The 55,475-nt window shown below is 71.0% G+C and carries 52 protein-coding genes and 2 pseudogenes (1 of these 54 running past the window's edge); 29 read left to right on the forward strand and 25 right to left on the reverse strand.

Features of this window, described 5'->3' with window-relative positions; genetic code table 11:
• The 13 genes from ACN6LD_RS25710 to ACN6LD_RS25770 form a co-directional block, all read left to right on the forward strand.
• Positions 1-265: prolyl oligopeptidase family serine peptidase (locus ACN6LD_RS25710; RefSeq protein WP_445044396.1), on the forward strand; the 265-nt coding region annotated here is incomplete at its 5' end.
• Positions 266-971: 706 nt separating this feature from the next.
• Positions 972-1,871, forward strand: a complete 900-nt coding sequence (locus ACN6LD_RS25715; protein ID WP_319186834.1) for a LysR family transcriptional regulator — start codon at positions 972-974, stop codon at positions 1,869-1,871.
• A gap of 207 nt (positions 1,872-2,078) precedes the next feature.
• A complete protein-coding gene (locus ACN6LD_RS25720; RefSeq protein WP_334495558.1) occupies positions 2,079-2,531 on the forward strand; it encodes a cobalamin B12-binding domain-containing protein in 453 nt (150 codons plus the stop codon).
• Positions 2,528-3,874 carry a methylaspartate mutase gene (locus ACN6LD_RS25725; protein WP_445044397.1) on the forward strand — a complete coding sequence of 449 codons (1,347 nt, stop codon included), beginning with the start codon at positions 2,528-2,530 and terminating at the stop codon, positions 3,872-3,874. Before ACN6LD_RS25720 ends, ACN6LD_RS25725 begins: the two co-directional genes overlap by 4 nt.
• Positions 3,871-4,005 (forward strand): hypothetical protein, encoded by a 135-nt coding sequence (locus ACN6LD_RS25730; protein WP_319186832.1) that lies wholly within the window; start codon positions 3,871-3,873, stop codon positions 4,003-4,005. Before ACN6LD_RS25725 ends, ACN6LD_RS25730 begins: the two co-directional genes overlap by 4 nt.
• Positions 4,002-4,946, forward strand: coding sequence for a transporter substrate-binding domain-containing protein (locus ACN6LD_RS25735; RefSeq protein ID WP_445044398.1), 945 nt, complete (start codon positions 4,002-4,004; stop codon positions 4,944-4,946). The genes ACN6LD_RS25730 and ACN6LD_RS25735 overlap by 4 nt, the downstream gene beginning before the upstream one ends.
• 36 nt (positions 4,947-4,982) lie before the next feature.
• Positions 4,983-5,975, forward strand: coding sequence for a DMT family transporter (locus ACN6LD_RS25740; protein ID WP_319186830.1), 993 nt, complete (start codon positions 4,983-4,985; stop codon positions 5,973-5,975).
• The gene (locus tag ACN6LD_RS25745; RefSeq protein WP_319186829.1) at positions 5,972-7,015 is read left to right on the forward strand and encodes an aspartate-semialdehyde dehydrogenase; all 1,044 of its coding nucleotides are present in this window, start codon (positions 5,972-5,974) and stop codon (positions 7,013-7,015) included. Before ACN6LD_RS25740 ends, ACN6LD_RS25745 begins: the two co-directional genes overlap by 4 nt.
• Positions 7,012-8,151, forward strand: coding sequence for an amino acid kinase family protein (locus ACN6LD_RS25750; protein ID WP_319186828.1), 1,140 nt, complete (start codon positions 7,012-7,014; stop codon positions 8,149-8,151). The genes ACN6LD_RS25745 and ACN6LD_RS25750 overlap by 4 nt, the downstream gene beginning before the upstream one ends.
• A 5-nt stretch (positions 8,152-8,156) precedes the next feature.
• Positions 8,157-9,197: a TauD/TfdA family dioxygenase gene (locus ACN6LD_RS25755; RefSeq protein ID WP_445044399.1), complete on the forward strand. Its 1,041-nt coding sequence runs from the start codon at positions 8,157-8,159 to the stop codon at positions 9,195-9,197.
• 330 nt (positions 9,198-9,527) lie between these two features.
• Positions 9,528-10,928, forward strand: a complete 1,401-nt coding sequence (gene leuC, locus ACN6LD_RS25760) for a 3-isopropylmalate dehydratase large subunit (protein ID WP_445044400.1) — start codon at positions 9,528-9,530, stop codon at positions 10,926-10,928.
• Positions 10,929-10,943: 15 nt separating this feature from the next.
• On the forward strand, positions 10,944-11,552 hold the full coding sequence (gene leuD / locus ACN6LD_RS25765) for a 3-isopropylmalate dehydratase small subunit (RefSeq protein WP_445044401.1): 609 nt from the start codon (positions 10,944-10,946) through the stop codon (positions 11,550-11,552).
• Positions 11,549-12,445, forward strand: coding sequence for a LysR family transcriptional regulator (locus tag ACN6LD_RS25770; protein WP_445044402.1), 897 nt, complete (start codon positions 11,549-11,551; stop codon positions 12,443-12,445). The genes leuD and ACN6LD_RS25770 overlap by 4 nt, the downstream gene beginning before the upstream one ends.
• Positions 12,446-12,491: 46 nt before the next feature.
• On the opposite strand, the gene ACN6LD_RS25775 is transcribed toward ACN6LD_RS25770, so the two are convergent.
• Both ACN6LD_RS25775 and ACN6LD_RS25780 read right to left on the reverse strand, forming a co-directional pair.
• Entirely contained in the window at positions 12,492-12,902 is a 411-nt protein-coding gene (locus ACN6LD_RS25775) for a cupin domain-containing protein (protein WP_445044403.1), read from the reverse strand.
• 87 nt (positions 12,903-12,989) lie between these two features.
• On the reverse strand, positions 12,990-14,873 hold the full coding sequence (locus ACN6LD_RS25780) for an FAD/NAD(P)-binding protein (RefSeq protein ID WP_445044404.1): 1,884 nt from the start codon (positions 14,871-14,873) through the stop codon (positions 12,990-12,992).
• Positions 14,874-15,016: 143 nt separating this feature from the next.
• Here ACN6LD_RS25780 and ACN6LD_RS25785 point away from each other — a divergent pair, with 143 nt between their 5' ends.
• Both ACN6LD_RS25785 and ACN6LD_RS25790 read left to right on the forward strand, forming a co-directional pair.
• A complete protein-coding gene (locus tag ACN6LD_RS25785) occupies positions 15,017-15,673 on the forward strand; it encodes a cysteine hydrolase family protein (RefSeq protein WP_445044405.1) in 657 nt (218 codons plus the stop codon).
• The gene (locus ACN6LD_RS25790; protein WP_445044406.1) at positions 15,670-16,851 is read left to right on the forward strand and encodes a pyridoxal phosphate-dependent aminotransferase; all 1,182 of its coding nucleotides are present in this window, start codon (positions 15,670-15,672) and stop codon (positions 16,849-16,851) included. The genes ACN6LD_RS25785 and ACN6LD_RS25790 overlap by 4 nt, the downstream gene beginning before the upstream one ends.
• 22 nt (positions 16,852-16,873) lie before the next feature.
• On the opposite strand, the gene ACN6LD_RS25795 is transcribed toward ACN6LD_RS25790, so the two are convergent.
• Positions 16,874-18,349 carry an MFS transporter gene (locus ACN6LD_RS25795; RefSeq protein ID WP_319190514.1) on the reverse strand — a complete coding sequence of 492 codons (1,476 nt, stop codon included), beginning with the start codon at positions 18,347-18,349 and terminating at the stop codon, positions 16,874-16,876.
• 64 nt (positions 18,350-18,413) lie between these two features.
• On the opposite strand from ACN6LD_RS25795, the gene ACN6LD_RS25800 reads away from it, so the two are divergent.
• Positions 18,414-19,295, forward strand: a complete 882-nt coding sequence (locus ACN6LD_RS25800) for an ArsR/SmtB family transcription factor (protein ID WP_319190512.1) — start codon at positions 18,414-18,416, stop codon at positions 19,293-19,295.
• A gap of 111 nt (positions 19,296-19,406) precedes the next feature.
• Positions 19,407-20,414: a TauD/TfdA family dioxygenase gene (locus ACN6LD_RS25805; protein WP_319190511.1), complete on the forward strand. Its 1,008-nt coding sequence runs from the start codon at positions 19,407-19,409 to the stop codon at positions 20,412-20,414.
• A 69-nt stretch (positions 20,415-20,483) separates the two neighbouring features.
• Here ACN6LD_RS25805 and ACN6LD_RS25810 read toward each other — a convergent pair whose 3' ends face one another.
• The 4 genes from ACN6LD_RS25810 to ACN6LD_RS25825 all read right to left on the reverse strand — a co-directional run bounded on the left by ACN6LD_RS25810 (position 20,484) and on the right by ACN6LD_RS25825 (position 25,183).
• Positions 20,484-21,209 carry a LuxR C-terminal-related transcriptional regulator gene (locus ACN6LD_RS25810; RefSeq protein ID WP_445044407.1) on the reverse strand — a complete coding sequence of 242 codons (726 nt, stop codon included), beginning with the start codon at positions 21,207-21,209 and terminating at the stop codon, positions 20,484-20,486.
• Positions 21,210-21,299: 90 nt separating this feature from the next.
• Positions 21,300-22,481 carry a LeuA family protein gene (locus ACN6LD_RS25815; protein WP_319190506.1) on the reverse strand — a complete coding sequence of 394 codons (1,182 nt, stop codon included), beginning with the start codon at positions 22,479-22,481 and terminating at the stop codon, positions 21,300-21,302.
• Between the two features lie 379 nt (positions 22,482-22,860).
• Positions 22,861-23,886: an enolase C-terminal domain-like protein gene (locus ACN6LD_RS25820; RefSeq protein ID WP_445044408.1), complete on the reverse strand. Its 1,026-nt coding sequence runs from the start codon at positions 23,884-23,886 to the stop codon at positions 22,861-22,863.
• Between the two features lie 310 nt (positions 23,887-24,196).
• Positions 24,197-25,183 (reverse strand): LuxR C-terminal-related transcriptional regulator, encoded by a 987-nt coding sequence (locus tag ACN6LD_RS25825; protein ID WP_445044409.1) that lies wholly within the window; start codon positions 25,181-25,183, stop codon positions 24,197-24,199.
• A 113-nt stretch (positions 25,184-25,296) separates the two neighbouring features.
• Between ACN6LD_RS25825 and ACN6LD_RS25830 the strand changes: the two genes are divergently transcribed.
• Positions 25,297-25,500: a hypothetical protein gene (locus ACN6LD_RS25830; protein WP_445044410.1), complete on the forward strand. Its 204-nt coding sequence runs from the start codon at positions 25,297-25,299 to the stop codon at positions 25,498-25,500.
• An 86-nt stretch (positions 25,501-25,586) separates the two neighbouring features.
• On the opposite strand, the gene ACN6LD_RS25835 is transcribed toward ACN6LD_RS25830, so the two are convergent.
• Together ACN6LD_RS25835 and ACN6LD_RS25840 are read right to left on the reverse strand one after the other, a co-directional pair.
• Complete coding sequence (locus ACN6LD_RS25835) at positions 25,587-26,702, reverse strand: oxidoreductase (RefSeq protein ID WP_445044411.1); 1,116 nt, start codon at positions 26,700-26,702, stop codon at positions 25,587-25,589.
• Entirely contained in the window at positions 26,696-27,682 is a 987-nt protein-coding gene (locus ACN6LD_RS25840; protein ID WP_319190497.1) for a ScbA/BarX family gamma-butyrolactone biosynthesis protein, read from the reverse strand. Before ACN6LD_RS25840 ends, ACN6LD_RS25835 begins: the two co-directional genes overlap by 7 nt.
• A gap of 124 nt (positions 27,683-27,806) precedes the next feature.
• On the opposite strand from ACN6LD_RS25840, the gene ACN6LD_RS25845 reads away from it, so the two are divergent.
• Positions 27,807-28,487, forward strand: coding sequence for a ScbR family autoregulator-binding transcription factor (locus tag ACN6LD_RS25845; protein WP_319190496.1), 681 nt, complete (start codon positions 27,807-27,809; stop codon positions 28,485-28,487).
• Positions 28,488-28,624: 137 nt separating this feature from the next.
• Here ACN6LD_RS25845 and gdhA read toward each other — a convergent pair whose 3' ends face one another.
• Positions 28,625-29,971, reverse strand: a complete 1,347-nt coding sequence (gdhA, locus tag ACN6LD_RS25850) for an NADP-specific glutamate dehydrogenase (RefSeq protein ID WP_445044412.1) — start codon at positions 29,969-29,971, stop codon at positions 28,625-28,627.
• Positions 29,972-30,545: 574 nt separating this feature from the next.
• Here gdhA and ACN6LD_RS25855 point away from each other — a divergent pair.
• The 3 genes from ACN6LD_RS25855 to ACN6LD_RS25865 all read left to right on the forward strand — a co-directional run bounded on the left by ACN6LD_RS25855 (position 30,546) and on the right by ACN6LD_RS25865 (position 32,896).
• Complete coding sequence (locus ACN6LD_RS25855; protein WP_319190492.1) at positions 30,546-31,166, forward strand: RNA polymerase sigma factor; 621 nt, start codon at positions 30,546-30,548, stop codon at positions 31,164-31,166.
• Complete coding sequence (locus tag ACN6LD_RS25860; protein ID WP_319190490.1) at positions 31,159-32,052, forward strand: hypothetical protein; 894 nt, start codon at positions 31,159-31,161, stop codon at positions 32,050-32,052. The genes ACN6LD_RS25855 and ACN6LD_RS25860 overlap by 8 nt, the downstream gene beginning before the upstream one ends.
• A 100-nt stretch (positions 32,053-32,152) precedes the next feature.
• Positions 32,153-32,896: a hypothetical protein gene (locus ACN6LD_RS25865; RefSeq protein WP_445044413.1), complete on the forward strand. Its 744-nt coding sequence runs from the start codon at positions 32,153-32,155 to the stop codon at positions 32,894-32,896.
• 243 nt (positions 32,897-33,139) lie between these two features.
• Here ACN6LD_RS25865 and tpg read toward each other — a convergent pair whose 3' ends face one another.
• From tpg to ACN6LD_RS25890, 5 genes are all read right to left on the reverse strand, one after another.
• Entirely contained in the window at positions 33,140-33,697 is a 558-nt protein-coding gene (gene tpg / locus ACN6LD_RS25870; RefSeq protein WP_319190486.1) for a telomere-protecting terminal protein Tpg, read from the reverse strand.
• A gap of 3 nt (positions 33,698-33,700) precedes the next feature.
• Complete coding sequence (tap, locus tag ACN6LD_RS25875; RefSeq protein ID WP_445044414.1) at positions 33,701-35,830, reverse strand: telomere-associated protein Tap; 2,130 nt, start codon at positions 35,828-35,830, stop codon at positions 33,701-33,703.
• A 297-nt stretch (positions 35,831-36,127) separates the two neighbouring features.
• Positions 36,128-37,120, reverse strand: a complete 993-nt coding sequence (locus tag ACN6LD_RS25880; protein WP_445044415.1) for an ATP-grasp domain-containing protein — start codon at positions 37,118-37,120, stop codon at positions 36,128-36,130.
• Positions 37,078-37,344, reverse strand: a complete 267-nt coding sequence (locus ACN6LD_RS25885; RefSeq protein ID WP_319190481.1) for a hypothetical protein — start codon at positions 37,342-37,344, stop codon at positions 37,078-37,080. Before ACN6LD_RS25885 ends, ACN6LD_RS25880 begins: the two co-directional genes overlap by 43 nt.
• A 290-nt stretch (positions 37,345-37,634) precedes the next feature.
• Positions 37,635-38,054: a hypothetical protein gene (locus ACN6LD_RS25890; protein ID WP_319190480.1), complete on the reverse strand. Its 420-nt coding sequence runs from the start codon at positions 38,052-38,054 to the stop codon at positions 37,635-37,637.
• 232 nt (positions 38,055-38,286) lie between these two features.
• Between ACN6LD_RS25890 and ACN6LD_RS25895 the strand changes: the two genes are divergently transcribed.
• A complete protein-coding gene (locus ACN6LD_RS25895) occupies positions 38,287-38,457 on the forward strand; it encodes a hypothetical protein (RefSeq protein WP_057577173.1) in 171 nt (56 codons plus the stop codon).
• Between the two features lie 132 nt (positions 38,458-38,589).
• On the opposite strand, the gene ACN6LD_RS25900 is transcribed toward ACN6LD_RS25895, so the two are convergent.
• Positions 38,590-39,558, reverse strand: coding sequence for a helix-turn-helix transcriptional regulator (locus tag ACN6LD_RS25900; protein ID WP_445044416.1), 969 nt, complete (start codon positions 39,556-39,558; stop codon positions 38,590-38,592).
• 62 nt (positions 39,559-39,620) lie between these two features.
• Between ACN6LD_RS25900 and ACN6LD_RS25905 the strand changes: the two genes are divergently transcribed.
• The gene (locus ACN6LD_RS25905) at positions 39,621-40,058 is read left to right on the forward strand and encodes a RidA family protein (RefSeq protein WP_445044417.1); all 438 of its coding nucleotides are present in this window, start codon (positions 39,621-39,623) and stop codon (positions 40,056-40,058) included.
• Positions 40,059-40,248: 190 nt separating this feature from the next.
• On the opposite strand, the gene ACN6LD_RS25910 is transcribed toward ACN6LD_RS25905, so the two are convergent.
• From ACN6LD_RS25910 to kdpF, 8 genes are all read right to left on the reverse strand, one after another.
• Complete coding sequence (locus ACN6LD_RS25910) at positions 40,249-41,040, reverse strand: ABC transporter permease (RefSeq protein WP_445044418.1); 792 nt, start codon at positions 41,038-41,040, stop codon at positions 40,249-40,251.
• Positions 41,037-42,065, reverse strand: coding sequence for an ATP-binding cassette domain-containing protein (locus ACN6LD_RS25915; protein ID WP_319190472.1), 1,029 nt, complete (start codon positions 42,063-42,065; stop codon positions 41,037-41,039). The genes ACN6LD_RS25910 and ACN6LD_RS25915 overlap by 4 nt, the downstream gene beginning before the upstream one ends.
• A 79-nt stretch (positions 42,066-42,144) precedes the next feature.
• Positions 42,145-42,987: a DUF4097 family beta strand repeat-containing protein gene (locus ACN6LD_RS25920; RefSeq protein ID WP_445044419.1), complete on the reverse strand. Its 843-nt coding sequence runs from the start codon at positions 42,985-42,987 to the stop codon at positions 42,145-42,147.
• 138 nt (positions 42,988-43,125) lie between these two features.
• Complete coding sequence (locus ACN6LD_RS25925) at positions 43,126-43,644, reverse strand: toxin-antitoxin system HicB family antitoxin (protein ID WP_319190468.1); 519 nt, start codon at positions 43,642-43,644, stop codon at positions 43,126-43,128.
• Between the two features lie 311 nt (positions 43,645-43,955).
• Positions 43,956-44,624, reverse strand: coding sequence for a potassium-transporting ATPase subunit C (locus tag ACN6LD_RS25930; protein WP_319190466.1), 669 nt, complete (start codon positions 44,622-44,624; stop codon positions 43,956-43,958).
• A gap of 23 nt (positions 44,625-44,647) precedes the next feature.
• Positions 44,648-46,777 carry a potassium-transporting ATPase subunit KdpB gene (gene kdpB / locus ACN6LD_RS25935; RefSeq protein WP_445044420.1) on the reverse strand — a complete coding sequence of 710 codons (2,130 nt, stop codon included), beginning with the start codon at positions 46,775-46,777 and terminating at the stop codon, positions 44,648-44,650.
• Positions 46,774-48,438, reverse strand: coding sequence for a potassium-transporting ATPase subunit KdpA (gene kdpA, locus ACN6LD_RS25940; protein WP_445044421.1), 1,665 nt, complete (start codon positions 48,436-48,438; stop codon positions 46,774-46,776). The genes kdpB and kdpA overlap by 4 nt, the downstream gene beginning before the upstream one ends.
• A 5-nt stretch (positions 48,439-48,443) precedes the next feature.
• A complete protein-coding gene (gene kdpF / locus ACN6LD_RS25945) occupies positions 48,444-48,533 on the reverse strand; it encodes a K(+)-transporting ATPase subunit F (protein ID WP_016434100.1) in 90 nt (29 codons plus the stop codon).
• 609 nt (positions 48,534-49,142) lie between these two features.
• Between kdpF and ACN6LD_RS25950 the strand changes: the two genes are divergently transcribed.
• Entirely contained in the window at positions 49,143-51,098 is a 1,956-nt protein-coding gene (locus tag ACN6LD_RS25950) for an amino acid transporter (RefSeq protein WP_445044422.1), read from the forward strand.
• A 74-nt stretch (positions 51,099-51,172) separates the two neighbouring features.
• Here ACN6LD_RS25950 and ACN6LD_RS25955 read toward each other — a convergent pair whose 3' ends face one another.
• Positions 51,173-52,162 carry an aldo/keto reductase gene (locus tag ACN6LD_RS25955; RefSeq protein ID WP_319192862.1) on the reverse strand — a complete coding sequence of 330 codons (990 nt, stop codon included), beginning with the start codon at positions 52,160-52,162 and terminating at the stop codon, positions 51,173-51,175.
• A gap of 314 nt (positions 52,163-52,476) precedes the next feature.
• Between ACN6LD_RS25955 and ACN6LD_RS25960 the strand changes: the two are divergent.
• The 4 genes and pseudogenes from ACN6LD_RS25960 to ACN6LD_RS25975 form a co-directional block, all read left to right on the forward strand.
• Positions 52,477-52,824 (forward strand): annotated as a pseudogene (locus tag ACN6LD_RS25960) (DUF2975 domain-containing protein); the annotation flags it as partial.
• Positions 52,824-52,937 (forward strand): annotated as a pseudogene (locus tag ACN6LD_RS25965) (helix-turn-helix domain-containing protein); the annotation flags it as partial. The pseudogenes ACN6LD_RS25960 and ACN6LD_RS25965, both read left to right, overlap by 1 nt.
• Positions 52,938-53,103: 166 nt before the next feature.
• Positions 53,104-53,553: a spore-associated protein gene (locus ACN6LD_RS25970; RefSeq protein ID WP_319192836.1), complete on the forward strand. Its 450-nt coding sequence runs from the start codon at positions 53,104-53,106 to the stop codon at positions 53,551-53,553.
• Positions 53,554-53,847: 294 nt separating this feature from the next.
• A protein-coding gene (locus ACN6LD_RS25975) for an ATP-binding protein (protein ID WP_445044423.1) crosses the window boundary here: on the forward strand, positions 53,848-55,475 show its 5' portion. The gene runs 634 nt beyond the window's last position; only the first 1,628 of its 2,262 coding nucleotides appear in the window; its start codon is at positions 53,848-53,850; its stop codon lies beyond the right edge, outside the window.

Here is a 55,475-nt window from a genome sequence, read left to right on the forward strand (position 1 = left end):
CTCCCCGTACTTGGATGCCGCGAAGATCCGTACGCCGATGCTTGTCATCCACGGCGCGAAGGACTACCGCGTGCCGGTCGGCCAGGGCGCCGCGCTCTTCCAGGATCTGCAGCGGTTCGAGGTGCCTGCGAAGTACCTGTACTTCCCGGACGAGAACCACTGGATCCTCTCCCCGGGCCACATCCAGGTCTGGTATGCGACGTTCCTGAACTTCCTCGACCACCACGTCCTTGGTGACGAGTGGCAGCGGCCCGGACTGCTGTGAGCGCAGGCGGGCGTCGGCCTTCGGTGGGGTGGGATCCCCGCTTTTGGGCAGGAACGGACGATCGGCGCCCCCGCCCTCTCGCTCGAGGCGACCCCGGACCCATTTCCCCGGCGACGGCTGCGCCTCCCGGCACCACTTCACCGGCCGCTCCGAGCACCGCACTCCTCCCGCAGTGGCGCTGCATGGATACGGGCGGCAACCCGATCATCGGGACGGCTGTTTCTGCGAGCTCGCCGCCTGCGGAGCGGCGGGTGCGGACCGCCGCGAACCGCACGTGGACCGGCTCAATTCTCGGGAACCCGCTCCTGTCTCGTCGCTCGACCGGCGAGAAATCGACCGGTGAGAAAACGGCCGGCGGGAAATCGACCGGTTCGGCGCCGGTGCGAAAGGGATGCCGGGTTCGGCGATTCACCGGCAGGGAGAATCCGCGCCGTCGGATCGCGCGGTCATCGTCCGCCCTGAGAAACGGGTGAACGATGCAGTCGAGCGGGGGAACGGCTGGGGCGGGCGCCCGGCGGACCGGCTTCGTCGGCGGCCCCACGCCCACGCCGACCGTCTCCAAACCCGGAGCGGGGTCCGGCACATTGGTGTCGTGGGCACTGTGTGCCAGGTGGGGGTTCTTCCAAGGGGAGGGGGTCGGTCGGCAGGCTCAAGGGTGTCGACCACTGCGGGTCGTCTCCGTCGAGTCCCTCCGGGAGAGACCAAAATGGACATCCGGCAACTCCGAACCTTTCACCGCGTGGCGGCGCTGGGGAGCTTCACCCGCGCCGCGGCCGAGCTGAACTACGCGCAGTCCTCGGTGACCGCGCAGATCCAGAGCCTCGAAGTGTCCCTGGGAGGCGAGCTGTTCGAGCGGTTCGGGGGCAAGGTGAAGCTGACCCCGGCGGGGACGCGGCTGCTGCCCTACGCGGGACAGATGCTGGCCCTGGCGGACGAGGCGCGCGGCGCCGCGTCCCCGGACGCACAGCCCGAGGGTGTGCTGACCATCGGCACGATGGAGAGCATCACCTCCTACCGGATGCCTCCGGTGCTGGAGTACTTCCACCACCGCTACCCCCGGCTGCAGATCGCGCTGCGACCGAGCCTGTGCGCGGAGACGCTGCACTCGCTGCGTCAAGGACTGTTCGACGCGGGCTTCCTGATGGAGGCCGAGACGCAGCACTCCGGGGTGCACAGCGAGGTGCTCGGCGTGGAGCCGCTCGTCGTGGTGGCGGCGCCGGGGCATCGCCTCGCGGGGGCGTCGAAGGTGGAGACCGACGACCTTCGTCAGGAGTCGGTACTGGCCCCGGAGGCGGGGTGCGCCTACCGGGAGCTGCTGGAGGCGGAGCTCAACGACGGCACGGGCGAGCCGGTGCCGTTCCTGGAGTTCGGCAACATCGAGGCCATCAAGCGCGGTGTCGGCGCCGGCCTCGGGATCAGTCTGCTGCCGCGGATGACGGTCGGTCAGGAGCTGTCCGCCGGAACGCTGGTGCCACTTGCGTGGGAGCCGCCCTTCGAGCTGTTCACCCAGCTGGCCTGGCGCAAGGGGGCGCAGCTGTCGCGGGAGCGCCGGGTGTTCGTGGAGCAGGTCATCGACTTCCTGAGCCGGGAGTACCAGGAGTCCTGACGGCATCCGCGACAAACGATGAAGTGCCTGGAATTCATGAGCGGCCCGCATGCTGCGTATGAACGTATCGGTTTTATCGATCGATGAAATCGATAAAGGTCATCTGCAGAGCCGAATGGGATTTCTGGACTTCCTTCTCGGACGACATGAAGAATGTGGTGCAGTCCCAGTAATACGGCAAGGAGAGTTCCTATGTCCCCACAGGTCATGCTCCCGGCTAAACGGTTTGTCGTGTCGAGCGTTTCGTCCGATGCCCACATGTGGAATCTCGTTTTCCTTCAGCTGCTGCTGGAGGAGCAGGGCGCGCAGGTCACCAATCTCGGCGCTTGCGTGCCCGACGACCTCATCATCGAGGAGTGCCGCAGGTCGCGGCCGGACGCGCTCGTCATCAGCACGGTCAACGGACACGGCCACCTTGACGGCCTCCGGCTCATCCGCCGTATCCGCAGTGAGCCGGACCTGGTGGACCTGCGTGTGGTGATCGGGGGGAAGCTCGGGGTCCGGGGCGCGGAGAACATCGTGTTCGCCGAGGAGTTGGCGCTCAGCGGATTCGACGCGGTGTTCGAGGCGGACGGCGGGATCGACGCCTTCCAGGACTTCCTGGGATCGCTCGACAGCGCCGAGCGCCCCGCTCTGGAGCCGGCGAGGGCAGCCGCATGAGCAGTCTCGCGAGGATTCCCGAGCGGTACGTTCCCCAGATCCCTCCGCGAGGACGCTTCTCGCGTCATGTCCGAGGGGCGCATGCCCGGGGCCGTCTGGTGGTGCAGCCCCGTATGGGGTTCGCGGACCTGGCCACCATGCGTGAAGGGCTGATGGGTGTCAGGGGCGCCCACGCCACGGCCATCGGCACGATCACCCTGGACAGCTACACCCGTGTCAACGACCACGACTCCGCCCGTCAGGCGCTGCGCACGGGGGCCGAGCTGAACGGGTTCCCGTTGGTCGCCCATGGTCCCGAGGCCACCCGGGAGTTACTGGGTTCGGTTTCGGGGCCTGACTTCCCGGTGCAGGTGCGTCACGGTTCGGCGTTGCCGTACCCGCTGTTCCGGGCGATGGTCGAGGCGGGCGTGGACGCCACCGAGGGCGGGCCGGTGTCGTACTGCCTGCCGTACAGCCGGGCGCCGATCAGTGAGGCGGTCAAGGCCTGGGCGCGGTGCTGCGAGTTGATCGCGGCGCAGCCCGATCCGATGCATCTGGAGAGCTTCGGCGGCTGCATGCTCGGGCAGTTGTGCCCGCCGAGCCTGCTGGTGGCGCTCAGTGTGCTGGAGGCGTTGTTCTTCCGGGAGCACGGCCTGAGCGACATCTCGTTGAGTTATGCGCAGCAGACGCATCCGGGGCAGGACATGGAGGCGATCGCCGCGCTGCGGCGTCTGGCCGGCGAGCGGCTGGCGCGGGCCGACTGGCATGTCGTGCTCTACACGTTCATGGGGGTCTTCCCCCGCACGTCGGTGGGTTCGTACCGGATCCTCGAGGAGAGTGTGCGGCTCGCCGTGCGCACCGGCAGCGAGCGGCTGATCGTGAAGACGCCTGCGGAGGCGCACCGCATCCCGACGATCACCGAGAACGTGGACGCGCTGGAGTTCGCGGCGTCCATCGCGCGGGACGAGGCGGAGCGTGCGCCGGAGGCCGTGGCGACCGACTCGGGGATCTACGAGGAGGCGCGGCTGCTGGTGGACAGCACACTGGAGATGGCGCCGACGGTCGGCGAGGCGTTGGTGCGGGCCTTCGGCCGCGGCCATCTGGACGTGCCGTACTGCCTCCACCAGGACAACGCCAACAAGTCCCGGGCGTACGTCGATCCGGCGGGCATGCTGCAGTGGGCGGAGCCGGGGCGGATGCCGCTGCGGGTGGAACGCGGCGCCTCCAGGCGGCCGGTCAGTGCGAGGGGCCTGCTGACGATGCTCGGGTTCAACGAGCGGCGCTTCGACCGGGAGCAGATGACACAGGGTCATCTGCGCGGGCTGCAGTACGCGGCGCCCCAGAGGCGAAGGAGCCTGCCGTGACGCCCCGCCCCGACGACGCCCTGCGCGCCGGGCTGCCCGCTCTGCCCCTGCGCCGTGTCCGCGGTCGGCGCGTCCGTGCCCTCGACAGTCTCGTCCGCAGCGCCCGTTCTCGACCGAGGAGCGTCCTGTGACCATTACTCCCACTCCCACTCTCGGCGCGGTGCGGCAGCGCGGCGCCCTGCGCGCCGTGGTGAGCCGCGGTATCCGTGGGTTGTCGCTGTGCGGTGACGACGGCCGCTGGCGCGGGCTGGACACCGATGTCGCCCGGGCCGTGGCCGCCGCCGCCCTGGGCGACGGTGAGGCGGTCGAGTGGGTTCCCGCCGACCCGGCGGACCGGCTGACGCGGCTGGTCGGGGGCGATGCGGAGCTGACCGTCGCCAACGTGAGCTGGACGCTGGGCCGTGAGGCGTCCCTGCCCGTGCTGTTCACCGGCGTCACCTGCTACGACGGCGAGGGCTTCCTCGTGCCCGCCGACAGCGGCGTGACCCGGCCCGAGCAGCTCGCGGGACGGCGGGTGGCCGTGCAGGCGGGGACGACCAGCGCGGCCAACCTGGCGGCCTGGTACGGCGGTCGGGGCCTGGCCGTCGAGCCGGTCGCCCATGCGACGCCGGCCGAGACGCTCGCGGCGTACGCGTCCGGCGAGTGCGCCGCCTACGTCCTGGACCGGGTCGCCCTGGCCGGGGAGCGGGCCGCGCTCGACGACCCGGCGGCGCACCGGATCCTCGACGAGGCGATCTCCCGCGAGCCGATGGCGGCCGCAGTGCGCGACGGTGACCCGGCCTGGTTCCGGCTGTGCCGATGGGTGCAGCAGCTGCTGGTCTCCGCCGAGCAGCACGTCGTCGAGGTGGGCGAGCGGGACAAGGCGCTGGCCCAGGCGGCCGAGGCGGCGGGCGCCCATGGGCCGGCCGTCGGCCTCGACCACGACTGGGCCGCCCGGGTCCTGGCCGCCGTCGGCACCTACGCCGAGGTGTACGACCGCAACCTCGGGCCGGCCACGGGTCTGGACGTGCCGCGAGGACTCAACGAACTGTTCACACGCGGCGGTCTGCAGTACGCCGTACCCCTCCACTGACCCGTACTTCCCTCCCCCTTGGAAAGGCATCTCACCATGAGCACTGACACCCGGCCGGCGAACACGGAGACGAAGGGAGCGATCGAGCTGACCCTCGCCATGGTGCTCTCCGGCACTCTCGGCGTCTTCGTCATCGAGTCCGGCGCGTCGCCGTTCAACGTGGTCTTCTTCCGCTGCCTGTTCGGCACGGCCACGCTCGGCCTCTACTGCCTGGCGCGCGGATTCTTCAAGAACCACGGCTTCACCCCGAGGAAGCTGGGCCTGGCCGCACTGGGCGGTGTCTTCATCGTCTTCAACTGGGCGTTCCTCTTCGAGTCCTACGAGGACACGTCCATCTCCGTGGCGACCGTCGTCTACCACACGCAGCCGTTCTACGTGATGCTGCTGGGCGCCGTGCTCTTCCGGGACAAGCTCACGGCGGCGAAGTTCGGCTGGCTCGGCGTCGCCTTCGTCGGTCTCATCCTGGTGGCGGGGGTGTCCGCGGCCGATCTGACCGGCAGTGGGGACAGCGCCTATCTGACGGGTCTGGGATACGCGCTGCTGGCCGCGGTGTTCTACGGGATCTCGACGGTCATCACCAAGCGGGTCACCGGGGTGCGGCCGCATCTGGTCGCGCTGGTGCAGCTGGTGCTGGGCATCTTCCTGCTGCTGCCGTTCACCCAGCTGAGCGAGATGAAGGGGCTCGGCGGCGACTGGGGCTGGCTGGTGGGCCTCGGGGTGATCCACACCTGCGTGATGTACGTCCTGATGTACTCCGCGTACCAGAAGCTGCCCACCCCGAAGATCGCCGTCCTGGCGTTCGTGTACCCGGCGGTCGCGATGCTCATGGACTGGGCGGTGTACGGGCACAGCGTGAGTCTGCTGCAGGCCCTGGGCATCCCGCTGATCGTGGCGGCGAGCCTGGGCATCAACCTCGGCTGGTCCTTCGCCGGGCGCCGGGCGCCCGTCGCGCCCGCCGCGGAGCCCGCGCCGGCCGCCGGTGCGGTGGCCGCGTCCAAGACCGAGATCAAGACCGGAGGCACCCGATGACCCTCGTGACCGACCCCGCGGCTCCGCGGATCGCGATCGTCGGCGCCACCGGCGCCGTGGGCAACACCCTGATCGAGCTGATCGAACAGCGGGGTCTGCGCTACCGCGACATCCGATTGGTGGCGTCGGCGCGCTCGGCCGGCACGGAGCTGAGCGTGGACGGCGTGGCCTACCCGGTGCACGCCGTGGAGGAGTTCGACTTCGCCGGCGTCGACCTGGCCTTCTTCTCCGCCGGCACCGAGGCCAGTGAGCAGTGGGTGCCCAAGGCCACCGCGGCCGGCGCCGTCGTCATCGACAACACGATCGCCTTCCGTATGGACCCGGACACCCCGTTGGTGGTGCCGCAGGTCAACGCCCATGAGCTGGACGCCCGTCCGAAGTCCGGCGTGATCGCCAATCCGAACTGCTCGACGATTCCGCTGGTGCGCCTGTTGGACGGCGTCGAGCGGCGTTACGGCGTACGCCAGGCCGTGGTCAGCACCTACCAGGCGGCTTCGGGGCTCGGGCATCCCGGTGTCGAGGAACTGAGGGACGCCAGCCGCGCGACGCTGGACCGTCCCGACGAGGTGTATCCCGGCAAGGAGTTCTCGCCGTCGCTCGCCTTCAACGTCATTCCCAAGATCGACCGTTTCCTGGACTCCGGCTTCACGCTGGAGGAGCAGAAGATGCTCCAGGAGTCTCGCAAGATCCTCGGCCTGCCTCATCTGGACGTGACCACCACCTGTGTGCGGGTGCCGGTCGTCAACGGCCACTCGGAGGCCGTGTGGATCGAGACGCAGGGTGTCGTGGACCGGGCCGAGCTGGTGGAGTTGCTGGCCGCGCTGCCCGAGGTGACGGTGCACGACCGCCGGTCGCCGCACGAGTTCCCCACTCCCGCCACGATCGACGACCCGTACCGGGTGCACGTCGGCCGGGTCCGGGTGAACCCGAACAACCCGCGCGCCTTCTGGCTGTGGCTGGTCGCCGACAACCTCACCATCGGCGCGGCGCTGAACGCGATCCAGATCGCCGAGGAGCTCATAGCCCGGGGGACCCTGTGACGCGACCGCCGCTGGACTCCTCGCAGCGGCCGCCGGCGGTGGTGAAGTTCGGGGGTTCCAGTTTCCGGACCCTGGCGGCGTACGGGCAACTCGCCGAGGCGCTGTCCCGGCGGGTCGAGGAGGAGAACACCCGCCTGGTGGTCGTGGTGAGCGGCCAGCCGGGTGAGACCGAGCAGTTCCGGGACCGTCTGAGCAAGGTGAACCCGCATCCCGAGGACGAGACCGTCGCGGGTCTGCTGACCCTGGCCGACACGGTGGGCGCGCAGCTGCTGGCGACGGCCCTGCACCGGGAGGGCCGTACCTCCACGGTGCTGGCGGGGCACCAGTTGGGACTCACCACCGACTCGTCGTTCATGTGGGCCCGCCTGGAGCACACCGATCCGGAGCCACTGCGCGCGGCCGTGCGTGAGCACGACGTCGTGGTGGTGCCGGGCGGCCAGGCCGCCGACAAGGAGGGCCGGCCGACCTGGCTGGGCAAGAACAGTTCGGATCTGTCGGCGGTGGCCGTCGCGGCGGCGGTCGGTTCGCCGCGCTGCGAGATCCACTCGGACGTCGACGGCATCTACAGTTCCGACCCGCATCTGATCACCGGATCGCGGCTGCTGGGCGAGGTCTCGTACAACACGGCGGCGCTGATGTCGTTGTACGGCGCGAAGGTGCTGCACCGGCGGGCCGTGCGGTTGGCGCAACGCAACCGCATCGAGATCGTCTGCCGTTACAACAGGCCGCCGTTCCCCGCGGGTTCGGTCATCGGCAGCGCGGGTTCCTCGGTGGCGGCGGTGGTGCTCAACCAGCGTTCGGCGGCTCTGCGGTACGAGACGGAGGAGCTCGCCGACCGCGCGTACACGGCCTTCCACGGCGCCAACATCGACGTCGTGCGCCTGACCGCGGGCCCGCTGGTCGCGGTCACCGGGGGATTCGTTGACCTTCCGGAGTTCCAGCGGCGCAACGGGCTCGCGCCCGGCGAGTACGCCGGGGTGCCGGTGACCGCGGTGCGCGGCAGCCAGGTGGTGACCCAGCTGGCAGCCGACGAGGAGGACGCGCTGCATCTGACGCAGCGTCTGCACGACCACGTGAACCGTCCCGGCGCGGGCACCGATCCGAACGCGCCACTGCTCGAACTGCAGGGAGTGTGAACCCCATGACCGCCACCACCGACCACGGCGTGCCCGCCCCGGCCGGCGTCGCCGCGCCGACCTTCAGCGAGATCGCCCTGCCCGACGCGGTGCGGGACGCGCTCGGCGAACAGCTGCGCGGCCTGCCGGATCCGAACGTCGACATCGACCGTTCGTCCGCCCGGCTGCTGCAGATCTTCGCGACGCTGCCGACCGAACTGCTGCAACAGGTACTGGACTTCGGCCGGCACATCGACACGCCGGGTGTCAGCCTCGTCAGCAACCTGCCGGTGGACCCGGTGATGCCGGACACTCCGTCCGACGGCGGGCCGAGCGCCGAGAAGCGGTCGTTCGTCGCCGAAGGGGTGCTGCTCGGGCTGAGCGGTCTGCTCGGGGAGCCGATGGGGGTGCTGACGGAGAAGGCGGGGCAGCTGATCCACGACGTCATCCCCGTCGCGGGAGGCTCACGGACCCAGACGAACCAGGGGTCGGAGGTCTTCCTCAACTTCCACAGCGACATCATGCACGACGTGATCGGCCGCTACGACGTCGCCAACCCCGACTTTCTGGTGCTGTCCTGCCTGCGCGCCGACCACGAGGGCATCGCCGGGACCTACTACGCCGACGCCCGCGACGTGTCGGCCGCGCTCCCGCCCGACGTCCTGGAGACACTGCGCAGTCCCGTCTTCCGGCTCAACGCCCCGGGCAGCTACGTCCGCGACGTCGCCGGCGGTCTGGACGTGCTGTCGGAGCCGGTGCCGCTGATCAGCGGCCACACCGACTATCCCGAGATCGCGATCTCCGCCAACGGGGTGCACCCGCTGACCAGCGGCGCCCGCACCGCGATGGACACCCTGCAGACGGTGTGCGGCCAGGTCGCGCACAGTGTCCGGCTGCGTCCCGGGCAGGCTCTGCTCATCAACAACCGCAAGGGGGTGCACGCGCGGTCCACGTTCACCGCCCGCTACGACGGCAGGGACCGCTGGCTGCAGCGGACCTATGTGCGGCGCAGTCTGTGGAACGTCCGCTACCGGGTCACCGAGGAGAACCGCCGGGTGCACTACTGACCGGCCGCCCCGGCCCTCACCGCCCCGCGTCACCGCAGAGATCCGGTGACGCGCCGGGCCCCGCGGAGCCCCGTGCCACGCCGAGCGACCCTCGGCGCGGCACGGGGCTCTCGTCTGTCCGGTCGGGCGGACGGTCGGCGGACCCGTCCGCCCGCCGCCCGCCGCCCGCCGCCCGACGGCTGCCCGGGGCGGGCCGGAGTCCGCGTGGGAACGCCGGATGGCCCGGACCGGTCAGGCCCCTCGTGGCCACCCGCAGGCCGGTGCCCGCGAGGCGTGCGCGTCCGATGATCGACGTGTCGGGCAGCAGCCCACAGCGACGTGAGGGAGACCATGGGCAGGACACTGGCGCAGAAGACGTGGGACGCCCACGTCGTGCGGCGCTCCGGTGGCGGCGACGATCTGATGTACATCGATCTCCAGCTGCTGCACGAGGTGAACACGCCCCAGGCGTTCGACCGGCTGCGGGCGGCGGGCCGTACCGTCCGCCGCCCGGACCTGACGGTGGGCACCGAGGACCACAACACGCCGACGCTGGCACTGGACCGCGTCATCAAGGACCGTGAGGGCCGCCGGCAGGCGGAGCTGATGCGCGCCAACTGTGCCGAGTTCGGTATTCCGCTGCACCGCTTCGGGGACCGGGACCAGGGCATCGTGCATGTGATCGCCCCCGAACTGGGCCTGGTGCGGCCGGGGATGACGATCGTGTGCTGCGACTCGCACACCACCACGCTCGGCGCCTTCGGCGCCCTGGCGTTCGGCATCGGGTCGAGTCAGGTCGAGCATGTGCTGGCCACCCAGACGCTGCCGATGCGGCCGCTCGGACAGATGTCCGTGACGGTGGACGGCGTCCTCCCGACGGGTGTGAGCGCCAAGGACCTGGTGCTCGCGCTGATCGCCGAGGTGGGCACGGCGGGCGGGCAGGGGCACGTCATCGAGTACCGCGGTGAGGGGGTGCGGGCGCTCTCGATGGAGGCGCGGATGACCCTGTGCAACATGTCGGTGGAGGCCGGGTCCCGTGCCGGGATGGTCGCCCCGGACGAGACGACCTTCGCCTACCTCGCCCGCTGCCCGGGGATGCCGCGCGGCGCCGACTGGGAGCGGGAGGTCGCGTACTGGCGCACGCTGGCCGGCGACGCGGACGCCCGCTTCGACAGGTCCGTCACCCTGGACGCGCGCACCCTGCGCCCGTACGTGTCGTGGGGCACCAATCCCGCGCAGAGCGTCCCACTGGACGGGCGGGTGCCCGCGCCCGCGGACTTCGCGCCGGGCGCACAGCGGGACGCGGCACGACGGGCGCTGGCCTACATGGATCTCGAGCCGGGGACGGCGCTGCGGGACGTCGCCGTGGACACCGTGTTCCTCGGGTCGTGCACCAACGGCCGCATCGAGGACCTGCGGGCCGCCGCGGACGTCCTGCGGGGCCGGAAGGTGGCGGACGGCCTGCACATGATGATCGTGCCCGGCTCGGCGCGAGTACGGCGGCAGGCCGTCGCGGAGGGTCTTGACCGCGTGTTCGCGGAGGCGGGCGCCGACTTCCGGGCGGGCGCCGGCTGTTCGATGTGCGCGGCTCTCAACGAGGACCGGCTGCTGCCGGGGCAGCGCGCCGCCTCCACCAACAACCGCAACTTCGAAGGCCGGCAGGGCCGCGGGGCGCGCACCCACATCGTGTCACCCGCGGTGGCCGCGGCCACCGCGGTCACCGGACGTCTGTCCTCCCCCACCGACCTGTGAGACGAAGGGCCCGCGATGGAGAAGTTCACCGTGCACACCGGGACGGCCGTCCCGTTGCGCCGCACCGACGTCGACACCGACCAGATCATCCCCGCCCGGTTCTGCGCGAGTACCCGCCGTACCGGGCACGCGGACGCGCTGTTCGCCGACTGGCGGGCCGGGTCCGACTTCGTCCTGGACCGGCCCGAGCGTGTCGGCGCCAGCGTTCTGGTGGCCGGCCAGGACTTCGGGACGGGTTCGTCGCGCGAGTACGCGGTATGGGCCTTGCAGGACTTCGGGTTCCGGGCCGTCGTCGCCCCTCGCTTCGGTGACATCTTCCGCGGCAACGCACTCATGAACGGCCTGCTCGCGGTCGTCGTGCCGGCGGAGACGGTGGAGCGGCTGTGGGACCTCACGGAGAGCGATCCGCGCATCGGGGTCACTGTCGACCTGGAGCGCCGGGAGGTGCGGTGCGCAGGTCTCGTCCAGGTCTTCGACATCGACCCGGAGGTACGGCGCAGGCTGCTGGGCGGCCTGGACGCCATCGCCGACACCCTGCGGCACGAGGCGGACATCGCCCGCTACGAGGCCGGACGCCGGCCCGCGCTGCCGGTGACGCGCCCCGCGGCGACGGTGGCGTCGTGAAGCTCAACCAGTGCGCGGCGTTCGTCGCGATCGCCGACACCGGGACCTTCACCAACGCCGCTCGTGCACTGGGCGTCAGTCAGTCCGCCATCAGTCACGCCATCGCCGGCCTGGAGAGCGAGCTGGGGGTGACGCTGATGGTGCGGGACCGCTCCGGCGTGGAACTCACCGATGCCGGACGCCGTGCCCTGGAGCCCGCGCGGGGCGTGGTGGCGCAGGCGGACCGGGTGCGGCGGGCGGTGCGCGGCGCGGACGCCGAACCCGAGGGCACCTTGCGCATCGGCACCAGTCAGAGCTTCGCGGCACGGCTGCTTCCGGCGTTGATGTCGGAGCTGAACATGCGTTATCCGCGCCTGCGGATCGAGTTGCGCGAGGGCGGCGACGCGCAGATCGCCCAGTGGCTGCGCGCCCGTGGCATCGATCTGGGCATCGTGTCGCTGCCCAAGCGGGGCCTGGTCACCGCGCCGCTGCTGCAGGACGAGATGTTCGCGGTGCTTCCGGTGCACCATCCGCTGGCCTCCCGGCCGGAGTTGCGCATCGTCGAGCTGGCCGGGGAGCCGTTCCTGATGCCGGTCGGAGGGGTCGAGACGATGGTGCGCGCCGCGTTCCGCACGGCCGGCCTCGAGCCCGAGGTCACCCATCAGGTGCGGGACATCAACGCGCTGCTCGCGATGGTCGCCGCCGGGCTCGGCACGACGGTCATCCCCTGGCTGGCCCTGCCGCCGGCACTGCCGGAGGTGCGGCTGGTGCCGCTGGCCCCGGCGGTGGTGCGGCATCTGGGCATCGGTACGCGTCCGGGCGCCGAGGAGTCCCCGGTGGTGGGGGCGTTCGTGCACGCGGCGCGGTCGCTGGCGCTGCGCAGTGACTGGAGGAGGCTTCCCGTTGCCGGGTAGCCGGGGTCCGCGCGGGCCGCAGGGTCCGGGGCCGTCGGGCGGTGGGTCAGGTCACGAGGCGGGTCGGGGCGTGCCGGACGCCGAGCACGGTGCAGCCGGTCTCGGTGCTGACCCGGTGGACGCTGCCGGGCCGCTCGATGACGAGGTCGCCGGTGCGGTAGCAGTCGCCGTTGTCGTTCAGGAGCTCCCCTTCGAGGACGAGGATCACCTCGTGGCCGAGGTGTTCGTGCAGGTCCCCGTGGGCTCCGGGAGCCATGCGGGTGATCATCGCGGCGCCCGGGTCGGCGCCGTCGGTCAGGTAGAGGCGGTGCACGTCGACGCCGGCGCGACCGGGTTCCTCCCAGCGCTCCCAGGACAGGGCGTCCAGTCCGACGGGGTCGAAGATGTCGCGCAGGACGGTCACTTCGCGCTTCTGGGGCGAGGCGGCCGGGGCGGCGGAACGGGTGACGACGGACATCGGGGTGCTCTCTTTCCGGATGCGGGGGCGGGATGTCGGGCGGGGGCGAGGACGGGACGTGCGGCGGGTGCGCTTCGGCCGCGCGTGTCAGCCGGTTCGGGCCGGGAGCGGCGACGCGGGGGCCGGCGCCGGGACGGTGACGCCCGCGGCGATGACGTCCGCGGCGACGGCGTCCGCGTTCTGGACGAAGTCCGTCCAGAAGCCGGGTCTGCTGCTGCCGCCCTGCATGAACCAGCGGGTGTGTTCGGTGGGAATGCCGAGGACGTACAGCCCGCGGTCGGGCCGGCCGGTGCGGTCCACGGGGTGGAAGGGCGCGCCGGTCACGGCGACGCCGCCGGTGTCGAAGCGGTCGTCGTCCGTGCCGTGGTTGACGTACGACGTCCAGATGCCCTTCTCGCGCAGGCTGCGGGTGAGGGGGTGGGGGTCGAGACGTATGTCGGGGGTGGGGACGCGGGCGTCGACGACGGTGTCCACGAGGATCTCGGAGCCGCTCACGTAGGGCGAGTGGACGCCGAAGCGTCCAGAGGGGTGCGGACGGATGCGGGTGTCGGGGCCCACGACGCGCAGGACGCCGGCGCGCAGCAGGGCGTCGACCTGACGCAGCCGCGTGCGTGGGGGCCCTGCGGCGAGGAAGGAGCTGCGCGGGACGTACCAGCCGAGGAACTCCTCGCGGTGCGAGGCGGGAGTCAGGCCCGCGTAGTCGACGAGGGAGCGGATCACGGCGCGGGAGTCACGGATGACGTCCAGGGCGGCCTTGAGCGGGTCGTCGACGTTGCCGGCGTCGGCGTGGGCCAGGTCCTCGGCGAGCGCTTCGGTCAGCGCCCGGGTGAACTCGTCGGGTCCGGCGAAGTGCCGGCCGGCGAAGGGGCGGGCCTGGGCGTCCAGGTCGATGCGGGGCGCGTCGGCGAGTCCGTGTCCGGCGGCGACGGCGGGGACGTCGGGTACGCCGCTCGCTGCGGCGGCGACGACCTCCGCCTCGAACGCGGCGGCCTTCCCCGGTTCTCCGCGCGCGGTCAACATCGTCGCGTAGTAGACGAGTTCGACCTCGGCGAGCAGCCAGGGCAGGGCGTCGTCGGCGAACGAGAGGGCGCCGTGTCGGCCGCGGGACAGGATGCGCTCGGTGGTGAACAGCACATGGCGGTGGCGGTGGTCGTGGTGCTTCTGGTTGCGGCCGCGGGCGGGCAGCGGCATCCCGCTGCGGGAGCCGGCCACGATGACGGGTTCGCCGCCGCTGGGCCGGTAGACGAGCCGGTCCCCGTCCTCGTCGTAGTGTCCGCCGCGGCCCTCGGTGAGCGCGGCCATCACGTCGTAGAAGGACAGGCCGAGTCCGAGGACGCCGACCGCCGACCCGGCGGGTATCTCGTCCAGGGGCATGTCGGCGGCGCTGTCCCCCGCGATGTGGCGCAGTCCGGGACGGCCGGCGGCGTGGGCGGCGAGGAGCCGCTGGTCGCCGGTGAGTTCGGGGCGGGTGTGTCCGGTGGTCAGCACGACGCGGTCGGCGGTGAGGCGGGCGCCGCCGCGCAGGGTGAGCCGGTATCCGTCGCCGGTGCGCTCCAGCGCGTTCACGGAATCATGGACGGGGGTCAGCCGGACCTCTTCGGGGAGATTCCTTTCGATCGCGTCGAGAAGAAACCGCATATAGCGTCCGTGGAGGGCGCGCGGTGCGTAACTGTTGGGCCCCGGGTATTCCGGGTCGACGGAACTCCACCACTGGGCGAGCGAGGGGCCGGCACCCGGTCTGGCGGGGCCGCCGTCGGGCGGGCCGGAGAACGCCGAGACCTCGTCGGCCACGGTGTTCATCAGGAACCATCGCGGCTGGTCCGTGCGCCAGATCCGGCCGGTGCCCACCCGGTGGGAGTCGATGAGGTAGATCTCCACGGACCCTGGGACCGGCCCTTCGGCGAGACGCGCCGCCATGCGTTCGAGGACGGACACTCCGCGCGGACCACTGCCGACGATTGCCACCTTCACGTGTACCCCTTCCGGGAATCGGTTGTCCTTCCTCTTGCATTTCGAAGGTAGGAGTTCCGACTTCCGCGTTCAACACCGATCCATTGATGCATCGCATGAGGGTTTCTCATGCAATGCACGAGCGAAAAAGAAAAGAGAAGCGAATGGACTGGGCTGGAACACCGCAGCGGGACACGGGCGAGCGTCCCGCACTGCTCGTACTGGACCTCGTCAACGAGATCGTCCACCCGGACGGCAGGTACGCCGCCGACGGTTACGGCACGCAGGCGCGTGAGCGGCGCGTCCTCGACACGGCCGCAGACGCGATCCGGCGGGCCCGTGCCGCGGACATACCGGTGATCTACGTCGTCGTCGGCTTCTCCCCCGGCCATCCGGAGTGGCCGGCCGAGTCCCCGGTCTTCGAGAAGGCGAAGGACGACGGGCGTCTCGTGCTGGGGACCTGGGCGACGCAGATGCACGACGCACTCGCGCCGCGGCCCGGGGAAGCCGTGGTCGTCAAACACCGCATCAGCGCGTTCCACGGCACGAACCTGGAGGTGCTGTTGCGCACGGCGGGCATCGACACGCTGCTCCTCACCGGCGTCTCCACGGAGCTGGTGGTGCTCGGCACCGCGCAGGCCGCCCACGACCGGGACTACCGCGTGCGGGTGCTCGAGGACGCGACGCTGGCGGGCGACGCCGAGATCCACGACGCCGCGCTGAAGATCCTGGCCCGGATCTCGACGGTCACCACGGTCGCCGAGGCGCTGCCGGCCGCCCCGTCCGCCGCCGCCGCCGAGCGTCAGGGCGTCCGGTCATGAGGGCGCGAGCCGCGGCCCGTTTCCACGCCGTCGAGGAGTCGGCGACGTACGCGGTCTTCGACAGGGTGGCGCGGATGCGCGCGCAGGGCCTGGAGGTGGTGGATCTGGGCGGCGGCGAGCCGGACTTCGACACCCCCGGCCATGTCGTGGACGAGGCGGTGGGCGCCCTGCGTGAGGGGTTCACGCACTACACGCCGAGCCGCGGGCTGCCGACGCTGCTGCGGGCGGTCTCCGCGAAGCTCGCCGAGGACAACGGCGTCGTGGCGGACTCGGCCACCGACATCGTCGTCACGCCGTCGGCCAAGCACGCCCTGTTCGCCGCGCTGGTGACGGTGCTCGACCCCGGTGACGAGCTGCTCGTGCCGACGCCGAGCTGGGTCAGCTACACGGAGATGGCGCGGCTGATCGGCGCGCGGCCCGTGCAGGTCGCCCTCGACGGCGCGGACGGCTTCCGGATCACGGCGGAACTGCTGGAGCGGCACGTCTCCGCACGGACGAAGGCGCTGCTGGTCAACTCGCCGAACAATCCCACGGGCCGGTCGCTGACCGCCGGGGAGGCGGCCCTGATCGCCCGGTTCGCGCAGGAGCACGACATCCTGCTGATCTCGGACGAGATCTACGAGAAGATCCTCTACGACGGGCGCCGCCATGTCAGCCTGGCCGCGCAGCCGGGTTGCGCCGAACGCACCATCACGGTGAACGGCTTCTCCAAGGGCTATGCGATGACCGGCTGGCGCCTGGGCTACGCGGCCGGGCCCACCGATCTGATGGCGCAGTTGGTGAAGGTGCAGCAGCACACGGTGGGGTGCACGGCGTCGTTCGTTCAGCGGGGCGGGATCGCCGCGCTGAACGGCTCGCAGGAGTCGATCGCGTGGATGACCGCGCAGTACACGGCCCGCCGGGATCTCGTCGTGCGGGGGCTCGACTCGCTGCCGGGGGTGTCCTGTTCGCCGCCCGACGGGGCGTTCTACGCCTTCGCCGACATACGCGGCACGGGATTCGCGGACTCGGCGGCCTTCGCGCAGTGGCTGCTGCGGGAGGCGGCGGTGGCCGTGATGCCGGGTTCCGCGTTCGGGCCGGGCGGCGAGGGCTTCGTCCGGCTGTCGTTCGCGACGTCGCCCAAGGTGCTGCAGACGGCGCTGGACCGCATGGCCGCGGCGCTGACCGGCCGGGGCTGACACCCGGCGCACGGACCGGGGGTCACGTGGTGCGTCCGGCAGCGCGACGCCGGACGCCCACCGCCAGCACGGCGCCGACGGCGAAGGCGGCCGCCGCGATGCCCGCCGACAACCGCAGTCCTGAGGTGAAGTCGCCGGCCGCGGCGGCGAGGGTGCCGAACAGGGCCACCCCGACGGCGCTGCCGACCTGCCGGGCGACGTTGAAGACGGCGGAGGCGATGCCGGCGCCGGAGGCGGGCGCCGTCTCGATGATGGCGGCGGTGGCGGCGAGGGCGGTCATGGTCTGCCCGAGACCGGTGGCGATCAGGGCGAACAGCAGGACGGGGTACGGGGTGTCGGGCCGGGCGGTCAGCCAGCCGAGGAAGCCCACGGCGCCGAGCGCGAGCCCGCCGGCCATCGGGACGTACGGGCCGGTGCGGGCGGCCAGGCGGCTGAAGAGCGGGGCCGCGACCAGCCCCATGCACACCGACGGCAGCAGGGCGAGACCGGTGTCCAGGACGGTGAAGCCGCGTTCCTGCTGGAAGTAGAGGGTGGTCAGGAAGAGCATGCCGTAGTAGCCGAGGCTGATCAGCAGACCGATCGCGGCGGTCGAGGTGAACGCGCCCGAGCGGAACAGGGACGGCGGCAGCAGTGGCGCACGCCGGCCGTGTCCGGCCCGTTCGCGTGCTTCCAGGCTGCGCTCGACCAGCGCGAAGGCGGTCAGGCAGGCCGCGCCCGCACCGAACGCCGTCAGGACCAGCGGGGAGGTCCAGCCGTGTGAACCGGCCTCGTTGAGGCCGCCTGCCAGGGAGACGAGGCCGACGATGCCCAGCACCTGACCGGCCGGGTCCATGCGGCGGGCGGGCTTCTTGCGGGCGGTGGCCGGGATGTGGCGGACCGTCAGAACGACGGCGAGTGCGGCGACCGGCAGGTTCAGCCAGAACACGGAGCGCCACTCGAGCCCGGAGACGAGGAGGCCGCCCACGGCCGGTCCGGCGCCGAAGGCGATCGAGGCGACGGCGCCCCACACGGCGATCGCCCGGGCCCGCACCGCGCGGTCGGGGTAGGTGGCCTGGAGCAGCGCGAGCGAGGCGGGCACGAGCAGCGCTGCGCCCGCGCCCTGGGCGAGCCGTCCGGCGATCAGGGCGCCGGGGGTGCCGGCGAGGCCGCAGACCAGGGAGGCCCCGGTGAAGACGCCGAGCCCTGTGAGGAACATGCGCCGGTGGCCGAGCCGGTCGGCGAGTCCGCCGCCCAGGAGCAGCAGCCCGGCGAAGACGGTGCTGTAGCCGTCGACGATCCACTGGAGGGCGGAGGCCCCGGTGTCGAGGGCGGTGCGGATCTCGGGGACGGCGACGTTGACGACGGTGACGTCTAGCATCACCAGGAAGTAGCCGAGGCTGAGGGCGATCAGCGGGGGCAGGGTGAGCGCGGGCCGGCGGGCCGGGGCGGGCGACGGGACGGCCACACGGGGCGGCGCGGCGGTCCGGCCGTCTTCGGGAGTGAGGTCAGTGGTGGTCATGTCACGAGCATCGACGCCGGACACTTCGTCAGCGAGCGAAGTGTCGTTGTCGTACGGTGGGGTCATGCCGAACAGCAGCCGCACCACGAGCGCGTCCGCCCGCACCACGAGCGCGTCCGCCCGCACCACGAGCGCGTCCGCCCGCACCACGAGCGCGTCACGGCACCCCGGCCGCGCATCCGGCGAACAGCCCGGTGCGCCGCTCAAGCATCAGACCGACATCGCCCGCGCCGCGGCCCTCATCGCCGATCCGTCGCGCGCCCGCATCCTGAAGTGCCTCGCCGACGGCCGCGCCCTGCCGGCGAGCGCCCTGGCCGGCGAGGCGGGGGTCGGCGCCGCCACGGCCAGCGCGCACCTCGCCAAGCTCGTCGAGGCGGAATTCGTCACGGTCGAGGCGCGGGGCCGGCACCGCTACTACCGTCTGTTCGGGCCGGACGTGAGCGCCGCGCTCGAGGCGCTCGCCCTGATCGCCCCGCCACTGGCCATCACCTCCCTCAAGCAGAGCAGCCGCACCAACGCCCTGCACCGCTCCCGGACCTGCTACGACCATCTGGCCGGGCGGCTCGGCGTCGCCCTGATGCAGTCGTTGCTCGACCACGGGGTGCTCACCGGCCACGACGGCATCCACCGGCCCGCCGAGGCGGTGCGGGACAGGCCGTCGTCGTACGGCCGCGACATCGTCTACGAACTCTCCGGCGAGGGAGCGTCGGTCCTCGCCGAACTGGGCGTCGACACGCGCCGGTTGCCGCCGCGCCGCCCGGCGATCCGCTACTGCGTCGACTGGAGCGAGCACCAGCACCACCTCGCGGGCGGGCTCGGCGCGGCGCTCAAGGCGCGTCTGTTCGCGCTCGGCTGGGTGCGGTGGGGCGCCGCGCCGCGCGTGGTGCACCTGACGGACGAGGGCGCGGCCGGCCTGGAGCGGACCCTGGGACTCGTGTTCGCGTGAGCGGGCCGCCTCCACTTCGGTGGAGGCGCGACGCGACAGAGGCGGACCCGGTGGAGGGAGCCTCCTCCGACGGCCGATGCGCGACGGCGGGACGGCGGCGAGGCTCAGGGCATGGAACCCCTCTACGAACTGTCCGGGCCCGAGCGCGAGCAACTGACCGCGGTACTGCGCTCCGTGGCCAAGAACCCCTACGAGGACTACGAGGCCTTCTCCCGCGCCGTCGGCGACGTGATCGCGCGCGGCGAGGTGCCCGCCTTCTTCGCCGGCGTCTGTGCGCGCGTCCACGCCGACCGCTCGACGGGCGTCTCCGACGCCCACGTGCTGCGCAACTGCCCACTGGACGAGGACATCCCGCTGCTGGACCTGGACGACCCGGTCGCGGACAAGCACGCGCGCAAGAAGACGTTCGTCGGCGAGGCGTTCCTGGAGCTCTTCGCCCAGCTGGTGAAGACGCCGCTCCTGTCCTACGCGACCCGTTTCAACGGTGACTTCTTCACGGACGTCGTCGCCATCAACCGCTACAGCGGGATGCAGACGGGGTTCAGCGACAGCGAGCTCGTCTACCACAACGACCGCACGGCCCATCCCGTGCGGGCCGACTTCATCTCGCTGCTGGGCATGCACTGCCCCGAGGGCGAGTACATCTACACCGGGTTCGTCGACGGGCGTGACCTGCTCGCGCATCTCACGGACGAGGAGCAACGGCAGCTCAGGACGGCGCAGTTCGTCACGCCGTTCGACGTGTTCTCACGGGACAACAACAACGAGCTGACGGTCTCCGAGGTCCACCCCATCCTGGAGAACCACCACAGCTTCCGCTACCTGGACACGTGCACGACGGCCGCGCCCGGTGCTCCCGAGTCCGCGAAGGACGCCCTGCTGGCGCTGAAGGACGCGCTCGTGCGGGCGGACAAGACCCGGCACCGCATCCGGACCGGCGACCTGTTCGTCTTCGCCAACCAGGACGGTCTGCACAGCCGGGACAAGATGGAGATCAACGATGCGGCCCTGGCACGGCAGCGCTGGCTGCTGAAGACGTACGCCTTCCGGGACGAGGCTGCTGCCGAGCGGCACGCTGACCGCTGGCTGGACGGGGTGCGCGGGCGCGTGGGCGACTGACGTCACCGGGCGCGCCGGTCCCCGGCGAGCGTCGCCACGACCGGAAAGGGCGGTCCCCGGCGTGCGCCGTCACGACCAGGGAGGGCGGTCCTCGTCGAGCGCCTGGCGCATCAGCAGGACCGCCTCCAGGCGGTTGCGGACGGACAGTTTGGCCAGCGCGTGGGACACATGGCTCTTGACGGTCGCCGGGGTGACGTCGAGCCGCCTGGCCGCCTCGCGGGTGGACAGGCCCTCCGTGAGCACCGTGAGCACCTCACGCTCGCGTTCGGTCAGGGAGCGCAGCCGCACGCCGACCGAGCGGTCACCGCGCGGGCGTGCGGGCGGGGCCGTGGTCGCGCGACCCGACGGCGGGCACAGGCCCAGCAGCTCCGGCGACACCACGACGTATCCGGCGGCCGCCGCCCGTACGGCGGCCCCGAGCCGGCCGATCTCCGGGTCCTTGACCAGTACTCCCGCACAGCCCGCCGCCAGCGCGTCGCCGACGGTCCGCGCCGTCCACCGCGTGTCGAGGAGCAGCACGCGCACCCCCTTGTGCACCAGGCCGGGGACGAGCGAGGCCGGCCGGGGCCGGAAGGCGTCGGCGAGCACGACGACGTCGACGCCGTCCAGGGGCCAAAGATGCAGCGGCCTGCCGCTGTCGGCGGTGCCCAGCACCGTGACCCCGTCGGCTCCGTCCAGGGCGCCCGCCAGGACGTGCCGGGACACCGGATCGGCGTCGGCGAGCAGGACGCTGACCTCGGAGGCCTCCGGCTCGTACAGCAGGACCCGGCCGTTCTCGGTGCTTCGCACGGTCATCTCCACGCGCGGTCTCCTTTCTCACTGCGTGGGCCGCGGACGCCCGGACCGGGGCCGGCGTGGGACCGGCCCCGGTCCGGGCGTCGTCGTTCAGGCGGCAGCGGGCAGCCGTGTCTTCAGTTCGCGGGCCAGGCGGGCCTTGACGACGGAGATGTCCTCGCAGTCGCCGCCGGTGCGCTCCGCGATGTGCGTCCGGTAGAGCCCCGCCAGGTCCTCCTCGCTCACGGCGATCTCCAGCTCGTCGAGGATGTGCCGCAGCACGGCCCGGCCCGAGTGCCGTCCGATCAGCAGGGAGCGCTCACGGCCGAAGCGTGCGGGCTCCACGTATTCGTACGTCGCCGGGTTGCGCAGCATGCCCTGCTGGTGGATGCCGGCCGCCGTGCCGAAGGCGTACGTCCCGAAGATCGCCTTGTTCCGGGGTTCCTCCAGTCCGATCGCCGCACGCAGCGCGGTGTAGGCCTCGTACATGGCGGCCACGTCGATGTCGGTGTGCAGACCGAGCAGAGCGCCCTTGTAGGTCAGCAACGCGGCCACCTCCTCGAGCGGGGTGTTGCCCGCGCGTTCGCCGACGCCGCCGAGCGTGACCTGCACCTCGTCGGCGCCGGCAGCCAGGCCGGCGACCGCGTTGGCGAGGGAGAGCCCGAAGTCGTCGTGGCAGTGGGTGGCGACGCGGACGCCGTCCGGGAGCCAGGAGCGGAACTCGGTGATCAACGCCCCGTACTCCTGGGGGAGGTGGCATCCGGAGGTGTCGGCGACGGCGAAGCACACGGCCCCCGCCTCGACGGCGCCCAGGGTGATGGCGCGCAGCAGGTCGAGTTCGCCGCGGCTGGCGTCCTCGATGCCGACGGAAACCTCCTCGACGCCGAGGGCGTAGGCGTGGGCGACGGTGTCGGCGACCTCGCGGACGGCCTGGTCACGGCTGATGCCCCGTTTGTGGGCGAGGTGCAGATCGCTCCCGGTGGCCATGACCTGTACCTGGTGGCGTTCGGTGCCGCCCGCCTCGACGGCCGTGTCCACGTCGGACCGTACGGCCCGGCAGAACGTGGTGAAACGCGCGGAGGTCAGGTTCCGGGAAATGAGCCGGGTGGCCTGGAACTCGCTGGGCGAGGAGGCCGGAAACCCCGATTCGATGTAATCGGCGCCGAGCGCCTCTATGCGCAGCGCCATTTCGAGTTTCTGACGTGGAGTCATCGCGTTTCCGGGCGCCTGTTCGCCGTCCCGAAGGGTGGTGTCGAAAATGGAGACCCGGCGTGATTCCTTTTTCACCGACATCGTGTCCTCTTTCTCGCCCGATGCTGCTCATGCAGCTCAACACCGGTGAGGCTAGGCGGAATCGGCGCCACGCAGGGCCGGTTGCGCTGGCCCCTGGGGGCCATGACCCGTATGCGTCGGCGGCCTTCGGGGAATCCCCGGAAGGGTGACCCGTGGCCGGTTCGGGCCACGTCACTTCTGGGTCAGCTCCATCGCTTGCCGCGGGGTGGAGGTGGAATGCGAAAGTTTTGACGAAGGCGCTGCGACGCGTCCGGACCTCCCTGATGAAAGGTCATCCCTGTGCGTTTTTCCACGGCCGAACCGACTGCCGTCGTCATCCGCCGGCTCAGCGACGACGACGATCTGATCTGGGGTTGAGGAGCGGCCCGCGGACAAGGGCCTACCCCCACAGCGCAGGGGAGGGCGGGAGCAACATCCCGCCCTCCCCTTGCAGTGTCGGGGCGCCGGCTCCGACGGCGTCCAGCCACCGCGGCAGGGTGACATGGTCGGCGCCCGCCGCCGCGTGCAGCACGGGCGCGCAGGAGAGGGAGGTCGCCGGGGGCGAGTCGAGCAGCACGGCAAGGCCCCGTTGACCGGCCTGTTCCATGACGGCCAGGGCCGCCGTCAGGCCGCCCACGGCGTCGAGCGAGAGGTTGATGCCGTCATAGCGCTCCCCGAGACGCCCCAGGTCGGTGCTCTCCTCGTGGGTCAGTGAGGCGATGATCGGGAAGGGGCGCGGCAGCGCGGCGAGAGCGGCGGACCGGGCCCGCGGCAGCGGCTGTTCGAGCATGCGCACGCCGTGGGTGTGGAGGAGCGGCAGCATCACCTGGAGCCGGTCGGCGTCCCAGGCACCGCGGGCGTCGACCATCAGCCAGGCGTCGGGCCGCAGTCGGCGTACGGTCGCCAGCCGGGCGAGGTCGTCGGCGAGACCGCCCGCGCCGAGCTCGAGTCTGAGGGAGGCGAAGTCCTCACCGTCCTTCAGCTCCCGCTCCAGCAGCTCGGTCGCCACCGGGGAGACCGTGCGGACGGCGGGCACCGGTCGTGGCGGCGGCATGCCCAGCAGCTCCCACGCGCGCTGTCCGCTGCGCTTGGCGAGCAGGTCCCACAGGGCGGAGTCGAGGGCGCTGCGCAGGGGTCCCGGCGCGAGCAGCCCGGGCAGTTGGAGGGGGCTGATCATCCGTTGCAGGCCGCCCCTGGCGGAGGTGAACTGGTCGCGCAGGACGTCCGGTCCGTGTGCGTCCAGGGAAGGCCGCAGGGCCGCCTCGCCCTGTCCGACGCTGCCCGCGTTGCGCACGGTCACGCGCAGTACGGCCCACCCGCTCGCGCCCGGCACCGCACCCGCGGCGGACAGCCTGGCGGGCAGGACGGCACAACGGACCTGCATCGGGGTGCCCGTGAGGGACCGGAGGAGTGCGGGGTCGAACACGAGGGCTCCTGACTCACGGACGTTCTGCCGGAACCCCATCGTGTGAGCGGCGAAGGCGCGCCGCCAGAGCGCAGGCGCGGCACCCTGCGGCGTGGCCGGTAGCGGACAGGGCGGTGCGGGCAGGGTGCGGAGCCGCGCGGCGGGCGCGGTGCGGCACGCACACGAGCGGCTCCGGGCCGCGGCACGGGGCGAGCGGCGAGGCCGGCCGGGTGGCGCGCGTTCCATGTACGCGGCGGGCGCGCATGCCCCCCACCACGTTGCCTGCCGGGGGCCTCGTCGTTCGGATCGCGCGGCGGGCGGGCCCCGCGTCCTAGTCGAGAAGTCCCGTCCGCGCTGCCCTGACTCCCGCCTGGAAGCGGCTCTCGACGCCGAGCTGTGCCATCAGGTCGGCCATGACGCGACGCAGCGTCCTTACGGATACGCCGATCTCACGTGCGATGGATTCGTCCTTGCGTCCGGTGGACATCAGCCGCAGCACGCACAACTGCTGTGAGGTGAGCCCTGGTTGCTCACTCGCACCGATGTCGGCCAGGGGCACCGAGGAGGCCCAGCACATCTCGAAGACCTTGACCAGCAGGGCGGTGACGGCCTCGCCGCGCAGCACCATCATGGCGTTGGCCGCGTTGGTGTGGAGCGCGGGCACCAGGGCCTGCACCCGGTCCACCAGGATGAAGCGGAACGGCACGATGTCGGCGATCCTGACCTGGGCGCCCGCGGAGCGCAGTTCCTGCAGATGGTTCATCGAGTGGACGATGCGGGTCATCGGCCGCAGATGGATGCTGCGCATGGTCACGCCGCGCTCCAGGACCTGCACGTCGCGACGCAGTCCCTCGGCGAGCACCTCCGACGGCCGCACGGGCCCGGGATGCATGCTGAGGATCTCCGAGGTCGCGATGTCGGCGGTGTCTCCGAGCACGCGCGCGATCCGGTCGGAGCCGGTGATCACTTCGTCGCTGAGCGTTCCGCTGCGGGCGACGTGCAGCGGCAGGAACACCTCGCGCATCGCGTCGATCTGCTCGCGGGTGCGACGGATCTGGTCGGCCAGGCGGGCGGTGGCCTCCTCCTCGGCGGTGAGCAGTCGCAGCAGCGCGGCCTCGGGAGCGGTGGCCCTGGCCGCCGGTGCGCCGTCGGGCGACTCGACGAGAAGGCCCAGGCCGATCAGCTGACCGCGGGCGTGCTCGATCTCGTCGACGGTGGTGTCGAGTTGCTCGCAGGCGCTGCGGACGGTCCAGTCGCTGCGGGCCGAGGCGTACTGGAAGAGTCTCAGGGCCTGCGGCCCGATGCTCGGTGCGCTCATGTCCGTCTGCTGCCTTCCTACAGGGAACGTGGTGGGGTCGGGGACGGCGGTGGCGGGTCGTCGTATCTGCCGCTGACGAACAAAAAACCCTCCCGAAGGTATGTTTCTCTTTCATGCCCGATCCCGGCCGGCCCACGGCCGACCGGGGTGACGACGAGTCAGTTCACGTGCAGCAACGCCCTCCGCTCGGAGCGCGGACCGGTTCCGGCGCCGAGGGAGCGACCGCCCCCGGCGCCGCCCGACGGGGCGAGGACCGGATCGTCGCCGACCACCGCCGGGGACCCACCGGGCACATCGGCGGCCGGTCGCTCTCGTGATCCGAACGGGTCGCGAGGGCCGCCTCGTCGAGCAGACGCTTGCCCTCGATCAGGTCCTCGTCCACGTCGAGAACGGGCGCCGCGGATCATCGGGCCTCCTCCCCCGCGCGCGCGGCGAGCAGGGCGTCGGCGTAACCGGAGGCGGCCGAACCGACGTTGAGGGCGCCGTGGGTGCGTGCCGCGGTGATGTCGCGCCAGTGGCGCTGCAGTGCATCGTCCTCCTCCAGCGCGCGGAGCCCCGCCGCATGGAAGAGCTCGTCGACGGCCGCGCCGCAGAGTTCCACGGCCACCGTGACGTCACGCTGGTTCTCGGCGACGAGCACGGGTGTCACGGGCGCGTGGTCGGCGCGCTGCGCGACGCGCTCGAGGAGCAGTCGCGCCGCCTGGATGTGCGCCGACGCCCTGGCCAGCACCAGGGGCTGGACCGCGGTGCCGCCGTCGGGGCGCACGCGCCGGATCTGCGTCTGCCACCAGGTGCGCAACGCCCCCTCGGCGGCTCCGAGCACCGGCGCCGCGAAGATGAGGGACGCCACCAGGGAGAAGGGCACGCTGTGGCAGCGGGCGGCGTGCGGCCGGACGCGCCCCAGGTCTTCCAGGGTGAAGGTGAGGTGGTCCGGGACCAGGACGTCGCCCTCCACCGCGTTGCTGCCGGTGCCCCTCAGCCCCACGGGGCGCCAGGTGCGCAGCACCTTCAACTCGTGGCGCCGCACGGCGAAGATCCGGTGCTCCCGCGTCTCGTCGGCCGGTTCGCGGTCCCGCGTCACCCAGGAGGCGAGCAGCAGCCACTCGGCCTGGTCGACGCCGCTGGCCGTGGCCCATCTGCCCGTCAGGCGCCAGCCTCCGTCCGCACGGACGGCGCTGCCCTGGGGCGGCACCACGGACGCGGCCACGCGCACATCGGGACCCTCGCCCCAGATCTCCCGCTGCCCGGCTTCGGGCAGATAGCCGGCGAGCCTGCCGTGGGCCGCGTACAGCGCGGCGCACCAGGCGGTGGACGCACAGGTTTCGGCCAGCTCGGAGACCGCGTCCAGGAGCGCGGTGAAGGTGCCGGCGGCGCCGTTCCAGCGCTCGGGCACGAAGTGCCGGGCGAATCCGTTGTCGGCAAGGGAGTCGGCGAGCCGGTCGGTGAGCCGGCACGTCTCGTCGAGGAGGAAGCGGTCCTCGCGGGCGACGTCCAGTGTCTTGCCCAGGTCACTCAGCACGCGACGGCACCGGCCCCGGCGAGGAGGCCGTCGAACGGGGCGGCGGCTGCGCCGACGGTGGCGAGTGCGGTGGCCAGGGTGCGCGTGCCCTGGCGGGCCGCGAGCAGGTAGGCGCCGGCGCTCTCGGGCTCCGCGGTGACGGTGACGGGCTGTCCGAGCTCGCCGAACGCGAGGAACGAGGTCTGCAGCGAGCCGACGGCCCGGGCGCCCGCGGCCTCCTCGGCGGCGCGGGCGAGGACGGCCTGCCGGAACCCTTCGACGATCACCATCCCCGGGACGTGGTCGCTGCCGTGGTCGAAGAGGGCGGGGTGCCCGGTGTCTTCCCTGAGCTGCCATCCGGCCGACGCGTCGCCCAGGCTCGCGAGCAGCACGGCGTCGTCGCGGTCACGGCCGACGGCGGCCGGCGGCAGGGCCCGGGCCTCGACCGTGAGGTCGGTGACGTCGAAGGGGGCCGCTGCGGCGGCGCTGCGGCTGCGCACCAGGGCGTACTGCGCGGGCGGAAGCGCGTCCCAGCGCATGCCGACACGGCCCGCCGGACGGCCGCCGACGAAGAGGTCCGCCTCGGCCGTCAGGCGGAAGCGGCGCGGGCTGCCGGGCACGCGACGCAGGACGACGTCGAACACGACGTCGGCTCCGTCGCCGCTGTCGCGCAGGGGCGCGTCGAGGTGGAAGTCGAAGCCGTGCAGGACGAACGCGTGGTCCGCCGGGACGTCGTGGAAGCGGTGCGAGAGGTAGATCCCCGCCTGCCGCATGGTCTCGACGACGACCAGGGAGTCCCGGGTCCCGTCGGCGGCGCGGTGGTGCAGCAGATGGTCGTGCGGCCAACGCGGTCGGACCGCGAAGCGGTCCTCGCCCAGTGGACGCACGGTCGATAACAGGACCTCACGGTCCGCGCTCTTGTGGACCAGAGCACGCGGAACATGTACATCGGCACAGTGCCTGGCGGTCGTGTCGCCGGGCGCTATGTCGGTGTCATACATGAATTTCCCCCTCCGGAAGCGGCTGTACCGCACAGCCGTGACCTTGTGTGGTGGTCGGTCACCGGCTGTTCGGTGAAAAATATACCTGCGGGAAGGTATATTGCAACGGGGGTTGGACGCGACCGTGAGCGGAGACATCGTGGAACTGAAGAAGCACCGGGCCACTTTCCCGGTACCCGAGCGCAGCCCGGGCAGCATCGCCCTGCACGGCCGCAGCCCTGAACTGCAGCAGGAGCGGGCCGCGCACACCCGCAAGCAGATCCTCGACGCCGCCGCGCAGCTCTTCGACGAGCGCGGGTACGGCAAGACGTCCGTCAAGGACGTAGCCGATCACGTGGGGATGACCAAGGGCGCGGTGTACTTCCACTACCCCACCAAGGAAGCGCTCACCATCGCGGTCGTCGAGGCGCACTACCACCGCTGGCCCGCACTGCTGGAAGCCGCCCAGGCCAAGGGGCTCGGCCCGCTGGACACCGTGGGCGACCTGCTCGACCGGACCGCTCAGGCCTTCCAGGACGACGTGGTCGTGCAGGGCGGGGCGCGACTGCAGATGGAACAGCCCCTGCCGGACGGCCTGTTGCCGCAGCCCTACATCGGCTGGATCAGCCTGCTGACGGAGCTGCTGGTGGAGGCGGCGGAGGCCGGGGAACTGCGCGAAGGGGTCTCGCCCGACGCTGCGGCCCACACGCTGGTCTCCGCGTTCTTCGGCACCCAGCACATCTCCGCGCGGCTCACCCGTCGCGCTGATCTCGTACAGCGCTGGTCCGACTCCCGGGACCTGCTCTTCGCGGCCCTGCGGGCATAGGAGGCGCGGCCCCTGCGCTCTTCCGGGAGGTCACGGGCAGGGGCTGCACCACTGCGGCGGGCGCCGGCCGCCACCACGACGGCACCTGTGCGGCACACCGTCCATGAACGGTGTGCCCGCGTGCCGCGACCCGGGCGCTAGACGACGCCCTGAGCCGTCATCGCCTCCGCGACCCTCAGGAAGCCCGCGATGTTGGCGCCCAGGACGTAGTCGTCGGGGGTGCCTCCGTAGGTCTCGGCGGTGGTCCGGCACTGGGCGTGGACGCTCCGCATGACAGCCGCGAGCCGGGTCTCGGTCTGTTCGAAGGTCCACACGTCCCGGGAGGCGTTCTGCTGCATCTCCAGAGCGGAGGTCGCCACGCCGCCCGCGTTGGCGGCCTTGCCGGGACCGAAGAGGACGCCCGCCTCGCGGAAGATCTCGATCGCCTCCGGGGTGCACGGCATGTTGGCGCCTTCGGCGACGGCCAGGACGCCGTTCTTCACCAGTGCGCCGGCTTCCTGTCCGCCCAGCTCGTTCTGCGTGGCGCACGGCAGCGCGATGTCACAGGGCACGTCGAAGACCGAGCCGCGGTCGGAGAACCGCGCTCGGGGCTTGACCTCCGCATAGGCCGACAGACGGGCCCGCCGTACCTCCTTGACCGTTTTCAGCAGCTCCAGGTCGATGCCGTCCGCGTCGACCAGATATCCGGACGAATCCGAACAGGCCACTACGGACCCGCCCAGGGCGTGCACCTTCTCGATCGCGTAGAGCGCCACGTTCCCCGAGCCGGAGACCACGGCCTTGCGGCCTTCGAGACCGTGTCCGCGCGTGGCCAGCATCTCCTGCGCGAAGTACACCGCGCCGTAGCCGGTGGCCTCGGTCCGGGCCTGTGAACCGCCCCAGGAGACCCCCTTGCCGGTCAGGACGCCCGCCTCGAAGCGGTTGGTGATCCTCTTGTACTGGCCGAAGAGGTAGCCGATCTCGCGCCCGCCCACCCCGATGTCGCCGGCGGGGACGTCGGTGTGCTCGCCCAGGTGCCGGTACAGCTCGGTCATGAACGCCTGGCAGAAGCGCATGACCTCGTGGTCGCTGCGGCCCTTGGGGTCGAAGTCCGAGCCGCCCTTGCCGCCGCCGATCGCCAGTCCGGTCAGCGCGTTCTTGAAGATCTGCTCGAAGCCCAGGAACTTCACGATGCCGAGATTGACGCTCGGGTGGAAGCGCAGACCGCCCTTGTAGGGGCCGAGCGCGCTGCTGAACTCCACCCGGAAGCCGCGGTTCACCTGGACCCGCCCCGCGTCGTCCACCCACGGCACCCGGAAGATCAGCTGCCGCTCGGGCTCGCACAGCCGCTCGGCGATCAGTGCGTCGACGTACTCCGGATGCGCCTGCAACGCCGGCGCCAGCGTGTGCAGCACCTCTCCCACCGCCTGGTGAAACTCGCTCTCACCGGCGTTGCGCCGGCAGACCTGTGCGTAGACGGCCTCGATGTGAGCACTGGGGTTCATGCGCGCCTGCTCTCCTGTGTTCCGCCAGGCACTCACCTTGTCCAGCGTGCCTGGCCGCTGTTCTGACAACGAATACGGACGCCAGGAGTCGCTGTGTCAGCGAAGAAGGCCACCGAAATCGGAAGACGGCTCCGATCGGGCACCGCATCCTGCAGCGGCCCGTCCTGACGGACCGGCACACCGCCCCCCTCGGGACGGCGCCACCGCAGCGGCTCGTCTCCGCCCGCGGACGCGACGTCCCTGATCCGGGTAGCCGGCCGCCTGTGCGCCGTCAGCGACCCGGAGAGCAGCCTCCGCCACCGGCCTTAAGCACAGACAAAGCCGCGAATCCCCGGGAATGAGGCAGGGAACACATCCGTTCCCGGCCCGCTCCCCCGGCCCCGCCATGAAGGAGCCGGACGTCAGCCCGTCGTCGACGACGGCGAGTTCGACGTCTGCCGACCGGTCGCCGCACCCGTACGTCCGGCCAGCCCGCGGACGGGCTGATCCGTTCGGCGCCCTGCACGATCGAAGCGACGATGCGCGGCATGACGACGGGCGGGAACCGATCCGGCGCGGGCGGTGTACCCATGCTGTGAGAACGCGGGAGGGGGGCCGCACCGTCGATGAGGCCGCGGTGATCGCACGCGTACGCGCCGGCAAGCCGGAGGCGTACGCGGAGTTGGTGCGCGCCCACACGGCCATCGCGCTGCGGGCGGCCCGGGCGCTCGGCGCCGGGGCGGACGCGGAGGATGTCGTGCAGCAGGCGTTCTTCAAGGCCTACCGCTCGCTGGGCCGCTTCCGGGACGGCTCCGCCTTCCGGCCGTGGCTGCTGTCGATCGTGGCCAACGAGACGAGGAACACGGTGCGGACGGCAGGACGCCAACGGTCCCTGGCCGACCGCGAGGCGGCTTTCATCGAGGCCGAGCCGCTGAAATCGTCCTCGGCCGACCCTGCCGTCGCCGCCCTGGCGAGCGAGCGCCGCGTCGCACTCCTGGGCGCCCTGGAGAAGCTGAGCGAGGATCACCGGCTGGTCGTCACCTACCGCTACCTGTTGGAGATGGGCGAGCCCGAGACAGCGGCGGCCCTGGGCTGGCCCCGGGGCACGGTGAAGTCCCGCCTGAGCCGCGCGCTGCGCAGACTGGGCCGCCTGCTGCCGGAGTGGGAGCCGAGCAGGTCCCTCGGGGAAGAGGGAGGAGGTGAGAAGGATGAGTGAGCCGGGCAGGCCCCCGGGATCGGACGGAAATGGGGAGGGGAAGCGGCATCGGGGCGGGGAGATCACGGAGGGCGCAGGCCGTGCCGCCCGGTTGCCCGAGGAGTTGCGGGCGCTCGGCCGGACACTGGACCGGCCGGAGGCGGACGAGGGCGACGAGGGCGAGACCATGGCCGAGCGGGTCCTGCAGCGGCTGGTCGCCGAGCGGGTACCGACCCCGGTGGCCCTGCCCCGGAGCGCCGGCGAGCGGCTGCGGGCGCTGCACCGGTGGGCCGGGCCCCGCCGGCGCAGGCTGACGGCCGCACTGTGCGGGCTGCTCGCCGTGCTCGTCCTGACCCCTCCGGTGCGGGCCGCGGTGGCGGACTGGTTCGACTTCGGCGGCGTCCACGTGCGCTACGACCCGTCGGCGACGCCTTCGCCGGGAGCGAGGGCGCCGGGCTGCCCCCACCCGGTCCCCCTCGCCGAGGCCGGCCGGCGGGCGGGGTTCGCTCCGCTCGTGCCGGGTGTGCTGGGCACCCCGGACGCGGTGTCCGTGACGCGTGCGCCGAAGGGCCGCTTCGTCATCACCCTCTGCTGGGACGAGGACGGCCACACCGTCCGGCTCGACGAGTACGCGGCCCGGCTGGCGCCCGAGTTCGGCAAGACGGTGGCGAGTGAGCAGGCGGTCGAGTGGATCGAGCTGACCGGGAAGGCACGCATCGCGCTGTGGTTCCCGCAGCCCCACCTCCTGCGCTTCTGGATGACCTCCGCGGACGGCTCCCGCCTCACCCGCTCCGAGCGGACGGCGGGACCCACCTTGCTGTGGGTCCACGACGACGCGTTCACGCTGCGACTGGAGGGCGTCGCCTCGAAGGCGCGGGCGCGGGAGATCGCCGAGTCATCGCGCTGAGCGAGATCCGTCGGGGCGGGAACCCCGGCGGATCGAGCGGTGTACCCGAAGTGGCACGGTGAGTGCGGACGGCCCGCACGGAGACGGATCGGGGTGTCGGATGCGTGGACTGCGACAACTGGCGCCGGCCACAGGCGCGTTGACGACCGCGCTGGTCCTGCTTCTCCTGACGGCCGCGCCGTCGGCTGCGGGCGGGCCGGCCAGTGTGCTGCTGGTGTCGCCGACCAGTGCACGAACGGCGTCGATGTACGGCACGGACGAGGACTACGCCCGCATGGAAGGACTTCTCTCGCCGGCGGGATCCGCGCTCGACGAGCGTCCGGAGGAGGCTCCGGACCGGGGAGCGGAGGACACCTGGATGGCCCAGGTCCGCGACATGGTCACCGTGTCGTGGATGCTCCCCGACGCGAGGCCGTGGCGGACGGACGAGCTGTACACGTTCGCGTCCGGCACCCAGGACATCTGGGTCCGCACCACGCTGGACATCCCTCAGGAGACCGCCTCTTCGGGCCTCGGGGGGTGGCACAAGGCGAAGCGATCGGAGGAGCTGCGGGCGCTGCTCGGCCGCCTCGGTGTGTTGCGCGCGGCCTCCGGAGAACCGCGGGAGGCCGCGGCCTCGGCCGTCGCACTCCCGGAATCCGGGGTCGGCTCCGGCGAGACGGCCGCCTCCCGCCCCACGGCAGACGCGCCCGACCTGATCGACCGGGCGGGCTGGGCGGCTCCCGCCCTGGCCCTCGGGCTCGTCCTCGGCTTCGAAGGCGCCGCGCTCCGCCGGCGCCGCGGGGCGGCTCGACGCGGGTCCGCACCACTGCCAGAGCCCCGTCAGGAGCTGCTGGATTCCTGACCTGATGCGCCGGGGGGAGCCCTTCCCTCGCGCCGACCGGTCGAGGCCACGTGGAGGACGTCTCGCGGGCACAGCTCCGGCGTCGCCTGGCCACCACTGGGCGACCGGCCCCGTGGGGGGCGGCCCGCGGCGGCCCGCGACGGCGCCGGAGAGGGCACCGAGTTCAGGGACTGACCGGGCCGGTGACGCCTGCGCGAGTCGGCCGACGACGTCGACGGCGACCGAGCACGAGTCCGGTCCGGATCAGTAGTCCAGATCCAGGTAGTCGATGTCGTTGATGGCCACGTCCGACAACCCCATGGCGCGGCCGCCGCCGTCCTGGAAGTACACCTCCTTCAGCCCGTCGGCGATGATGGCGCGCATTTCCCGGTCGCCGGCCCCGGTGTTGCGGGCGTCGAACAGGCGCTGTGCGTACTCCGGGGGAAGGTGCACGGTGAGTCGCCGGAACCGCCCGTCGTCGGTCGTGCCGACCGGCGCCGTGTATCCGAACCGCGCCCGGGTCTCCACCGTGATCCCGCCGGAGGTCGCGGCCTGCCTCTGCCGGCGCTTGCGTACCTGGGGCTGCCAGCGGGCCCGTACGGCGTCGTCGATCTTCGCGGCGACGTCGGCGCGGGCGTGCTTGCGGGCGCCGCGCCGGTAGCGGTTGACGGAGTCGGCGGTGACGCCGATCTCCTGCGCGACGGCCTTCGCGCTGCCCAACTGCCGCAGCAGGTAGCCGATCCGGCCCTTGAGCGTCTTGGGGGGCTCCCGTGTGAAGCTTTCCCGGTCGGCTCGCTCGATCGCGTCGTCGATCTCGCCCACCGGTTACTCCCCTTCGTCCAGTACGGCGTCGCCGCCCTTGATGTGGCGGGCGGGGTTGAGGCCTTTCTCCATCAGATCGACCGCCCACAGCATCGACTGGACGCCCTCGGGCTTCGCGAGACCCGGTGTGGGCCCGAGGCGGAAGCCGCCGGGCTGGGGCTTGCCGCTCGCGGCGTACGGCAGGAAGTCCAGGGGGCTCTCACCCGGCGAAGGGTAGACGACGCAGTCGGACAGCACGGCGAGCGGGAAGAGGCCGGTCATCTTCGCCATGTTGCTGAGCTTGCGGTGCATGTTGACCCGCGCCTTGCTGATCACGGCCGCGCGGATGTCGGGGCGCCAGGTCGGTCGCTCCAGAGCCGGCCACCGCTCGCCCTCCCGGTAGGACTTGCCCTGCGGACGCTCGCGCAGCTTGCCCACGCCGCCCTTCACGGTGGCCTTGATCGCGGCGAGGACGGCGGCCATCGCCGGGTCGACCTGCTTGTGCCGCTCCATCGCGGCCAGGAACTGCCGGTCGTCCAGGTCCCGGGTGACGCCGAGGTCGGCGAGGGTCTCCACATAAGCGGCCTTGAGCCGGTCGTGCCACGGATCCAGGTAGGCGCCGGTCTCGCGGCGCAGGAAGGCCTCGACCGGGTGGACGTCGTGGCCGAGCTCCTGGGCGTAGGCGACGGTGTGCGTCTGGTACCAGGCAGGACCCGTCGGCCGGGTCCCGTCCGGGGTGAACGGTGACGGCAGGCGCGGGTCCAGCTCGATATGGGAGAGGTCGACCAGCCAGGAGCCGGGGATCTTCGGGTTGAACTTCACGGTGTGGAAGTGGTCGGGGGCGGACAGGCCCACGACCAGGCGGGCCGCGGCGGCGAGGAACGCGGTGTTGAGGTCCAGGCCGACCGCGTAGGGCTGTGTGCACTCCTCGTCGCTGAGCAGGTCCACCGACCGGACCCACTGGTACGCCTCCTCGTCGAGGAACCCGCCGCTCCACCCGGAGTTCACGACCACGGGGTGCTCCGGGGTGGCCTCCGGCGGCGCCGGGTCCATCGGCTCCGTGCCCAGTGAGCCCGCGTTGCGGCCGGACACCCAGTTCCCGGTGGCCGGGTCCTGCACGGCCTTCGTCGGCGGGCGCAGCGCCGTCATCAACTCCAGCCCGGACACGGCCGTCGACCCGCGCGGGGTGATGACCCGGGTCGCGTACACACCGAGGACGCGGGCGATGTCGGCCGGCTCCATGTCCGCGACGCCGGGCCAGGACCGCTCGTCGAGGGCGTCCCAGGACAGGATCGCGAACTGCACGCACTGCCGCTCGCGCCCCTGGGCGGTGCGGTAGATCCGCGCCCACGGGCCGAACCCGCGCTGCGTGAGCTGCCACTTCGCCTTCGTCACCTGCTTGACCACCGGGTGGTCCGCGGGCAGGCGCAGCGAACGGCGCTGCTCGTGGCCTTCCAGGCGCTCCGGCAGCCCGAGCTTCACGGCTGCCGAGGCGGTGAGCACGATCAGCGGATCGGAGTCCTTGCCGTGGCGGTTCAGCTTCGCGGCGCCGAGGCCGGATTCGCGCAGTGCCCACTCGACCAGCTCCGGGACCGTGCGAGCGGGGCAGTCGAGCACGATGCCGTCCGCGCCGTAAGCGGTACCGTCACCGTCCAGCACGGCGAGCGGACCGTGCGGGAACCGTGAATCGGCAGCGGGCTTCACGGACTTCCGCTTCCGCACGACCGGGCGGCTCGGCGTCACCGGGCGGGGGGCCGGCCGCTCCGGCGAGTCCGCTGCGGCGGGCGCACCGACCGGAGCGGTCTCCAACACCGCGGGGACCTCGGGGGCGGCCGGACCGGTGAACGTCTGGGCGACCGGCTGCGGCGCGGGAGTCGGCGCGGGCACGACGGCGGCAGCGCCGCCGGCCGGATACCTCACCGCCCAGCCCCTCAGCAGCCGCTGGTACGCCTCCAGACGCGGTGACTTCGGCTCGGACCGGCCGTTCTCGTAGTTCTTGACCGTCTGCGTCGAGGTCTTGAGCGCGGTCGCGAGACGGGCCTGGGTGATGCCTGCGGCCTCGCGCAGCCTGGCCCGCTCCGCCGGGGGCGGGAGCTGCGGCTCTTCCTCGAGCAGCGCGTCGATATTCGCGAACAGCTCTTCTTCGGACGCCATCGGCCACCTCCGACGCGGACACTATCAAATTTATCCCATCGTTTAACCCACTCCTTTAACCCGTTCGGAGCCAATTCCGGTGAGACAGGCCGTCGTCCGGCGATCCGCTCCGGTGTCCGGCGCCATCGAACCTCGACAGACGCGGGGCGGTGTCGTCGAAGCCCGATCGCGCAGGGCCCGCCGTGCGCCACTCGCGTCCCGGAACACCCCACGCAGTCACGGCGCATCACATCGATGACGTGATGCCCCGTGACTGCGTGGGGTGACTCCCGGCGTGCAGAAAGCGGAGCGGGCGGATCACCGGTCGGGTCCGCCGGACTTCGCGCAGGAGAGCAGGAAGTCGAGGAAGTGGTCGTCTAGCGGTTCCCCGAGCAGCGGTTGCAGGAAGAGGAACTGTCCCTGCGGGTTGACCTCCAGCCACACGGGCTCGCCGCCCGGGGTGAGCTTGAGATCGATGGCGCCCATACGCAGCCCGAGACGCCTCAGTACCTCCACCACCCGGCTGCCCACGTCGGGCGGCACCTCCCACCTGGAGATGGGCACGTTGAGGTCGGGGCGCCAGTCGAGGCGGTCGCTTTCGATGAGGGCCGCGTACATCTGCTCGCCGAAGCAGTTGAGCCGGACATGCCTGCGGCCGGGGATGTACTCCTGGTAGACGGCCGGGCAGACGCTGAAGGACTCCTCGGGAATGCCCTGCGGATCGTCGATGTACTGGGTGAACATCAGCGGGCCGGTCGCGCCCACCACGGGTTTGACGATCACACGATCCACGGTGCGGGCGAACTCCACCACCTCGTCGCGGGATTGGGAGACGAGCGTGCGCGGCACCCGGAAACCCGCCTCCCGCGCCACGGACAGCTGGTACAGCTTGTCCGCGGCGCGGTCGGTCGCTTCGGGAGTGGAGATCCACTGGCCAAGGAAGGACGCCGCGAGGATGCCTCCGAGGGCGCCCCGGCTGTCGTTGTCGACCAAGCGCTGCTGGTGGTCGGTCGACGCGCGGGCGGACGCCTGCTGGTTCGCCCGCATCCGTCGCCACCACAGCACCGACACCGCGTCGAGGGGGATGGTGCGCCCCTCGGAGGTCAGGACGGTGCTGGATGCCTCCCCGTGCGACCTCCACGTCAGGCCGGGACGTCCGCTGATGCGGTCGCACTCGAGGACGTGGAAATCGCGGAAGCCGCGGCGGACGGCTGCGTCCCGGATGACGTGGGTGTGGAAGTCGTCCTCGACGGACACCGTGAGGATCATCAGACGGGGCAGTCCACGCAGCAGTCGTCGGAGCAGCCGCACGAGCACGACTCCGACGCCGAGCCTCCCATACGGGTGGCGTCGATGCGCATCCCGGTGGTGGCGCGGACGGCCTCTTCCCAGTCCCGCAGCTCTTCGGGTGTGTTCAGGCGAACGAACGAGTCGGGTTGCGCCCTGAGGATGACCGGAGGAGCCAGGTCCGGGGGGATCGCCGACCGGGTCTGCGCGTCCTCGGCCACTGGTTCACCGAGCTTGAACGATGCCATGGTGAGTCACCTCCATGGAGGGTCTGGTCAGGCGTGGGCTTTCTACCAGCACAGCACCGTTCATGTGTCGCCGCACATCGAACAACTTGACGACTCAACCTGGCCGGGCCGTCGATCGCTCTCGTCGTACGCGGTGAGGGAGGTCTCCCTCACCGCCCGCGCCTTCCTCACCTCACCTCACCTCGCCCTGCCTTCACCTCACCTCGCCCTGCCTTGCCTTGCCTTGCCTTGTGGTCACGGTCCGGTCGAAGTCGTACCGTCTCGTCGAAGGTTGACCGCTCGGGGGTTCGTCAACGGTAGGGCTGCCGGTCGTCCCTGTGGACTGCGGTACTCCCGGCTGTTCGCCAGGATCGGCTACGTCGCGTCAGGGTCCAGCCCTCCGGTGCGCACTGCGCCGCGCTGATCCATGCGGCGAGTTCGGGCAGGGCCTGCTCCTGCAGAACACGGCGGACCGCGGCCCGTTCGGTGGACGGAAGCGGCGCGACGCGGATGCGAACGCTGTTCCACAACGAGGGGTGGATGCCGCTGCCGTAGTTGGAGGAGATCGGTGGGGTCCACTCGACGTGCAGAACGGTTCCGTCGCTGTGGGGGCGGTCGCCGAAGCCCAAGTCGGCGACGTCGGCCACCTGTTCGCCGAGAGCGGCGCGGATGTCCGATGCGGTGAGCGGCCACGACAGGCCGCGCGGCAGTCTGCGGTTACGGGCGGGCACGAGCCTCAGGATGCCAGGCGCCGTGATGGAGGCGCAGGTTCATTTTCCGGTGCTCCGGTCTCCGCCTCCGCGGCGACAGGCCGCCGAACACTGCAGTGGGCGCCTGCCGTCGCAGGCGCCCACCGGTGGATGAAACACGGACCGGTACCCGCAAGAACGGTGAAGAAACCAGGTGAATCCACCGCGTGTTCTTCGATTCACCGGGCACGAGGACCAACGGAGGTTGATAACTATGGTTCCCCTGCTTCTCGTTCTTCTGCTGGCCCTGGTCCTCTTCGGTGCGGGATTCGCCCTGAAGGCACTCTGGTGGATCGCCGTCATCGTGCTGGCGGTCTGGCTGCTCGGCTTCGTCATGCGCAGCGCGGACACCGGCGGCCGCAAGGGCCGCTGGTATCGCTGGTAACCCGTCAACAGCCGCTCTGTGGGCCCCGGGAACAATCTCGGGGCCCACAGGCATGTCCCCCGACCCGAGGACGTCGGGGCGGAGGCCGGTCGTCGTGGGCGGCGGCACGCGTACGACGGCGACTGACCTGGTTCACACTGCGTAGCGGCCGGCGACAGCGGCGGCACGCTCACGCAGGAAGTCGCGCAACGAGTGCGGGGCCAGGGCCTCCGCGTCCGTGGCGAGCTGCCACAGCGCCCATTCGGCGTGCCTCGAATCCTGGAAGGTCGCCTCCAGCCGCAACCAGCCGTCGGCGTCCGTCACTTCGGCGGCGACAGCCAACGCGGTGCCCACCAGCTCCTCCCTCCGCGTCGGGCTCACCCGTACCAGCACGGTGACTTGCTCGCCGCCGGTGCGAAACCGTGTGCTGCGTTCCTGCCAGACGCGGTCCAGGTCGACCCGATCGGGCCGTTGCGCCGGTTCGGCGAGTTCCTCGGCGGCCAGGACCCGGGACAGCCGGTAGGTGCGCTCCGTACCGGATCGGTCGGCCAGCAGATAGCCCTGGTTGCGCACGGTGACCAGGCCGATCGGGTCCACCGTGCGCCACTTCGGGCTCTGGTCGACGGCCGCATAGTGGATGCGCAGCCTGTGTCCGGCGAACACCGCGCGCCGGACCTCGGCGACCACGGTGTCGGGCGCCTCCTCGGCGACCAGCCGACGCGAGAGGAGGTCGGTCTGCGGATCGACGAGCACACGCTGAGCCGCCCCGGCCGCGATGGCCCGATGACTTTCGGGCAACGCGTCAACCACCTTGCGCATGGCCGAAGCCAGCGCCGAGCCCAGGCCGAACGCCTGGGCGCCGGGGCGTGACCCGGCGATCAGCAGGGCAAGCGCCTCGTCATGGTTCAGTCCGGTGAGCTCGGTCCGAAGGCCGGGCAGCAGCGTGAAACCGCCGTGCCGACCGCGCTCGGCGTAGACCGGAACGCCGGCTGCGGACAGCGCCTCGATGTCGCGCAGCACGGTGCGAGTGGACACCTCCAGCTCACGGGCGAGCGTGGTCGCGGACAGTCGACCGTGCTGCCGTAGAAGCAGCACCAGCGATACCAAACGGTCGGCGCGCATACGGAAACGCTACCGGAATACGTGACACACGATGTCGTGTATTCGTCGGCAGGCTTACCGGCATGACACAGATCCATCGCCCGCAAGAGGCGATCCGCACAGCCCCCGTCCTGGTCGATCCGGAAGGACTGCACGACCCGATCCCGTTCGGGTACAGCCACACTGTCACTGTCCCGGCGGAGACCGAACTGGTGCTGGTGTCCGGTCAGTACGGGTCGGGCCCGGACGGCACGGTCGTCTCGGCCGACTTCACCGAGCAGGTGCAGCGGACGTTCCACAACATCGGCGTGGCTCTTGCCGCCCATGGGCTCGACCTCAGCCACGTCGTCCAGCTCAGGACGTACGTGGTGAACCATGATGTCAGCAAGCTGGGGCCGATCACCGCGGCCGTACGGGCGGGTTGGGGTACGAAACCGCCCACACAGACCCTCATCGGTGTCGCGAGCCTGGCTGCACCCGACGTCCTGTTCGAAGTGGAAGCACTGGCCGTCCGACCCTGACCGGGCGCCCGGCATCGGGCCGACCCGACATCGAAGCGCCTGTGCGGTGGTCCTGACGCATCGGTGCGGTCACAGCGCCAGGTCGTGTCCGCGAAGTCCCGCCCGGCCGCTATGGGCAGGCGACGTCACTCCGCGGACACGACCTGGCGCAGGAAGCCGCGAGCGCGACGGCCCGGACCTTGTCGGGCCCCTACTTCGGATCGCGGTTGAACTGCGCCGTCGACCAGCGGTAGCCGAGCACGGTCAGGCCGACGCACCAGGCGATCGCGATCCACCCGTTGTTGCCGATCTCGGTGCCGAGCAGCAGGCCGCGCAGGGTTTCGATGGCCGGGGTGAACGGCTGGTACTCGGCGATCGGCCGGAACCAGCCGGGCATCGTGTCGGCCGGGATGAAGGCGCTGGAGATGAGGGGCAGGAGGATCAGCGGCATGGCGCTGTTGCTGGCCGCCTCGGGGTTCGGGCTGGCCATGCCCAGCCCCACCGCGATCCAGGTGAGCGCCAGGGCGAACAGCGCGAGCAGCCCGAACGCCGCGAGCCACTCCAGGACGGTGGCGTCCGTGGACCGGAAGCCGATGGCCACGCCGACGGCTCCGACGAGGATCACACTGGCGAGGCACTGCAGCACGCTGCCGACGACGTGCCCGACGATCACGGAGCCGCGATAGACCGACATGGTGCGGAAGCGGGCGATGAGGCCCTCGGTCATGTCCATGGAAATGTAGACAGCGGCCCCGATCACGGTGCTGCCGATGGTCATCATCAGAATGCCCGGGACGATGTAGGCGATGTAGTCGGAGCGATCCGCGCCCCCTCCGCCGATGCCCGCGCTCATCACGTCGCCGAAGATGTACACGAAGAGCAGCAACATCATGATCGGCGTGAGCAACAGGTTCAGGGTTGCGGAGGGGTACCGCCACGCGTGCAGCAGATTCCTGCGCAGCATCGTGGTGGAGTCGCGGACTGCGAGGGTGAGGGCGCTCATCGGACGGTCTCCTCGGACTGGGTGGGCCGGCTGGACCGGCTCGGCTGGGCGGGCGCCTCGGCGGGGCTGGTGAGAGCGAAGAACACGTCGTCGAGGTCGGGGGTGTGCACGGTCAGCTCGTCGGCCTCGATGCCGGCCGAGTCGAGCCGGTCGAGGATGGCGCGCAGTGCGCGCTGGCTGCCGTCGCTGGGGATCCGCAGCGCCAGTGCCTCGTCGTCGCGAGTGACGTCGGACAGTGCCGCGGCGGCGGACCGGTAGGCGGCCGGTTCGGTGAAGCGGAGCCGGACGTGACCGCCGGGGATCATGCGCTTCAGTTCGTCGGCGGTGCCTTCGGCGGCGATCCTCGCGTTGTGCAGCACGGCGATGCGGTCGGCGAGCTCGTCGGCCTCCTCCAGGTACTGGGTGGTGAGGAAGACGGTGACGCCGTCGGTGACGAGTTCGCGGATGATCTGCCACATGGTGTGGCGCGAACGCGGGTCGAGGCCGGTGGTCGGTTCGTCGAGGAAGATGATCCGCGGGTTCCCGACCAGGGTCATGGCGATGTCGAGCCGGCGTTTCATGCCGCCCGAGTAGGTGGAGGCGGGCTTCTTCGCCGCCTCGGTCAGGTCGAAGCGCTCGAGCAGTTCGGCGGCCACCCGCCGCCCCTCGCGCCTGGACAGGTGGTGCAGGTCGGCCATGAGGAGCATGTTCTCCTCGCCGGTGATCAGGCCGTCGACCGCGGAGAACTGCCCGGTGACACCGATCGCCGCGCGGACCCCGTCCGGCGACCCGGCGACGTCGTGGCCGGCGACCTGTGCCTGCCCGCCGTCGGCGGTGACGAGGGTGGAGAGGATCTTGACGGCCGTGGTCTTGCCGGCGCCGTTCGGTCCGAGCAGTGCGAACACCGAGCCGGCCGGGATGCGCAGATCGATTCCGTCGAGGACGACCTTGTCGCCGTAGGACTTGCGCAACCCTGCGGCAGAGACGGCGACCGTGGGTGCGTGACCGTCGCTCTGGCTGGATGTGGACATGACAGACGTAGGCATGTGGCCCTCCCGGGCGCAGGATGAAGTGGGCGGGGAAGTCGGTGAGTTGACGAAGGGAGCAGCAGGGAGACGGAGGGCCTCAGACCTTGGCGCGGAGGACGTCGATGTTGCCCCAGTTGGTCCGTGCGTGAACCTTGACGACGTCCGCGGCCTGCTCCGGGGGCTCGGACGCGGCAAGCGCGTTGCGCACCTGTCCGCGGTTCGAGCTGACGTCGAGCCAGGCGGCCGCCCCTTCGCGGATGCCGACCTCGATCGAGCCGTTGGAAGTCTCCAACCGGACGCTGCCGCAGCTGACTTCGGCGACGCGGAGGAGTCCGTTGGTGGTGGTGCCGGTGACCGACGAATCGGCCCGCCGGATGTCGATGGCGCCATTGGCACCGTTCACCTGCAGCTCGCCGGTCACGGCGCCGACGGTCAGGGTGCCGTGCGAGTTCTTCAGGGCGGCGGGGCCGTCGACGAGGCCGACGCGTACGTCTCCGGTGCTGCTGGTGATGTCGGCCCTGCCTTCGACCCGGTCGACGATGGTCGAACCGTGCGACGCCTTCAGGTGCAGCGGGCCGGTGGTGTCGAGGCGGACGTCGCCGGCCGAGGTCTTCACGCGCACCTCGCCCAGCCGGCCCTCGCTGAGCACCCTGACCCCGGCGCCGTTCACGTCGATGCCGGAGCCTGTGGGCAGTTCCACCGTCACGTCGACGGTGCCGCCACGTCCCAGCAGATTGGCCTTGGGGGTGGTGACGGTCAGGGAGCCGCCCGCGCAGCCGACCTCGGTCTGTTCGGCCGTGCGTACGTCCAGGTCCTTCTTCGGGTCGCGGGGCCGCACCTCGACGACGGTGTCGAGGCGGTCGCCCGCGCTGAACTGGATGGAACCGGAGTACACGTAGGCGGTCACCGAAATCGGTTCGGGAGTGTCGAAAGAAGGCATGGCTGTCCCGTCCTCTTGGGTCCTCGGACTGTCCCCGCCGCTGGAACGGGGCGCGAGTGAAGTGATGCGGGTGAAGTGATGCGGGTGAAGTGATGTGGGTGAAGCGGTAAGGCTGAGGCGGCACGGGTGGGGACGCGGTCAGCGCACCCAGCCCGTGAAGCTCTGGCCGACGGTCTGGGTCTTCTCCGGTGTACGCGAGCGAACGCCCCCGTCGAGCGCGACCGACACGGTGCGCACCAGCCATGCGTTGACCGACAGACCGTCGCGGGCCGCGGCCTCTTCGGCACGGGCCTTGAGGTGGGCCGGCAGGCGCAGGTTGACGCGGGCCGTGCCTCCCTCGTCGAGGTCGGCCGGCGCCGGAGCGCCGAGCGGCTCTGCGGCCACGGCCGGCTCCGCGGCAGCGCCGCCATAGGTGGGCGGCGGCGTGACCACGAAGTCGGGGTCGAGCCCGCGCAGCCGTACGTCGACCGAACCCGGGGCGAGGTCGCGGGTGATCTCGTCCATCGCGGCGGAGAGCACGTTGAGCATCGTCAGCCGGGTCGCGGACTCCAAAGGTGCGGTGAGCCTCTCGGCCAGCTCGCGGGCTTCGTCGCCACCGGCTTCGGCGGCCACCGCCAGTTCACGACGGAGGGAGTCGACGTACGGGGTGAGGTCCATGACGCCATGATGGCACCATCATGGCGTCATACGCAAGCGACGGAGTGACACTTCACTGGTCGTTGACGAACACGAGGCCGATGACCTGCATAAACCTGCCGACATCACGCCTGGGCCACGATGGCGCCACAAGCATCCGAACACCTTCGGCGGCACCTCCTGGCACCTCGTGGCACCTCGTGGCACCTCGTGGCGCATGATGGCGCCACATGCCGCCCACCCAGACCACCGCCCCAGCACTGCCATGCCGATGCGACGCCGTACGCCGGACGGGTCAACGCCGGCAGGCCTTCGTCATCAGCTCTTCGTCATCAGCTCTTCGCGAGGAGATCCTTCAGCGCGATGTTCAGTTCCAGGACGTTCACCCGAGGCTCGCCGATGAAGCCCAGGGTGCGGCCTTCGGTGTGCTCGTCGACCAGTTTCTGAACCTGGCCGACGGACAGGCCGTTCTTCTCGGCGATCCGGTGGACCTGGATGTCCGCGTACTGCGGGGAGATGTCCGGGTCCAGGCCGGAGCCGGAGGAGGTGACCGCGTCGGCGGGAACGTCGGAGGGGCTGACCCTGTAGTCGGCCGTCGAGTCGTCCTTGACGACGGCCGCCTTGGCCGCGGTGACCCAGGCGATGAGGTCCTTGCTGTCGGCGGACCGGTTGGTGGCACCGGACAGGATCAGCCGGTACCGGGTGTTGACGCTGTTGGCGCCCAGGCCGTTCTGCGGGCGGCCCTGGAACCATTTCAGATCGGGCTCCGGGGTCGTCCGGCCCTTCTTCGACGGCAGGTCGTACGCCTGGCCGATGAGCGAGGAGCCGACGACCTTGCCGTCAGCCCTGATCTCGGATCCGTTCGCCTGGTTCGCGAACAGTCCCTGGGCGACGCCGGTGACGGCCAGCGGGTAGAGGACGCCCGTCACCAGGGTCAGCGCGAGGAGGGCTCGCAGGCCCGCCCCGAGCAACCGAAGGGTGTTGGTCACGGAGTTGTTCATGCCTTCAGCACGCTTTCAGGAAGTTACAGCCCGGGGATGAGGGAGAGGAGCACGTCGATGATCTTGATGCCGACGAAGGGCGCGATCAGGCCGCCGAGTCCGTAGACCGTCAGGTTGCGCCGGAGCATCCTGTCCGCGCTCACCGGCCGGTACCGCACGCCCCTGAGCGACAGCGGAACCAGGGCGATGATGATCAGTGCGTTGAAGATGACCGCGGACAGGATCGCGGAGTCCGGTGAGGACAGGCCCATGATGTTGAGCCTGTCCAGGCCGGGGTAGACGGCCGCGAACAGCGCCGGGATGATCGCGAAGTACTTCGCGACGTCGTTGGCGATGGAGAACGTGGTGAGCGCGCCCCGGGTGATGAGGAGTTGCTTGCCGATCTCGACGATCTCGATGAGCTTGGTCGGGTTGGAGTCGAGGTCGACCATGTTGCCGGCCTCCTTCGCGGCCGACGTGCCCGTGTTCATCGCGACGCCGACGTCGGCCTGGGCGAGGGCGGGAGCGTCGTTGGTGCCGTCGCCGGTCATCGCGACCAGCTTGCCGCCCGCCTGCTCGCGCTTGATGAGCGCCATCTTGTCCTCGGGGGTGGCCTCCGCGAGGAAGTCGTCGACACCCGCCTCCTCGGCGATCGCCTGGGCGGTCAACGCGTTGTCGCCGGTGATCATGACCGTCCTGATGCCCATGCGGCGCAGTTCGTCGAAGCGTTCCCGCATGCCGTCCTTGACGACGTCCTTGAGGTGGATGACCCCCAACACCCGCGCGCCTTCCGCGTCGTCGACGGCCACGAGCAGCGGCGTGCCGCCCGTCCGGGAGATCCGGTCGGTGAGCGCGGCTGCGTCCGAGGACACTTCACCGCCCTGCTCGCGGACCCAGGCGACGACGGAACCGGCCGCGCCCTTGCGGATCCTGCGCCCGTCCACGTCGACGCCCGACATCCGGGTCTGGGCGGTGAAGGCGATCCACTCGGCGCCGGTGAGTCGGCCCCGGTCTCGCTCGCGCAGTGCGTACCTCTCCTTCGCGAGGACGACGATCGAGCGGCCCTCGGGCGTCTCGTCCGCCAGGGACGACAGCTGGGCCGCGTCGGCGAGTTCGGCTTCGGTGGTGCCGCTCACGGGCGCGAACCCCGATGCCTGCCGGTTGCCGAGCGTGATGGTGCCGGTCTTGTCGAGCAGCAGGGTCGACACGTCACCGGCGGCCTCGACGGCCCGCCCGGACATGGCCAGCACGTTCCGCTGCACCAGACGGTCCATGCCGGCGATGCCGATCGCCGACAGCAGCGCGCCGATCGTGGTGGGGATGAGGCAGACCAGCAACGCCACCAGCACCACCGTCGTGAGGTGGGTGCCTGCGTAGTCGGCGAACGGCGGCAGAGTGGCGACGGCGAGCAGGAAGACGATCGTGAGCGAGGCGAGCAGGATGTTCAGCGCGATCTCGTTCGGCGTCTTCTGCCGTGAAGCGCCCTCGACCAGGTTGATCATGCGGTCGATGAAGGTCTCGCCGGGTTTCGTCGTGATCCTGACGACGATGCGGTCGGAGAGGACCTTCGTGCCGCCGGTGACGGCGGAGCGGTCGCCGCCGGATTCCCGGATGACGGGCGCGGATTCGCCGGTGATCGCCGACTCGTCGACGCTCGCGACGCCCTCGACGACGTCACCGTCGCCCGGGATGATGTCCCCGGCCTCGCACACCACCAGATCGCCGATGCGCAGCCCGGTGCCCGGCACCTGCTCCTCCCGGTCCCCCGCGAGACGCCGGGCCACCGTGTCGGTCCGGGCCTTGCGCAGAGTGTCGGCCTGCGCCTTGCCGCGGCCCTCGGCGACCGCCTCCGCCAGGTTGGCGAAGACGACGGTCAGCCACAGCCAGGCGCTGATCGTCCAGCCGAACCAGTCACCCGGGTCCTTGAAGGAGAAGAGGGTCGTGAGCAGGGAGCCGATCCACACCACGAACATCACGGGCGACTTGACCATCACCCGCGGGTCGAGCTTGCGGCAGGCGTCCGGCAGCGACTTGAGCAGTTGTCCGGGATCGAAGAGACCCGCTCCGACACGTCCCTCGGCGGGCTTGTGCCCGGTGGGTACGTCGCTGTGCGGCGCCCGGGCCGGGGATGCTGTGGACATCGAGTCCTCTTGCTTCTCTGTACGGGTCGTCATGACGCCAGCCCCTCGGCCAGCGGGCCCAGCGCGAGCGCCGGGAAGTAGGTCAGACCGGTGATGATCAGGATCGCGCCGACCAACAGACCGGTGAACAGCGGCTTCTCGGTGCGCAGGGTGCCCGCGGTGACCGGCACCGGCTTCTGCTCGGCGAGCGAGCCGGCCAGTGCCAGCACGAACACGATCGGCAGGAACCGGCCCAGCACCATGGCCAGTCCCAGCGTGGTGTTGAACCACTGGGTGTCCGCGTTCAGCCCGGCGAAGGCCGAACCGTTGTTGTTCGCGGCCGAGGTGTAGGCGTACAGGATCTCGGAGAATCCGTGCGCGCCCGAGTTGGTCATGGAGTGGACCGGGGTGGGCAGGGCCATCGAGGCGGCGGTGAGCACGAGCACCAGCGCCGGCGTGATCAGGATGTAGCAGGCGGCGAACTTGATCTCACGGGTGCCGATCTTCTTGCCCAGGTACTCGGGCGTGCGGCCGACCATGAGTCCGGCGATGAACACCGCGATGACCGCCATGATCAGCATGCCGTAGAGGCCGGAGCCGGTGCCGCCGGGCGCGATCTCGCCCAGCTGCATGCCCAGCATGGCGATCCCGCCGCCCAGACCGGTGAAGGAGGAGTGGAAGGAGTCCACCGCGCCGGTCGAGGTGAGCGTCGTCGACACGGCGAAGATCGACGAGGCGCCGACGCCGATGCGGGTCTCCTTGCCCTCCATGGCTCCCCCGGCGATCTGCAGAGCCGGGCCGTGGTGGGCGAACTCGGTCCACATCATCAGCGCGATGAAGCCGACCCAGACGGTCCCCATGGTGGCGAGGATCGCGTAGCCCTGCTTGAGGGAGCCGACCATGATGCCGAAGGTGCGGGTCAGCGCGAACGGGATGACGAGCAGCAGGAAGATCTCGAAGAGGTTCGTGAAGGGGGTGGGGTTCTCGAAGGGGTGGGCGCTGTTGGCGTTGAAGTAGCCGCCGCCGTTGGTGCCGATCTCCTTGATGGCCTCCTGGGAGGCGACGGCCCCGCCGTTCCACTGCTGCGAGCCGCCCATGAACCGGCCGACTTCGTGGACGCCGGAGAAGTTCTGGATGGCACCGCAGGCCACCAGGACGATCGCGGCGACGACCGAGAGCGGCAGCAGGATGCGGAGGGTCCCGCGGACCAGGTCCGACCAGAAGTTGCCCAGCTCACCGGTACGGGAGCGAGCGAATCCCCGTACCAGTGCCACCGCCACCGCGATGCCGACGGCGGCGGACACGAAGTTCTGCACGGCGAGCCCGGCCGTCTGCACGACGTGGCCCATGGCCTGCTCGCCGTAGTACGACTGCCAGTTGGTGTTGGTGACGAAGGACGCGGCGGTGTTGAACGCCTGGTCCGGGTCGATCGCCCGGAAGCCGAGCGAGCCCGGCAGGTGGCCCTGGAGCCGCTGGAGCACGTACAGGAAGAGGACCGAGACGGCCGAGAAGGCGAGGACGCCGCGCAGGTACGCGGGCCAGCGCATCTCGGTGTCCGGGTCGGCGCCGATGCCCTTGTAGATCCACTTCTCGACGCGCCGGTGCCTGTCGGAGGAGTAGACCTTGGCCATGTAGGCGCCGAGGGGAACGTAGGCGAGCGCCAGCGCCGCTATGAGCGCGAGCAGCTGGAGCAGGCCGGCGAGGACGGGACCCATGCCGCTCAGAACCTCTCCGGGAAGATCAGGGCGAGGACGAGATATCCCAGCAGGGCGACGGCCACGACCAGGCCGACGATGTTCTCGGCGGTCACAGCTTGGTCACCCCCTTGGCGACGAGGACCACCAGCGCGAACACCGCGATCGTGGTGACGACGAAGGCCAGATCGGCCATCGCGAACTCCTAGGACTGAGGAAAGGGGGTCTGAAGAGAAGCGGACACTCAGAGGAAACCCGCCCCTGGCCGGAATCGGTCGGCCGTTGACGACTCCCTGACGGCGGGCGGCGCCCCCTTGACGGGACTCTTACGGCGGCTTCCCGGAGGCCGCCGCCGGCGGGTCGTCCCAGTCGCTCGGATCGCTCGGATCGCTCGAGTCGCTCGGGTCGTTCGCATTGCCCGGGTCGTCCGGGTCGTCCACGGCAGTGGACGGCCGCCACCAGCAGCGGGAGCGCGACCCCGGCCGGCCGGGCGTGGCCTCGCACCCGCTCGCCCACACGGCGATCGTCGCCTCGCCGACCACTGAGCGCCTGAGACAGCCGCCGCGTATGAGGGCGCTCACATGGCACGGCTGGTCTTAACGCAACCCTGACGCCGGTGTGTGATCTACCCCTCGGCCCTCACGTCACTCTCTGCATACGCTGGTAGCGCCGTCCGCGTGATGGCCGAAACCACACGCCGAACCGCACACCGGGAGCGCACGCCGATGGCCACCACCGAACACCCGCCGCCGAGCCGTCTGCGGACATGGATGCTCCAGGGCCTGTCCGACATGGGCAGGTCCGGCGGCCACACCGGCCCGCACGCCGCGCCCAGGGCTGCGCACAAGGGCCAGCCCTGGTACCGGGTGATGTGCCTGACCGGCGTCGACTACTTCTCCACCCTCGGCTACCAGCCCGGGATCGCCGCCCTCGCGGCCGGCCTGCTCTCCCCCGTCGCGACCATCGTGCTCGTCCTGGTCACCCTGGCCGGCGCACTCCCGGTCTACCGCCGGGTGGCGGAGGAGAGTCCGCACGGCGAGGGCTCGATCTCGATGCTCGAGCGGCTGCTGTCCTTCTGGCAGGGCAAGCTCTTCGTCCTGACCCTGCTGGGCTTCGCCGCCACTGATTTCCTGATCACCATCACCCTTTCGGCGGCCGACGCCTCGACACATCTCGTCGAGAACCCGCATCTGACCAGCACGCTGCACGACAAGCAACTGCTGATCACGCTGATCCTGGTCGCCCTGCTCGGCGCGGTGTTCCTCAAGGGCTTCCTGGAGGCGATCGGCGTCGCGGTCGCCCTGGTGGGCGTCTACCTCACGCTGAACGTCGTGGTCGTCGTCGTCGGCATGTGGCACGTCGCCACAGCGGGCCATGTGATCACCGACTGGTCCAGCGCGCTCACCGCCGAGCACGGCAACGTCTTCGCCATGGTCGGTGTGGCGCTGCTGGTCTTCCCCAAACTGGCTCTGGGCCTGTCCGGCTTCGAGACCGGCGTCGCGGTCATGCCCCATGTGAAGGGGGACGACGCCGACACCGAGGAACACCCCCGGGGGCGGATCCGCGACACCAAGAAGCTGCTGACGACCGCCGCGCTCATCATGAGCGTCTTCCTGATCGCCACCAGCTTCATCACCACCCTCCTCATCCCGGAGAAGGACTTCGAGTCCGGAGGCCCGGCCAACGGGCGCGCCCTCGCCTACCTCGCCCACGAGTACCTGGGCAACGCGTTCGGCACGGTCTACGACGTGTCGACGATCGCGATCCTGTGGTTCGCGGGCGCCTCGGCGATGGCCGGCCTGCTGAACCTGATGCCGCGCTACCTGCCCCGCTACGGCATGGCTCCGCACTGGGCACGGGCGGTCCGCCCGATGGTCATCGTCTTCACCCTCATCGGCTTCCTCGTCACGTGGATCTTCGACGCGGACGTCGACGCGCAGGGCGGGGCGTACGCGACCGGCGTGCTGGTGCTCATCAGCTCGGCGGCGATCGCCGTGACCATCGCCGCCCGCAAGGCGGGCCAGCGGGGCTGGACGATCGGCTTCGCCGTCATCTCGGCCGTGTTCCTCTACGTCACCGTCGCGAACGTCATCGAGCGCCCCGACGGCGTCAAGATCGGCGCCTGCTTCATCGCCGGCATCATCCTCGTCTCGCTGCTGTCCCGGCTGGCCCGAGCCTTCGAGCTCCGCGTCACCAGCGTCACCGTGGACGCGATGGCGGAACGTTTCATCCGGGACATGGCCAGCCGCAGGATACGGTTCATCGCCAACGAGCCCGACCAACGCGACAAGGCCGAGTACCGCGACAAGATCGAGCAGATCCGGGCCGACAACGACATGCCGGAACAGGAGGACTTCGTCTTCGTGGAGGTGACGGTGACCGACCCCTCCGAGTTCGAGTCGGGCCTGACGGTACGCGGCGAGGTCCTGCACAACCGCTACCGCGTACTGACGCTGGAGTCCTCCTCCATCTCCAACGCCCTCGCAGCCCTGCTCCTCCACGTCCGCGACCGGACGGGCTGCGTGCCGCACATCTACTTCGAGTGGACCGAGGGCGGCCCGTTCGCGAACTTCCTGCGGTTCTTCCTCTTCGGCCAGGGCGAGGTCGCCCCGGTCACCCGGGAGGTCCTGCGCGAGGCCGAGCCGGACCGCGCCCGCCGCCCCCGCGTCCACACCGGCTGAGCCCGCCGGCGACCGGCGCCACGGGACCGCTCACGGTCCCATGGCGGCGCGGTGGACCTGTCCCGGTCGCAGCGCTAGCGATTGACGCTTCGCATCCCTGCCTCGTCGTACCGCTGCCCTGCCGCCTCGGGCAGCTCCGCGTCGATGCGGGCCAGGTCGTCCTCGGTCAGCGCGATGGCGGTCGCGGCGGCGTTCTGCTCCAGGTAGGTGCGGCGCTTGGTGCCCGGGATCGGCACCAGGTCCTCGCCCTGTGCCAGCACCCAGGCGATGGCCAGCTGGGCCGGCGTCACCTCTTTCTCGGCGGCGATCTCCTTGACCTTCTCCGCCAGCCGCAGGTTCGCCTTCAGGTTGGCGTCCTGGAAGCGCGGGTTCTCGCGGCGCCAGTCGTTCGCGTCCAGCTCGTCCAGCGAGGCGAACCGCCCGGCGAGGAAGCCGCGGCCGAGCGGCGAGTACGGGACGAACCCGATGCCCAGCTCACGGCAGGCGGGCAGCACCTCGGCCTCCACGTCCCGTGACCACAGTGAGTACTCGCTCTGCACCGCGGTGACCGGATGCACGGCGTGGGCGCGCCGGATGGTCTCCGCGCTTGCCTCGCTCAGGCCGATGTACCGCACCTTGCCCTCGGCGACCAGCTCGGCCAGCGCTCCGACCGTCTCCTCGATGGGGACGTTCGGGTCGACGCGATGCTGGTAGTAGAGGTCGATGTGGTCGGTGCCCAGTCGCTGCAGGGAACCGTGGACCGAACTGCGGACATGCTCGGCCGAGCCGTCCTGCGGGCCGACCGTGCTGATGTCACCGGGTACCGCGTTGTCCATCCGGTAGTTGAACTTCGTCGCGACCACGTACTCCTCGCGATGCCCCCGGATCGCCTCGCCCACCAGTGACTCGTTGGTGAGCGGCCCGTACATCTGCGCGGTGTCGAGGAAGTTCACCCCGAGCTCCAGGCCGCGCCGGACGGTCGCGATCGCCTCCGCCTGATCGGTGGATCCGTAGAAGGCGGACATGCCCATGCACCCCAGGCCGACGGCCGATACCTGGAGGTCCCGCAGACTGCGCTTCTGCATGTCGTATCCCATGCCTTTCCCTGCAAACTCGTTCGTCGTTCGGGCGCCACGAGGCCCACGCCCTCGTCCATCCAGCGATGGATTCCGCCGCTCGGCATCCTGTGAGAGGCCGGGGTCGCATGGGTTTCGTGTGCCGCGGTGTCCGCGACGCTACGCCCTGGAGCGCACTCCAACGCAAGTCTTCACCCTGGGACACCGTCCGTGCCCGGCTGCGTGTCGCCACAAGGCGAATCCGTCGTCCGTTCACCCGCCATGCTTACCCGACCCATCGAATCTCGATAGATTTCCATCGCGATTCGATGGAAGGACGGTCCGTGGGAAAACTGACCCTAGGTGCGCTGCGCGCCGTTCTCGTGGTGACGCTCGCCGGCACCGTGTTCGTACAGGCATCGACGGTGTGGGCACTGGCCACCGACCCGGAGGACGGGTCGATCCCGCTGACTCCGCTGCGCGTGATCACGATCCTGGGCATGGCGGCGGCCCAGGTCGCCCTGGTCAGCGTGTGGCGGCTGGTGACGATGGTGCGCCGCGCAACCCTGTTCTCCCACGCCGCCTTCCGGTACGTGGACGCCGTGATCGGCGCGGTCGTGGCGGCTGCCCTGTTGTGGTTCGCGGTCACGGTCGTCCATGCACCGGGCCAGCGGGACGACCCGGGCGTCACCGCGGCCGCGCCAAAGCGGTGCGCTTCGCGACGCTCGCCGCGCTCTGCGAGGCGCTCACGTGCCGGCCGGGCGATCTGCTGCGCCGGGAGGCGGAGGACGCCGCGAGCGGATGACGGCCACCGGGGCGACCCCGAGGAATTCCTCCGGTTGCATTCCAACTCAGCCAATTGCAGCGCCAGTTGTGACCGAAAATGCCAGTGAAACCGGCACAACCATCCGTAGGCCACGCCCGTCACATAAGGCAGGAGTAATGAACTCCTAAGCACACAAGGGGGAAATATGCGCTTCACTCACTCCATGCTGGGTGCCGCGGCTCTGGCGGCTCTGTCGCTGGGGGCCACGACCGCTCTCGCGGCGCCCGCCTCCGCCGCACCCAACACCACACCGCAGAAGGTCTGCGGAAGCGGCTACAAGACCGTGAACTCCGCGCCCGTCGGCTCGCTGGGCACCGTCTACCTGGCCTACAACGCCTCCAACGGCAACAACTGCGTCGTCACCATCCGCAACAACCCCGGCACGGCGGTGGACATGTCCGCCTGGATCTACGTCCCCGACACCAACGAGGGCGACAACGACAACGGGTACTACACGTCCTACGCGGGCCCCTCCTACGTCATCGGCAAGGGGCACTGCGTCGACTGGGGCGGCGGCATCGCCAACACCTACGTACAGGTGACCGGCTCCAACTGCGCCTCGCTCACCGAGCACCGGACCACCCACACCCGCTGACGCGTCCGCCCACCACACCGGGCGGTCCGCCGGCCCCCGCCTCACGACCACCGACCGCAAGGCCGGCGAGGCGGGAGCCGGCCGGAGGGCACGGTGGGGCACGACACGCAGTGGTCCCGAACGGTCCGGGCGACGGCCGGTAAAGGCCCGCTCGACCGACTTCCGACGTGCTCCGGACAGCCGACGCCGCCACTGTGCCGCGACGCCGCCACTGCGCAGCCCCGTCACGGTCGGTCGGCCCGTGGGCAAGGGGGCAGGTCGGCTGTGATCGATCTGCCTGGTAGGAAGGTTCACATGGAAGGTGCCTTCGCCACGACAGTCCGGCGGTTCCGGTTACGCGCGGGACTGACCCAGGAATCCCTCTCCGAGCGTTCCGGCGTCTCGGTCAGCACCATCCGCGGCATGGAGACCGGGAAACGGCGCAACCCACAACTTGCCTCGGTACGTCAACTGGCCTCCGCACTCGGCCTACGGCCGGCGGAACTGGACGAACTGCTGGCCGCTGCGGCGGGCGCGCCTGAACACCCGACGATGCCGGTCCCGCGCCAACTGCCCGCCCCGCCGGCCCCGTTCGTAGGTCGCCGTCACGAGCTCGACCGGCTCGACGCCGCGCTGCGGTCCGGGTCGGGCGCAGCGGCCCCCGTGGTCGTCTCCGCGATCGCAGGGGCCGGCGGGGTCGGCAAGTCATGGCTGATACTGCACTGGGCTCACCGCAACGCCGACCGGTTCCCCGACGGGCAGCTCTTCGTCGATCTCCGGGGCTTCAGCCCCGACAGCGACCCCATGGACCCGGCCGTGGCGGTCCGCGGCTTCCTCGACGCCCTGGGCGTCGACCCCGGCCGCATCCCCGTCGCGCCCCACGCTCAGGCGGCCCTGTTCCGCAGCCTGGTGGCGGACAAGCAGATGCTGCTGCTGCTCGACAACGCCGCTGACACCGCCCACGTCACGTCTTTGCTGCCGGGCGGAGACACCTGCACCGTGGCGGTCACCAGCCGCAACCGGCTGTCGGGCCTGATCACCGGCCACGGCGCCCGCCACCTGTCCGTCGGCACGCTCACCGACACCGAGGCCCACGCACTCCTCGTAGCCCGACTCGGCACCGGGCGCGTCGACGCCGAGCCCTCGGCGGTCGAAGACCTCATCGGCCTGTGCGGCGGATTCCCGCTGGCGCTCAGCATCGTCGCCGGCCGCGCCCACACCCATCCCCACATGCCCCTGGCCGATCTGGCCGGCGAACTGCGCGAGGGCGCGCTCGACGTACTGGACGACGCCGACCCCGCCGCGAGCCTCCCAGCGGTGCTCTCCTTGTCCCACCGGGCGTTGACCGACGAGGAAGCCGAGGTCTTCGCTCTGCTCGCGATGGCCCCCGGACCCGACATCAGCCTGCCTGCCGCCACCAGCCTCACCAGCCTCGGCAGGAGCCGGACCAGGGCCGTGCTGCGCAGCCTGGAGCAGGCGTCCCTGGTCGACCAGGACGCCGTCGGCCGCTACCGGATGCACGACCTCATCCGCCGTTACGCGGCCACCGCCCACCAGCTGTCCGACAGTGCACGCGAGACGGCGTTGCGGCGGGTGCTCGACTTCTACACCCACACCGCGTACGCCGCCGCCCGTCTCCTGGACTCCCATCGCGACCCCATCGAGCTCGCCCCGCCGCTGCCCGCCTGCAGCCCACAGCCGCTGCCCGACATCCCGGCCGCGATGGACTGGTTCGACACCGAGCACAGGAACCTGCTCGCCGCCCAGCGCACCGCCGTCGCGCACACCCTCCACCAGACGGCCTGGCAGCTGGCCTGGACGCTGTACGACTTCCACTACCGGCGAGGTCACCGCCACGATCAGCTCGGCGCGTGGCAGATCGCCGTCGACTCAGCCGGCCGCCTGGCCGACGCCGGCGCCCAGATCCTCACCTACCGGCTTCT

The organism is Streptomyces sp. SAS_272, from assembly GCF_052543235.1.

What these genes read in the sequence shown, in the direction of transcription:
- ACN6LD_RS25715 (WP_319186834.1), top strand. Translation starts at nt 972, where the DNA reads ATGGACATCCGGCAACTCCGAACCTTTCACCGCGTGGCGGCGCTGGGG.
- ACN6LD_RS25720 (WP_334495558.1), top strand. Translation starts at nt 2,079, where the DNA reads ATGCTCCCGGCTAAACGGTTTGTCGTGTCGAGCGTTTCGTCCGATGCC.
- ACN6LD_RS25725 (WP_445044397.1), top strand. Translation starts at nt 2,528, where the DNA reads ATGAGCAGTCTCGCGAGGATTCCCGAGCGGTACGTTCCCCAGATCCCT.
- ACN6LD_RS25740 (WP_319186830.1), top strand. Translation starts at nt 4,983, where the DNA reads ATGAGCACTGACACCCGGCCGGCGAACACGGAGACGAAGGGAGCGATC.
- ACN6LD_RS25745 (WP_319186829.1), top strand. Translation starts at nt 5,972, where the DNA reads ATGACCCTCGTGACCGACCCCGCGGCTCCGCGGATCGCGATCGTCGGC.
- ACN6LD_RS25755 (WP_445044399.1), top strand. Translation starts at nt 8,157, where the DNA reads ATGACCGCCACCACCGACCACGGCGTGCCCGCCCCGGCCGGCGTCGCC.
- leuC (WP_445044400.1), top strand. Translation starts at nt 9,528, where the DNA reads ATGGGCAGGACACTGGCGCAGAAGACGTGGGACGCCCACGTCGTGCGG.
- leuD (WP_445044401.1), top strand. Translation starts at nt 10,944, where the DNA reads ATGGAGAAGTTCACCGTGCACACCGGGACGGCCGTCCCGTTGCGCCGC.
- ACN6LD_RS25775 (WP_445044403.1), bottom strand. Translation starts at nt 12,902, where the DNA reads ATGTCCGTCGTCACCCGTTCCGCCGCCCCGGCCGCCTCGCCCCAGAAG.
- ACN6LD_RS25785 (WP_445044405.1), top strand. Translation starts at nt 15,017, where the DNA reads ATGGACTGGGCTGGAACACCGCAGCGGGACACGGGCGAGCGTCCCGCA.
- ACN6LD_RS25790 (WP_445044406.1), top strand. Translation starts at nt 15,670, where the DNA reads ATGAGGGCGCGAGCCGCGGCCCGTTTCCACGCCGTCGAGGAGTCGGCG.
- ACN6LD_RS25795 (WP_319190514.1), bottom strand. Translation starts at nt 18,349, where the DNA reads ATGACCACCACTGACCTCACTCCCGAAGACGGCCGGACCGCCGCGCCG.
- ACN6LD_RS25800 (WP_319190512.1), top strand. Translation starts at nt 18,414, where the DNA reads ATGCCGAACAGCAGCCGCACCACGAGCGCGTCCGCCCGCACCACGAGC.
- ACN6LD_RS25805 (WP_319190511.1), top strand. Translation starts at nt 19,407, where the DNA reads ATGGAACCCCTCTACGAACTGTCCGGGCCCGAGCGCGAGCAACTGACC.
- ACN6LD_RS25810 (WP_445044407.1), bottom strand. Translation starts at nt 21,209, where the DNA reads ATGACCGTGCGAAGCACCGAGAACGGCCGGGTCCTGCTGTACGAGCCG.
- ACN6LD_RS25815 (WP_319190506.1), bottom strand. Translation starts at nt 22,481, where the DNA reads ATGTCGGTGAAAAAGGAATCACGCCGGGTCTCCATTTTCGACACCACC.
- ACN6LD_RS25825 (WP_445044409.1), bottom strand. Translation starts at nt 25,183, where the DNA reads ATGAGCGCACCGAGCATCGGGCCGCAGGCCCTGAGACTCTTCCAGTAC.
- ACN6LD_RS25830 (WP_445044410.1), top strand. Translation starts at nt 25,297, where the DNA reads ATGCCCGATCCCGGCCGGCCCACGGCCGACCGGGGTGACGACGAGTCA.
- ACN6LD_RS25840 (WP_319190497.1), bottom strand. Translation starts at nt 27,682, where the DNA reads ATGTATGACACCGACATAGCGCCCGGCGACACGACCGCCAGGCACTGT.
- gdhA (WP_445044412.1), bottom strand. Translation starts at nt 29,971, where the DNA reads ATGAACCCCAGTGCTCACATCGAGGCCGTCTACGCACAGGTCTGCCGG.
- ACN6LD_RS25860 (WP_319190490.1), top strand. Translation starts at nt 31,159, where the DNA reads ATGAGTGAGCCGGGCAGGCCCCCGGGATCGGACGGAAATGGGGAGGGG.
- ACN6LD_RS25865 (WP_445044413.1), top strand. Translation starts at nt 32,153, where the DNA reads ATGCGTGGACTGCGACAACTGGCGCCGGCCACAGGCGCGTTGACGACC.
- tap (WP_445044414.1), bottom strand. Translation starts at nt 35,830, where the DNA reads ATGGCGTCCGAAGAAGAGCTGTTCGCGAATATCGACGCGCTGCTCGAG.
- ACN6LD_RS25885 (WP_319190481.1), bottom strand. Translation starts at nt 37,344, where the DNA reads ATGGCATCGTTCAAGCTCGGTGAACCAGTGGCCGAGGACGCGCAGACC.
- ACN6LD_RS25895 (WP_057577173.1), top strand. Translation starts at nt 38,287, where the DNA reads ATGGTTCCCCTGCTTCTCGTTCTTCTGCTGGCCCTGGTCCTCTTCGGT.
- ACN6LD_RS25900 (WP_445044416.1), bottom strand. Translation starts at nt 39,558, where the DNA reads ATGCGCGCCGACCGTTTGGTATCGCTGGTGCTGCTTCTACGGCAGCAC.
- ACN6LD_RS25905 (WP_445044417.1), top strand. Translation starts at nt 39,621, where the DNA reads ATGACACAGATCCATCGCCCGCAAGAGGCGATCCGCACAGCCCCCGTC.
- ACN6LD_RS25910 (WP_445044418.1), bottom strand. Translation starts at nt 41,040, where the DNA reads ATGAGCGCCCTCACCCTCGCAGTCCGCGACTCCACCACGATGCTGCGC.
- ACN6LD_RS25915 (WP_319190472.1), bottom strand. Translation starts at nt 42,065, where the DNA reads ATGCCTACGTCTGTCATGTCCACATCCAGCCAGAGCGACGGTCACGCA.
- ACN6LD_RS25920 (WP_445044419.1), bottom strand. Translation starts at nt 42,987, where the DNA reads ATGCCTTCTTTCGACACTCCCGAACCGATTTCGGTGACCGCCTACGTG.
- ACN6LD_RS25925 (WP_319190468.1), bottom strand. Translation starts at nt 43,644, where the DNA reads ATGGACCTCACCCCGTACGTCGACTCCCTCCGTCGTGAACTGGCGGTG.
- ACN6LD_RS25930 (WP_319190466.1), bottom strand. Translation starts at nt 44,624, where the DNA reads ATGAACAACTCCGTGACCAACACCCTTCGGTTGCTCGGGGCGGGCCTG.
- kdpB (WP_445044420.1), bottom strand. Translation starts at nt 46,777, where the DNA reads ATGACGACCCGTACAGAGAAGCAAGAGGACTCGATGTCCACAGCATCC.
- kdpA (WP_445044421.1), bottom strand. Translation starts at nt 48,438, where the DNA reads ATGGGTCCCGTCCTCGCCGGCCTGCTCCAGCTGCTCGCGCTCATAGCG.
- ACN6LD_RS25950 (WP_445044422.1), top strand. Translation starts at nt 49,143, where the DNA reads ATGGCCACCACCGAACACCCGCCGCCGAGCCGTCTGCGGACATGGATG.
- ACN6LD_RS25955 (WP_319192862.1), bottom strand. Translation starts at nt 52,162, where the DNA reads ATGCAGAAGCGCAGTCTGCGGGACCTCCAGGTATCGGCCGTCGGCCTG.
- ACN6LD_RS25970 (WP_319192836.1), top strand. Translation starts at nt 53,104, where the DNA reads ATGCGCTTCACTCACTCCATGCTGGGTGCCGCGGCTCTGGCGGCTCTG.